General features: G+C 62.1%; 49 protein-coding genes (1 of these 49 running past the window's edge). 29 read left to right on the top strand and 20 right to left on the bottom strand.

Features of this window, described 5'->3' with window-relative positions; translation table 11 throughout:
- A protein-coding gene (gene arnA, locus AC07OV_RS03175) for a bifunctional UDP-4-amino-4-deoxy-L-arabinose formyltransferase/UDP-glucuronic acid oxidase ArnA (protein WP_494995789.1) crosses the window boundary here: on the bottom strand, positions 1–438 show its beginning. It extends 1554 nt beyond the left edge of the window; only the first 438 of its 1992 coding nucleotides appear in the window; it begins with the start codon at positions 436–438; its stop codon lies beyond the left edge, outside the window.
- On the bottom strand, positions 435–1475 hold the full coding sequence (arnC, locus tag AC07OV_RS03170; protein WP_176996095.1) for an undecaprenyl-phosphate 4-deoxy-4-formamido-L-arabinose transferase: 1041 nt from the start codon (positions 1473–1475) through the stop codon (positions 435–437). Before arnC ends, arnA begins: the two co-directional genes overlap by 4 nt.
- Positions 1476–1947: 472 nt before the next feature.
- On the opposite strand from arnC, the gene AC07OV_RS03165 reads away from it, so the two are divergent.
- Both AC07OV_RS03165 and AC07OV_RS03160 read left to right on the top strand, forming a co-directional pair.
- The gene (locus tag AC07OV_RS03165) at positions 1948–2751 is read left to right on the top strand and encodes a M949_RS01915 family surface polysaccharide biosynthesis protein (RefSeq protein ID WP_178920167.1); all 804 of its coding nucleotides are present in this window, start codon (positions 1948–1950) and stop codon (positions 2749–2751) included.
- A 115-nt stretch (positions 2752–2866) separates the two neighbouring features.
- Positions 2867–3781, top strand: coding sequence for a site-specific integrase (locus AC07OV_RS03160; protein ID WP_495091523.1), 915 nt, complete (start codon positions 2867–2869; stop codon positions 3779–3781).
- 6 nt (positions 3782–3787) lie between these two features.
- Here AC07OV_RS03160 and AC07OV_RS03155 read toward each other — a convergent pair whose 3' ends face one another.
- Complete coding sequence (locus tag AC07OV_RS03155) at positions 3788–4054, bottom strand: DUF2790 domain-containing protein (RefSeq protein WP_495091522.1); 267 nt, start codon at positions 4052–4054, stop codon at positions 3788–3790.
- Between the two features lie 201 nt (positions 4055–4255).
- Here AC07OV_RS03155 and AC07OV_RS03150 point away from each other — a divergent pair, with 201 nt between their 5' ends.
- The 8 genes from AC07OV_RS03150 to AC07OV_RS03115 all read left to right on the top strand — a co-directional run bounded on the left by AC07OV_RS03150 (position 4256) and on the right by AC07OV_RS03115 (position 11523).
- Complete coding sequence (locus AC07OV_RS03150; protein ID WP_494995785.1) at positions 4256–5017, top strand: GntR family transcriptional regulator; 762 nt, start codon at positions 4256–4258, stop codon at positions 5015–5017.
- Positions 5014–6735: a fumarate reductase/succinate dehydrogenase flavoprotein subunit gene (locus AC07OV_RS03145; RefSeq protein WP_495091521.1), complete on the top strand. Its 1722-nt coding sequence runs from the start codon at positions 5014–5016 to the stop codon at positions 6733–6735. The genes AC07OV_RS03150 and AC07OV_RS03145 overlap by 4 nt, the downstream gene beginning before the upstream one ends.
- Before the next feature lie 168 nt (positions 6736–6903).
- A complete protein-coding gene (locus AC07OV_RS03140; protein WP_028616162.1) occupies positions 6904–7149 on the top strand; it encodes a 4Fe-4S dicluster domain-containing protein in 246 nt (81 codons plus the stop codon).
- 119 nt (positions 7150–7268) lie between these two features.
- The gene (locus AC07OV_RS03135) at positions 7269–8675 is read left to right on the top strand and encodes an ABC transporter substrate-binding protein (protein ID WP_495091520.1); all 1407 of its coding nucleotides are present in this window, start codon (positions 7269–7271) and stop codon (positions 8673–8675) included.
- Positions 8676–8688: 13 nt separating this feature from the next.
- Positions 8689–9471, top strand: a complete 783-nt coding sequence (locus AC07OV_RS03130) for an ABC transporter permease (RefSeq protein WP_495091519.1) — start codon at positions 8689–8691, stop codon at positions 9469–9471.
- Positions 9471–10301, top strand: coding sequence for an ABC transporter ATP-binding protein (locus AC07OV_RS03125; RefSeq protein ID WP_176996103.1), 831 nt, complete (start codon positions 9471–9473; stop codon positions 10299–10301). The genes AC07OV_RS03130 and AC07OV_RS03125 overlap by 1 nt, the downstream gene beginning before the upstream one ends.
- Positions 10298–11242, top strand: a complete 945-nt coding sequence (locus tag AC07OV_RS03120; protein ID WP_495091518.1) for a HEAT repeat domain-containing protein — start codon at positions 10298–10300, stop codon at positions 11240–11242. The genes AC07OV_RS03125 and AC07OV_RS03120 overlap by 4 nt, the downstream gene beginning before the upstream one ends.
- Positions 11239–11523, top strand: a complete 285-nt coding sequence (locus tag AC07OV_RS03115; protein ID WP_176996105.1) for a DUF971 domain-containing protein — start codon at positions 11239–11241, stop codon at positions 11521–11523. Before AC07OV_RS03120 ends, AC07OV_RS03115 begins: the two co-directional genes overlap by 4 nt.
- On the opposite strand, the gene AC07OV_RS03110 is transcribed toward AC07OV_RS03115, so the two are convergent.
- Positions 11520–12392, bottom strand: a complete 873-nt coding sequence (locus AC07OV_RS03110; protein WP_494995778.1) for a LysR family transcriptional regulator — start codon at positions 12390–12392, stop codon at positions 11520–11522. The genes AC07OV_RS03115 and AC07OV_RS03110 overlap by 4 nt on opposite strands.
- Before the next feature lie 178 nt (positions 12393–12570).
- On the opposite strand from AC07OV_RS03110, the gene AC07OV_RS03105 reads away from it, so the two are divergent.
- Entirely contained in the window at positions 12571–14334 is a 1764-nt protein-coding gene (locus tag AC07OV_RS03105; protein WP_495091517.1) for a methyl-accepting chemotaxis protein, read from the top strand.
- Between the two features lie 3 nt (positions 14335–14337).
- Positions 14338–16353 carry a putative bifunctional diguanylate cyclase/phosphodiesterase gene (locus tag AC07OV_RS03100; RefSeq protein ID WP_495091516.1) on the top strand — a complete coding sequence of 672 codons (2016 nt, stop codon included), beginning with the start codon at positions 14338–14340 and terminating at the stop codon, positions 16351–16353.
- On the opposite strand, the gene AC07OV_RS03095 is transcribed toward AC07OV_RS03100, so the two are convergent.
- Positions 16280–17500 carry a multidrug effflux MFS transporter gene (locus tag AC07OV_RS03095; RefSeq protein WP_176996109.1) on the bottom strand — a complete coding sequence of 407 codons (1221 nt, stop codon included), beginning with the start codon at positions 17498–17500 and terminating at the stop codon, positions 16280–16282. The genes AC07OV_RS03100 and AC07OV_RS03095 overlap by 74 nt on opposite strands.
- A 134-nt stretch (positions 17501–17634) precedes the next feature.
- On the opposite strand from AC07OV_RS03095, the gene AC07OV_RS03090 reads away from it, so the two are divergent.
- Positions 17635–18531 carry a LysR family transcriptional regulator gene (locus tag AC07OV_RS03090; protein WP_494995776.1) on the top strand — a complete coding sequence of 299 codons (897 nt, stop codon included), beginning with the start codon at positions 17635–17637 and terminating at the stop codon, positions 18529–18531.
- Here the strand turns inward: AC07OV_RS03090 and AC07OV_RS03085 are convergent.
- The 3 genes from AC07OV_RS03085 to AC07OV_RS03075 form a co-directional block, all read right to left on the bottom strand.
- Positions 18508–19704 (bottom strand): iron-containing alcohol dehydrogenase, encoded by a 1197-nt coding sequence (locus AC07OV_RS03085; protein WP_495091515.1) that lies wholly within the window; start codon positions 19702–19704, stop codon positions 18508–18510. The genes AC07OV_RS03090 and AC07OV_RS03085 overlap by 24 nt on opposite strands.
- 19 nt (positions 19705–19723) lie before the next feature.
- On the bottom strand, positions 19724–21208 hold the full coding sequence (locus AC07OV_RS03080; protein ID WP_494995774.1) for an APC family permease: 1485 nt from the start codon (positions 21206–21208) through the stop codon (positions 19724–19726).
- A 258-nt stretch (positions 21209–21466) separates the two neighbouring features.
- Positions 21467–21826, bottom strand: coding sequence for a winged helix-turn-helix transcriptional regulator (locus tag AC07OV_RS03075; protein WP_176996118.1), 360 nt, complete (start codon positions 21824–21826; stop codon positions 21467–21469).
- A gap of 105 nt (positions 21827–21931) precedes the next feature.
- On the opposite strand from AC07OV_RS03075, the gene AC07OV_RS03070 reads away from it, so the two are divergent.
- Positions 21932–22681 (top strand): SDR family NAD(P)-dependent oxidoreductase, encoded by a 750-nt coding sequence (locus AC07OV_RS03070; protein ID WP_494996011.1) that lies wholly within the window; start codon positions 21932–21934, stop codon positions 22679–22681.
- A 170-nt stretch (positions 22682–22851) separates the two neighbouring features.
- On the opposite strand, the gene AC07OV_RS03065 is transcribed toward AC07OV_RS03070, so the two are convergent.
- Positions 22852–23415 carry an RrF2 family transcriptional regulator gene (locus AC07OV_RS03065; protein ID WP_495091514.1) on the bottom strand — a complete coding sequence of 188 codons (564 nt, stop codon included), beginning with the start codon at positions 23413–23415 and terminating at the stop codon, positions 22852–22854.
- 251 nt (positions 23416–23666) lie between these two features.
- Between AC07OV_RS03065 and AC07OV_RS03060 the strand changes: the two genes are divergently transcribed.
- A complete protein-coding gene (locus tag AC07OV_RS03060) occupies positions 23667–24869 on the top strand; it encodes an NAD(P)/FAD-dependent oxidoreductase (RefSeq protein WP_495091513.1) in 1203 nt (400 codons plus the stop codon).
- A 55-nt stretch (positions 24870–24924) separates the two neighbouring features.
- Here AC07OV_RS03060 and AC07OV_RS03055 read toward each other — a convergent pair whose 3' ends face one another.
- Positions 24925–25527 carry a dTMP kinase gene (locus AC07OV_RS03055; RefSeq protein WP_495091512.1) on the bottom strand — a complete coding sequence of 201 codons (603 nt, stop codon included), beginning with the start codon at positions 25525–25527 and terminating at the stop codon, positions 24925–24927.
- Positions 25528–25705: 178 nt separating this feature from the next.
- On the opposite strand from AC07OV_RS03055, the gene AC07OV_RS03050 reads away from it, so the two are divergent.
- Complete coding sequence (locus tag AC07OV_RS03050; protein ID WP_495091511.1) at positions 25706–26617, top strand: enoyl-CoA hydratase-related protein; 912 nt, start codon at positions 25706–25708, stop codon at positions 26615–26617.
- Positions 26618–26676: 59 nt separating this feature from the next.
- Here the strand turns inward: AC07OV_RS03050 and AC07OV_RS03045 are convergent, their stop codons facing one another.
- Together AC07OV_RS03045 and AC07OV_RS03040 are read right to left on the bottom strand one after the other, a co-directional pair.
- On the bottom strand, positions 26677–27996 hold the full coding sequence (locus AC07OV_RS03045) for an LLM class flavin-dependent oxidoreductase (RefSeq protein WP_495091510.1): 1320 nt from the start codon (positions 27994–27996) through the stop codon (positions 26677–26679).
- A 23-nt stretch (positions 27997–28019) separates the two neighbouring features.
- Complete coding sequence (locus AC07OV_RS03040) at positions 28020–28976, bottom strand: ABC transporter substrate-binding protein (RefSeq protein ID WP_495091509.1); 957 nt, start codon at positions 28974–28976, stop codon at positions 28020–28022.
- Between the two features lie 310 nt (positions 28977–29286).
- Between AC07OV_RS03040 and AC07OV_RS03035 the strand changes: the two genes are divergently transcribed.
- The 4 genes from AC07OV_RS03035 (at position 29287) to AC07OV_RS03020 (ending at position 36275) form a co-directional block, all read left to right on the top strand.
- The gene (locus AC07OV_RS03035) at positions 29287–30882 is read left to right on the top strand and encodes an efflux transporter outer membrane subunit (RefSeq protein ID WP_495091508.1); all 1596 of its coding nucleotides are present in this window, start codon (positions 29287–29289) and stop codon (positions 30880–30882) included.
- 100 nt (positions 30883–30982) lie between these two features.
- Complete coding sequence (locus AC07OV_RS03030; protein ID WP_495091673.1) at positions 30983–32095, top strand: efflux RND transporter periplasmic adaptor subunit; 1113 nt, start codon at positions 30983–30985, stop codon at positions 32093–32095.
- Between the two features lie 9 nt (positions 32096–32104).
- A complete protein-coding gene (locus AC07OV_RS03025; RefSeq protein ID WP_495091507.1) occupies positions 32105–35161 on the top strand; it encodes an efflux RND transporter permease subunit in 3057 nt (1018 codons plus the stop codon).
- 244 nt (positions 35162–35405) lie between these two features.
- Positions 35406–36275 (top strand): isocitrate lyase/PEP mutase family protein, encoded by an 870-nt coding sequence (locus AC07OV_RS03020; RefSeq protein ID WP_176996135.1) that lies wholly within the window; start codon positions 35406–35408, stop codon positions 36273–36275.
- Between the two features lie 45 nt (positions 36276–36320).
- Here AC07OV_RS03020 and AC07OV_RS03015 read toward each other — a convergent pair whose 3' ends face one another.
- The 5 genes from AC07OV_RS03015 to AC07OV_RS02995 form a co-directional block, all read right to left on the bottom strand.
- Complete coding sequence (locus AC07OV_RS03015) at positions 36321–37184, bottom strand: NAD(P)-dependent oxidoreductase (protein WP_494995764.1); 864 nt, start codon at positions 37182–37184, stop codon at positions 36321–36323.
- 36 nt (positions 37185–37220) lie between these two features.
- Positions 37221–37976 (bottom strand): SDR family NAD(P)-dependent oxidoreductase, encoded by a 756-nt coding sequence (locus tag AC07OV_RS03010; RefSeq protein ID WP_495091506.1) that lies wholly within the window; start codon positions 37974–37976, stop codon positions 37221–37223.
- A gap of 108 nt (positions 37977–38084) precedes the next feature.
- A complete protein-coding gene (locus tag AC07OV_RS03005) occupies positions 38085–39512 on the bottom strand; it encodes an NAD-dependent succinate-semialdehyde dehydrogenase (RefSeq protein WP_495091505.1) in 1428 nt (475 codons plus the stop codon).
- A gap of 2 nt (positions 39513–39514) precedes the next feature.
- On the bottom strand, positions 39515–40219 hold the full coding sequence (locus AC07OV_RS03000; protein ID WP_495091504.1) for a type 1 glutamine amidotransferase domain-containing protein: 705 nt from the start codon (positions 40217–40219) through the stop codon (positions 39515–39517).
- Positions 40220–40415: 196 nt separating this feature from the next.
- Positions 40416–41312, bottom strand: coding sequence for an AraC family transcriptional regulator (locus AC07OV_RS02995; protein ID WP_494995760.1), 897 nt, complete (start codon positions 41310–41312; stop codon positions 40416–40418).
- 290 nt (positions 41313–41602) lie between these two features.
- Between AC07OV_RS02995 and AC07OV_RS02990 the strand changes: the two genes are divergently transcribed.
- From AC07OV_RS02990 to fumC, 4 genes are all read left to right on the top strand, one after another.
- Complete coding sequence (locus AC07OV_RS02990) at positions 41603–42526, top strand: AraC family transcriptional regulator (RefSeq protein WP_495091503.1); 924 nt, start codon at positions 41603–41605, stop codon at positions 42524–42526.
- Positions 42527–43015: 489 nt separating this feature from the next.
- Positions 43016–44515 (top strand): malate dehydrogenase (quinone), encoded by a 1500-nt coding sequence (mqo, locus tag AC07OV_RS02985; protein ID WP_495091502.1) that lies wholly within the window; start codon positions 43016–43018, stop codon positions 44513–44515.
- Entirely contained in the window at positions 44508–45770 is a 1263-nt protein-coding gene (locus tag AC07OV_RS02980; protein ID WP_495091501.1) for a threonine/serine exporter family protein, read from the top strand. The genes mqo and AC07OV_RS02980 overlap by 8 nt, the downstream gene beginning before the upstream one ends.
- A 3-nt stretch (positions 45771–45773) precedes the next feature.
- Complete coding sequence (gene fumC, locus AC07OV_RS02975; protein ID WP_495091500.1) at positions 45774–47219, top strand: class II fumarate hydratase; 1446 nt, start codon at positions 45774–45776, stop codon at positions 47217–47219.
- Positions 47220–47266: 47 nt separating this feature from the next.
- Here the strand turns inward: fumC and AC07OV_RS02970 are convergent, their stop codons facing one another.
- Positions 47267–49876 carry a type III effector HrpK domain-containing protein gene (locus AC07OV_RS02970; protein WP_495091499.1) on the bottom strand — a complete coding sequence of 870 codons (2610 nt, stop codon included), beginning with the start codon at positions 49874–49876 and terminating at the stop codon, positions 47267–47269.
- Between the two features lie 455 nt (positions 49877–50331).
- Here AC07OV_RS02970 and AC07OV_RS02965 point away from each other — a divergent pair, with 455 nt between their 5' ends.
- Positions 50332–51654 (top strand): OprD family porin, encoded by a 1323-nt coding sequence (locus tag AC07OV_RS02965; protein WP_495091498.1) that lies wholly within the window; start codon positions 50332–50334, stop codon positions 51652–51654.
- On the opposite strand, the gene AC07OV_RS02960 is transcribed toward AC07OV_RS02965, so the two are convergent.
- Positions 51655–52131 (bottom strand): winged helix-turn-helix transcriptional regulator, encoded by a 477-nt coding sequence (locus tag AC07OV_RS02960; RefSeq protein WP_176996147.1) that lies wholly within the window; start codon positions 52129–52131, stop codon positions 51655–51657.
- 107 nt (positions 52132–52238) lie between these two features.
- On the opposite strand from AC07OV_RS02960, the gene fabF reads away from it, so the two are divergent.
- Entirely contained in the window at positions 52239–53507 is a 1269-nt protein-coding gene (fabF, locus tag AC07OV_RS02955; protein ID WP_495091497.1) for a beta-ketoacyl-ACP synthase II, read from the top strand.
- A gap of 38 nt (positions 53508–53545) precedes the next feature.
- On the opposite strand, the gene AC07OV_RS02950 is transcribed toward fabF, so the two are convergent.
- Positions 53546–53839, bottom strand: coding sequence for a hypothetical protein (locus AC07OV_RS02950; protein WP_495091496.1), 294 nt, complete (start codon positions 53837–53839; stop codon positions 53546–53548).
- A gap of 94 nt (positions 53840–53933) precedes the next feature.
- Here AC07OV_RS02950 and AC07OV_RS02945 point away from each other — a divergent pair, with 94 nt between their 5' ends.
- The 3 genes from AC07OV_RS02945 (at position 53934) to AC07OV_RS02935 (ending at position 57592) form a co-directional block, all read left to right on the top strand.
- Complete coding sequence (locus AC07OV_RS02945; RefSeq protein ID WP_495091495.1) at positions 53934–54887, top strand: GlxA family transcriptional regulator; 954 nt, start codon at positions 53934–53936, stop codon at positions 54885–54887.
- A 46-nt stretch (positions 54888–54933) separates the two neighbouring features.
- Positions 54934–55314: a RidA family protein gene (locus AC07OV_RS02940; RefSeq protein ID WP_178921187.1), complete on the top strand. Its 381-nt coding sequence runs from the start codon at positions 54934–54936 to the stop codon at positions 55312–55314.
- Between the two features lie 298 nt (positions 55315–55612).
- A complete protein-coding gene (locus AC07OV_RS02935) occupies positions 55613–57592 on the top strand; it encodes a peptidase U32 family protein (RefSeq protein WP_176996150.1) in 1980 nt (659 codons plus the stop codon).
- Positions 57593–57671 lie beyond the last annotated feature (79 nt).

Here is a 57671-nt window from a genome sequence, read left to right as displayed (position 1 = left end):
GATTGCGCCGGCATCGGCGCGCTTGACCATGCGGTGCAGGGTCACGCCGGTTTCGGTCTCGCCGTTGACCAGCACCCAGTTGGCTGGGGCGCGGCCACGGTATTTCGGCAGCAGGGAACCGTGCAGGTTGAACGCGCCTTTCTTGGCGGTGGCCAGCAGCGCTTCGCTCAGCAGGTTGCGGTAGTAGAAGGAGAAGATGAAGTCCGGGTTCAGCTTGGCGATGCGCTCGATCCACAGCGGGTGGTTGGCGTCTTCCGGTGCATGCACCGGGATGCCGTTGCGGGCGCACAGTTGGGCGACGGAGCCGTAGAAATTGTTTTCCTTGGGGTCGTCGGCATGGGTGAACACGGCAGCAATGTCGTAGCCGGCAGTCAGCAGGGCTTCAATGCCTGCACAGCCAATATCGTGGTAAGCGAAGACAACGGCTTTTGAATTCATGACGAAACCTGATCGGAAGGAGAAGTAGAGGTGGAGGTATGGGAAGACACCAGGCCGTCAACGACGACGACAGGTGCCGGTGCTGCCGGTGTGTTGCGCAGCACTTTTTCAATAAAGAAGCGCGGGCGGGCGCGCACGTCGCTGTACATGCGGCCCAGGTATTCACCCAAGAGGCCCATACCGATGAACTGGCCACCGGTGAACACGAACAGCACCGCAAACAGCACGAACATGCCGTCGCCGGCCCATTGCGCGCCGAAGGCCAGGCGCAACACGATCAGGGCAATGGCGAACAGCACGCCCAGGGCCGCCAGGCTGAAGCCGACCACGGAGAGCAAACGCAAAGGCGTGGTGGTCATGCAGGTCAGCAGGTCGAACATCAGGCTGATCAGCCGCATCGGGCTGTACTTGGACTCGCCGTGCTCGCGCTCGGCGTGGTGCACGAGGATTTCCGTGGTGTGGCGGGCAAAGCCATTGGCCAGGATCGGGATAAAGGTGCTGCGCTCGCGGCAGGCGAGCATGGCGTCGACGATGGTGCGGCGGTAGGCGCGCAGCATGCAGCCGTAGTCGGTCATGGCCACGCCGGTGGAGCGCTGCACGGCCAGGTTGATCAGGCGCGAAGGCCAGCGGCGGAAGGCCGAGTCCTGGCGGTTGTTGCGCACGGTGGCGACCACGTCGTAGCCCAGGGCGGCTTGCTCGACCAGGCGCGGGATTTCTTCGGGCGGGTTCTGCAGGTCGGCGTCGAGGGTAATCACCACCTCGCCACGACACTGCTCGAAACCGGCCATGATCGCCGCATGCTGGCCGTAGTTGCGGTTGAGGATCACCGCCACCACATTGCTGCCATCTTCTGCAGCAGCGTCTTCCAGCAGTTGGGCCGAATTGTCGCGACTACCATCATCGACCAGGATGATTTCGTATTCGTAGGCCAGTTGCTTGCAGGCTGCCGTCGTGCGACGCAGCAATTCAGGCAGGCTCTCTTGTTCGTTGTAGACCGGGATAACGATCGACACGCAATGAATAGGGTAGGGTTTCAAAGATTCATGACCTCGGGGCTAGAGCAGGTTGGAGCGTGAAAACGGCAGTAACCAGCGGCTGAAAGCTCAGTGAACTGATTAAACATGGCGTGGGGTTGCGGCATTCATTCGACTTTCCTGAGGACGGGCATTGGTTTCTTCCATGGGCTAGCTGAGTAAAGACGAAATATATGAAAGGTAAAGCGTAATCAACAGGTTAGTCGTAGAACACGCGGCTTGTTCTCAAGTCCTGGGGCAGAGATTAAGCGGAAAAATGTTGAACGAATATGAAAGGCTGATGAAAAACTCGTTTATTTGACAGGTAGACAGCTAGGGTTCAGCTAAGTGACTGACGCGCCAACGGATACTGTTTGCGGGCAAAAACCCAGGGTTTTCCCTAGCGTGTGGAGCGCTCCCCGGTTTATTCAACAATCTTCTCTGCATTGGCCTTCAAGTGCCGGTAAAGTAAGCCATCTCTTGCCAGGGTACTCGGATGAATAGCGTGCAGCTTTTGCGCGGCCAGTTGCGGCCGGCGTTGATGGGATTGTTGATGGCCGTTGCGTGCGTCACCACCGTGCGGGCCGATGACGGCGTGGCACTGACCAGCATCGACCAGGTGCCGGACGGCGTGGAAGTCCGTGGCAAGCAGGTCGCGGCGTACACCTGGGACGACCATCAGGGCAAGAACCTGCTGGTGCTCGCCGAGCAAGTCAGCGAGCGCGACGATGACGGCACCCAGTCAGCGTTTGTCTACGCGGCGCAATACCTGCTGAGCGGCGACCATCCCAAGCGCGTCTGGATGCTCTACGACGATGTGCAACACTGCCAGTTCGATGCGTCATTGCGCTTTGACATGGCTGCCACCAAGGTCACCGACCTGTCCGGCGACGGCATCACCCAGGCCACGGTGGGTTATTCACGCACCTGCACCAGCGATGTCAGCCCCAACGAATTCAAGTTGATCATGCACGTGGGCAAGTCCCAGAAGTACCGACTGCGCGGCGTCGACCGCGTGGGCGCCAGTTGGTGGGACGAGGAGGCGGGGGCCCTGCGCGGCATGCCGCTGCCCAAGGATTGCAGCGTGGCGGCGCAACAGGCGTTGGTCAGCCAGTACAAGGAGCAGGGCACCGAATTGCCGCTGCCGGGTTGCTACAGCGAAGAGAAGGATTTCGCCAAGGCACCGGAGGGTTACCTCACGTTCATGCGCCAGCATTGGTTCGCACTGATGCAAAAACAGGACGCTGACTGGAGCCAGTCCCAGGCCCAGCCACAGGACCCGACCGACGACGAAGAGTAAGCCGTGATTTTGTGCCAGGGCTGATCGTGGGGTAGACTCGGCTCTCGCCAATTCACTAAATATCTCTATTAAACAAAGGCTTGTTAGAGGTATTTAATCCAAAGGCTGATCTACCTTGACTGAGTCTATCCGCAACCCACTGACCCTTTACCTCACCCGCCTGGCGCCCTCCAGCCAGCTGACCATGCGCTACGTGCTGCAAGATGCGGCCGACCGCCTGGGCTTTGAAGACATCAACCTTGAAGACATCGACTGGCATTTGCTGCAGCCGGAGCATGTGATTGCCCTGGTAGCCGCGCTGCGTGAGGACGGCTATGCGCCGAACACCTCGTCGCTGTACGTGAACGCGGTGCGCGGCGTGATGAACGAAGCGTGGCGGATGAGCCTGATCAGCCAGGATCACTTATTGAAGATGCGCTCGGTCAAGGCAGCTCCCGGCACGCGTCTGGGCCAGGGCCGCAACCTGCGCCGTACGCTGATCCGCGAAATGATGGCAGTGTGCGCTGCCGACCCGCGCCCCCAAGGCCTGCGCGATGCTGCGGTGATCGGCATCCTCTATGGCTCGGGCATGCGCAAGTCGGAATCGGTCAACCTGGACCTGGCCCAGGTCAACTTTGAAGAACGCAGCCTGCGGGTGACCGGCAAGGGCAACAAGGAATTGATCAAGTATGCGCCGGCCTGGGCCTTTGAAAAGCTGCAGGCCTGGCTGGCGTTTCGTCGCGAGCAGCTCAAGGAAGGCGAGCAAGACGATGCATTCCTGTTCAATCGCATTCGCCGGGGCAGCCACATCACCCGCGAGCGCATCACCAAGCACGCGATCTACTACATCGCCCGCCAACGCGGCGAACAGGTGGGGGTGAAGATCATGCCTCACGATTTTCGCCGCTCGTTCATCACGCGGGTGATCGAAGAGCATGACCTGTCGATTGCGCAGAAACTGGCGCATCACACCAACATCCAGACCACCGCCAGCTATGACGTGCGTGAGGATAACGAGCGGCGCCGCGCAGTCGACCGCTTTGACCTGTAGCGCGGATCAACCGTGCTGGCAGGCGTCGCCGACGCGCACATAGTCCAGCTCATGGCGCACGCCCTGGCTGTCCACGTACACCACGTGGCCCTTGACCGGCCCGCAAGCGGTCGACGCTGCGCTGGTGTTGCGCACGGCCTTGGCGATATCCAGGTCTTCGGAATAATCATCGACCTGGGTGGCCGGCGCATTCGCCCCGGGAGCGGGCGCGTCCTGGGCGGCAGCGAAGGTGCTGAACAGGCTCAGCACAGCAGCAATAAGCACATAACGCATGATGACCTCCAGCACCGAACGGTGACGGCTTGACTGTGGTCGCCATTCTATAAAGCCCGCCTGCGCGTCAGAAGGCATTGCGGCCGATACCGGACATCAGCCAAAACAATAGAAGTTTAAGCTTATGCATAAACGGTATTTCCATGGCGATGCTTAGGCTTCTTAAGATCACGTCATAACTCGTTATGACAAGTGACCTTGATGAACGAACCCGCCGTTGCCTTATCCCCACTGTCCAGTATTCCCCTGCATGCGCAACTGCGTGATTTGTTGCGCAGCGGCATCCTGGATGGCCAATACGCCCCCAATACGCAAATGCCGTCCGAAGCCGAATTGGGCGCGCGCTTCAAGGTCAGTCGGATCACCGTGCGCCAGGCCTTGGGCGACCTGCAGAAAGAAGGGCTGATCTTCAAGATTCACGGCAAAGGCACCTTCGTGTCCAAACCCAAGGCCTACCAGAACGTCAGCACCCTGCAAGGCTTGGCGGAATCCATGACCGAACGCGGCTATGAAGTGATCAACCGCCTGCGCAGTTTTCGCTTTGTAGCAGCCGACAAGCACGTGGCCGAGCGCCTGGGCCTGGAGGAGGGCACCACGGTTGCGCAAATCAAGCGGGTGCGCCTGATCAACCGCGAGCCGGTGTCCCTGGAAATCACCTACCTCAACCAGGCATTGGGCGAACGCCTGGAAAAAGCCGACCTGGTGACCCGCGACATCTTCCTGATCCTGGAAAACGACTGCGGCCTGCAACTGGGCCATGCCGATGTCGCCATTGATGCAGTCCTGGCCGACAGCGACCTGACCCAGGCGCTGAATGTGGAGCCCGGTTCGCCGATCATGCACATCGAGCGCCTGACCCACACCGCCGATGGCCAGCCCGTGGACTTCGAGCACCTGTATTACCGTGGCGATGCGTTCCAGTACCGCCTGCGCATCGACCGCGAGCGAGGAGCCCGCCCATGAGCCGCCAGACCCTGGAACTGGAATACGACATCGTGGTGATCGGTGGCGGCACGGCCGGCCCCATGGCGGCGATCAAGGCCAAGGAGGCCAACCGCGACCTGCGCGTGCTGCTGATCGACAAGGCCAACGTGAAGCGCAGCGGCGCGATCAGCATGGGCATGGATGGGCTGAACAACGCGATCATCCCGGGCCACTCAACGCCCGAGCAGTACACCAAGGAAATCACCATCGCCAACGACGGCATCGTCAACCAGGCCGCGGTGTATGCCTACGCCACCCACAGTTTTGAAACCATCGAGCAACTGGACCGCTGGGGCGTGAAGTTCGAGAAGGACGAGACGGGCGACTACGCAGTGAAGAAGGTCCACCACATGGGCGCCTATGTGCTGCCCATGCCCGAAGGCCATGACATCAAAAAAGTCCTGTACCGCCAGCTCAAGCGCGCACGGGTGAACATCACCAATCGCCTGGTGTGCACGCGCCTGCTGACCGACAGCGAAGGCGCGGTCAATGGGGTGATGGGCTTTGACTGCCGCACGGCGGACTTCCAGGTGATCAAGGCCAAGGCGGTGATCCTCTGCTGCGGCGCGGCCGGCCGCCTGGGCCTGCCGTCTTCGGGCTACCTGATGGGCACCTATGAAAACCCCACCAACGCCGGCGACGGCTACGCGATGGCCTACCACGCCGGGGCGGAGCTGGCGAACCTGGAATGTTTCCAGATCAACCCGCTGATCAAGGACTACAACGGCCCTGCCTGCGCCTACGTCACCGGCCCATTGGGCGGCTACACCGCCAACAACAAAGGTGAGCGCTTCATTGAGTGCGACTACTGGAGCGGCCAGATGATGTGGGAGTTCCACCAGGAGCTGGAAAGCGGCAACGGCCCGGTGTTCTTGAAGCTCGACCACCTGGCCGAGGAAACCATCCAGAACATCGAACAGATCCTGCACAGCAACGAGCGGCCCAGCCGAGGCCAGTTCCACGCTAACCGGGGCACGGATTACCGCAGCGACATGGTGGAAATGCACATTTCCGAGATCGGCTTTTGCAGCGGGCATTCGGCCTCCGGCGTGTGGGTCAACGAACGGGCGGAAACCTCGGTAAAAGGTCTGTATTCGGCGGGCGACATGGCGGCGGTGCCGCACAACTACATGCTCGGCGCGTTTACCTATGGCTGGTTCGCCGGCACCAATGCGGCGCAGTACGTGGCCGAGCGTGAGTTCAGTGCGGTCAGCGCCGAACAGGTCGCCGCCGAACAAGACCGTGTGTACGCGCCGCTGGACCGCGACACCGGGCTGCCACCGGCCCAGGTGGAATACAAGCTGCGTCGCTTCGTGAATGACTACCTGCAACCGCCCAAGGTCACCCGCAAGATGGAGATCGGCCTGCAGCGCTTTGGAGATATCCAGCGCGACCTGGACCAGATGAAGGCCCACAACCCTCACGAACTGATGCGCGCCATGGAAACCAGCGTGATCCGCGACTGCGCCGAAATGGCCGCTCGCGCCTCGCTGTACCGCGCCGAAAGCCGCTGGGGGCTGTACCACCACCGGGTCGATCACCCGCTGCGCAATGACGCCGACTGGTTTTGCCATTGCCACCTGAAAAAGGGCGAAAACGGGCAGATGGTCAGCTTCAAGAAGCCGGTAGAGCCCTACGTAATCCCCCTGGACGCCGACGAACTGCAAGCCTACGACCGCCTACGCGTCACCTTGTAGTGAGCGGGCTCGCCCCGCGCCGCGGTGTGTCAGGTAAAGGTGGGGCGCCTGGTACGCCGCCGCGCGGGGCAAGCCCGCTCACTACAGGACGAGGCGCGCGGCAGGTTTAGAGGCACAAGCATTGAAATAACGCATAGAGAGTGCCAAAGGCACCCAGGACACCGTGAAATGGCCTATCAGCCCCAGGAAATATTCTTTCGCTCCAACGCGCCGGTGACGATCGACGAAGACAAGTGCATCGCCGAAAAGGGCTGCACCGTGTGCGTCGACGTGTGCCCCATGGACCTGCTGGCAATCAACCCGGCCACGCAGAAGGCCTACATGGCCTTCGATGAGTGCTGGTACTGCATGCCCTGCGAGAAGGATTGCCCCACCGGCGCCGTCAAGGTCGAGATCCCGTACCTGCTGCGCTGAGTGTGTTGATTCAAAGCCATCCGCCTACACCGGACGCCCACGCTGCACCCCCTCGTTTCCCACCGTGCCCGATCACGGCGGAGACGATCCTATAACCATGATTCGAGGGGAAATACCCAATGTTCTTGCGCGCAACCATTGCCAGCCTGGTGCTGGCCTCCCTGAGCCTGTCCGTGCAGGCCCAGACCATCCGGGTGGCCATCGGCACCCAGGACACCACCATCAACTGCGCCGCCGGCGGCCTGCTGATCCGCGAACTGGGGCTGCTGGACAAGTACTTGCCCCACGACGGCCAGTACAAGGACGCCACCTACGATATCCAGTGGAAGAACTTCACCAGCGGTGCGCCACTGACCAATGAAATGGTCGCCGGCAAACTCGACTTCGGCGCCATGGCCGACTTCCCCGGGGCGTTCAACGGCGTGGCGTATGAAACGGCGGGCAAGCACAGCCTGTTTATCAGCGTGCTGTCGGGCAACATCAAGGGCAGCGGCAATGGCATCGTGGTGCCAGCGACGTCTTCGGCCCAGTCCCTGGCAGACCTCAAGGGCAAGACCATCTCCGTACCCTTCGCCTCCACGGCCCACGGCATGCTGCTGCGTGCCGTGGCTGCCCAGGGCTGGGACCCGCTCAAGGACGTGAACATCATCGCCCAGGCGCCCGAAGTCGCCGGGTCGGCGTTGCAAGCTGACAAGATCGACGCCCACGCCGACTTTGTGCCGTTTGCCGAGTTGTTCCCCAACCGTGGTTTTGCCCGCAAGATCTACGACGGCTCACAATCCAACACCCCGACCTTCCACGGCGCCCTGGTGGATGAAAGCTATGCGCGCCAGTACCCCGAAGTGGTGGTCGCCTACCTGCGCGCGAGTATCGAAGCCAATCAATTACTCGCCGCTGAGCCTGAGAAGTACAGCGAGCTGATCGAAAAAGTCACCGGCGTCGAAGCCGAGGTTAACTACCTGTTCCACGGGCCGCTGGGCGTGCAAACCCGTGACCTCAGCTGGAAACCGGAATACCGCCAGGCCGTGGGCACCGCCATCGACACCCTCAAGCTGCTGAAAAAGGCTGACCGCGGCCTGGACCTCAACACCTTCATTGACGACCAGTACATCCGCGCCGCCTTCAAGGCGTCGGGCCTGGATTATCAAGCGCAACTGGCCAACTACGCCCAGGCGCCGCTCAAGGCCAACGACGCGCTCACGGGCAAGCCCATCACCGACTGGACCCACGTCGCGCAGATCTGGGTCAAGGGTGAGCCCAAGGTGCGCGACTACGCCTCGGCTGAAGCGGCGTTCAGCGCACTGGCCAGCTTGAAAAAAGACGGCAAGGCCGTGCGTGCGGTGTACGCCCAGGCCCAGGACAGCGGCATCAAGCTGCTGGCCAGCCAGGCCTGGTTTGCCAGTGATCGCCAGGGCAAGTTGAGTGCCTTCCTGCTCAAGGGCCAGGCGCAGCAATTTGCTGACGCCCAGGGCGGCCAGGTGTTTGACTTCACCCGTGCCGGCGCCCAAGCCGTGGCCGGTCGCTGACAGGAACATGCCCATGCCGACTGCTGCTTATCGCTGGTTGCCCCGTGCCAGCTCGTTGCTGGTGTGCCTGCTGTTCTGGCAACTCGCTGCCAGCCATCACTGGAACCTGTGGCTGGTGACCTTCGCCAATGTACCCACGCCTGGCGCTGTGCTGGAGGCGACGCTGGCCCTGGTGGACTCGGGCAAGCTGGCCCGGCACCTGGGCGCCAGCCTGGGCCGGGTGTTTGAAGGTTACCTGGTGGCGGTGCTGGTGGGCGTCGGGCTGGGGATCGCCATTGGCCGCTGGAAATGGGCCGAGGATGTCTTGCTGCCACCGCTGGAAGTGATCCGTCCGATTCCTGCAGTGGCGTGGATTCCCCTGGCGATCCTGATGTTCCCGTCGTCGGAAATGTCGATGGTGTTCATCACCTTTACCGGCGCGCTGTTTCCGATCCTGCTCAACACCGTACATGGCGTTGAGGGGGTCGACCCTCGATTGATCGCCTCGGCGCGCAGCCTTGGGGCAGGGCGCGGCGCCATTTTGCGCGAAGTGATCGTGCCGGGCGCTGCGCCGAGCATCATCACTGGCCTGGCCATTGGCATGGGCACGTCGTGGTTCTGCCTGGTGACGGCCGAGATGATCTCGGGGCAGTTCGGCATCGGTTACTACACCTGGGAGTCATACACCTTGCAAAACTATGCCGACATCGTGGTCGGCATGTTGTTGATCGGTGTACTGGGCATGGGCAGCAGTTGGCTGGTCAAGCGCCTGGGCGCGACATTCACCCCTTGGCATCGCCTGCGAGGTAAAGCCTGATGGAAGGTCGTATAGCAATCAGCGGGTTGTCCATTGTGCTGGGCGAAAAGGCCCAAGCGTTCGAGGCGGTCAAGGCACTTGATTGCAGCATCGAGCCGGGCCAGTTCGTGTGCATCCTGGGGCCGTCGGGCTGCGGCAAGTCCACGTTGCTTGGCGCGCTGGCGGGCCACCTGGTGCCGAGCCAGGGCACCTTGCACATGGACGGGCAGGCGGTGTCCGGGCCGTCCCAGCAGCGCGGCATGGTGTTTCAGCAACACACGCTGTTCCCGTGGCGCAGTGTGCGTGAGAACGTCGCGTTCGGCCTGAAGATGCGTGGGGTCGGCAAGGCCGAGCGATTGGCGGCGGCGGATGAAATCCTCGCGCTGGTGGGGCTGCAGGGCTTTGCCGAGCGCTGGCCGAATCAATTGTCGGGCGGCATGCAGCAACGGGTGGAAATCGCTCGGGTGCTGATCAATCGCCCGCGCCTGTTGCTGATGGATGAACCGTTTGGCGCGCTGGACGCGCTGACACGCATGAAGATGCAGGCCTTGCTGCTGGATATCTGGACGCAGATCCGCACCACCGTGGTGTTTGTCACCCATGACATTGATGAAGCGCTGTTCCTGGCCGACCGTATCCTGGTAATGAGCCCGCGCCCGGGCCGCATTATCGAAGACTTCGCCCTGGACTTCCCGCGCCCGCGCCACACCGGGCTGATGACCACCCCTGAATTTACCCACCTCAAGCGCCACTGCCTGGAACTGCTGCACCACGAAGAGGGACGCCAGTTGCCCCGGTTGAACCCGCTTGGGTTGCCCATTGATCATTCCATACCGCGATTTGCCATATGACCTATAACCCCGAAATAGAAGCCCTGCGCCCACGCTTGCAGGCGCCCGACGCTGCCATGCGGCGCATTGCCTTGATCGACCTGGCCGACCTGGAAGAACCCGACGGCTTGGCGTGGCTGGTGGACAGCCTGCGCCAGGACCCCGCCGTGGAAGTGCGCGCCCAAGCGGCCGCTTTGCTGGAGGCCTGGGAAGAGGATGAGGTGGTGCAGGCACTGTGCGAGGCGCTGACCGATGCGGAACCTGCGGTGCGCGAGGCGGCCGCGCAAAGCTTGAGCGTCTTGAAGACGCCCGAGGCAGGCACGCTGTTGTTGCCCTGGACCGAACACGCTGACGTGAGTGTGCGCACGGCGATCTTCCGTGCCTTGCGCGAGTTGCGCCTGGAGGCCGCCGCGCCCTCGGCGTTGCGGGCGCTGGCGGACGCCGATGCGGGTATCCGCCGCGAAGCCGTGGGCGTGCTCGGGTGGCTCAAGCACCTGCCTGCCTTAGAGGCGTTGGCCAGATTGGCCAGCAGCGACTCGGACACCGAAGTACGCCGCGCGGCCACCGGCGCCCTCGGCCTGGCCAGCGATGAGCAGGTGTTGCCAGCGCTGTACCAGGCCCTGCTGGACCCGGCCTGGCAAGTACGTGAAGAGGCAGCGACCACCCTGGGCAAAGTCGGCAGTCACAACGCCGGCGAGGCACTGGTTGCCGCATTGAGCGATGAATACTGGCAAGTGCGCTTGCGGGCCACCCGCAGCCTGGGGCGGTTGCGCTATGCGCCGGCGCTCGACGCACTCGTCCAGGCGTTGGGCCACAGCATCAGCAACCTGCGCAAGGAAGCGGCGTTGTCATTGGGTGAGTTGGGCGACCGCCAGGCGTTGAGTGCCCTGCGGGATGCCGCCGACGACGCCGACCCGGAAGTGCGCAAGGCCGTGCGGATCGCCCTGGCGCAACTGCAATGACCGCCGCCCCCAGCGGGATTGGCAAAGGCGCGGACGGGCGATTGCGCCTGGAATGGGCCGACCGCACCCAGTGGATCGATCACGCCCGGTTGCGCCGTGAATGCCCGTGCTCGCAATGCCGGGCGTTCCGCTTGCGTGGCAGCCAGCCAAGGGTGTCGGATGCAGTGCGTGTGCTGCAGATTCACCCGCAGGGTTACGGCGTGCAGCTGGTGTTCAGCGACGGGCACGAGCGCGGCATCTATCCGTGGGCGTACCTGGCCGGCATGGGCAGCGACGCCTAGCGCAGCCGGCAGATACCGGCCTTGTCGATCAAGTGGTCGAGCACGGCCAGGGCGGCCATCGACAGGGACTTGCGGTTCGGGTACACCGCATAGAACCCCTCGGTGGGCAGGTAGTATTCCGGCAGCACGCGTATCAGGTCCTTTTGATCGAATTGGGTGGTCACGTTGTTCAACAGGGCAATTCCCAGGCCCTGGTGGGCCGCATTGATCAGGCCCAGCATCGAGTCCGAAGAAAACCGGCCACGAATCGGCACGCTGTGGGTTTCATCGCCACGCATCAGCGTCAGCAGGTTCTCGTGGGTCTTGCCCAGGTACTGCAAATGTTCGTGGCCCATCAAGTCATCCAGGGTGTGCGGCGTGCCTTGCCTGGCCAAGTAGTGCGTGCTGGCATATAAGCCCAGGGTCACGTCGCGCAACTTGTGTATGACATAACTGGTTTTTTCAGGTTTACCCACGCGCAGCAGCAGGTCGATACCTTCTTCGGTCAAGTTGGGTTCTATGTCGGAGACGATGAGTTCCAGTTCGATCACCGGGTACTTGTCGAGAAAGACCTGCAAGAAGTTAGTGTCAGAGTATTCAAAGAAACTGGTGGACACATGCACCCGAACTTTGCCACGGGGTTCGCCGTCCATGTGTTTGATGGAGTCTATCGCGGCATGAAGTGCGTCGATATTAGTGCAACTGTGCTGGTATAAGCGCTCGCCGGCTGCCGTGCAGCGCAGGGCCCGGGTGGAACGAAACAACAGCGGCGTGCCCATCATTTGCTCCAGGCTGGCCAGGCGCCGGCCCAGGGTATTGGCGGGCATGTCCAGCTTTTTGCTGGCCAGCGCCAGGCTGCCGCTGCGCACGATTTGAACAAAGATAGCCACATCATCCAGCATAACGACCCTAGGCGCCCACATGAGCGAAATACGTATGACGCCAAGCAGTACGCTATAGCGGAATTAGTTGTGATTAGTGCTGTTTCGAGCGGCGCGATAGTACGGTTTGAGTGACTAATAATAAATACCTAAATATGGATTTCAGTCCTCCATATTTGGATTTTTCATGTTTCGTTTATTCTTTGTTCAGCCAATGATATTGTGCGATGGCATTTTGACTCATCGCCAAGTAACAGCCTGGTTGTTTATCGAGCAAAGTGCTCCATTAAATTTAATCTGCCCCCAGACGCTATCGCACACCTGCGAGGCGTCGGCGTTTCTGCGCGCCGAGCAAACGGGTGCAATGAGGTTGTTATATATGTCGCGTGGATTCGCCCTGGAACATCTGACTGTGCGCCGCAAGCTTGGCTTGGGGTTTGGTTTGCTTTTGGCATTCGCGGTGCTACTGGCACTGACCGGGTTGTACGCTTTGCGCAGCGACGGCCAATCGCTCAAGCGCATCAACCGGTTGGGCAACCTGTTCGACCAGACCGTGTTCTCCCGTGACGCCAACTTTGTGTATGCCCTGACCGCAGACGCCACCCAATTGACCCGACACGATGCCAGCCTTGGGCAGATGGAAAAGTTGCTCGCCGGGATCGTCGCCGATGTGCACGCCGGGCAGTGGCCCCAGGAAGACCTGGCCAAGATCCGGCGCCTGGATGACAAGCTGCGTGCCTACATGAAAGCCCATGACGCGGTGGAAGCCGGCGTCGACGTGGGCCCCACGGTACTCAAATTGAACGCCGCCCTGGCCACGCTGCAAGATGAAATCAACGTGCTCTACGACGTAGAAGCCGTGCGCGCCAAGCGGCGCGTCGAAGCGGTGGTGATCGTCCTCGGTTCGCTGACGCTGTTGGCCCTGCTGTTCGGCGGGTTGCTTGCCTGGCGCATCGGCCGGCAGATTGTGGCGCCACTGCAACAGACCCTCGAGGCGGCCGAGCGCATCGCCAATGGCGACCTGACCGTGGAACTGCACAGCGAGCGTGCCGACGAACTGGGCCAGTTGCTGCGTTCGATCAACCACATGAGCCACCGCCTGCGCGACGTAATGGCCCAGATCGGCAGCAGTTCCCATCGCCTGGCCGCATCCGCCAGCCAGTTTGCCGCGATCACCGTGCAAACCCGCGCCGGTATCCACAGCCAGAAAACCGAGACCGACCAGGTCGCCACCGCCATGACCGAAATGACCGCCACCGTGCTGGAAGTGGCGCGCAATTCCGAGCAGGCCGCCCAGGCTGCCAAGCAAGCCGACACCCAGGCCAGCAGCGCCTTGCAGGTGTCGCAGCAAGCGGTGGAGCAGATTGAAACCCTGGCCCGGGACGTGGGCATGTCGGCCGAGTCGATGACCCGCTTGTATAAAGAGAGCGAACGTATCGGCGGCGTGCTCGATGTGATCAAGACCGTGGCCGGGCAAACCAACCTGCTGGCGCTGAACGCGGCCATCGAAGCGGCAAGGGCAGGGGAGGCGGGCCGTGGTTTTGCGGTGGTCGCCGACGAGGTACGCAGCCTGGCCAAGCGCACCCAGCAATCCTCCGAAGAAATCGAGAGCCTGATTGCCGGGCTGCAACGCATTGCCGAAGAAAGCTCGCGACGCATGCAGGCCAGTGTGGTGCAGACCCAGTCCACGGTGATCGGCGTGCGCGACACTGGTGAGGCGCTGGCGACCATCACCCGGCAGGTGGCGGGTATCCAGCACATGAGCCTGTTGATCGCCACCGCAGCGGAAGAGCAGACCAGTGTGGCCGACACTATCCACCGCAGCGTCATGACCGTGCGCGAAGTGGCAGACCAATCGGCACAGGCCAGCGCGGAGATGGCCGATTCCAGCGTGGACTTGGCACAGCTGGGCGGCGAACTGCAGAACCTGGTCAAGCGGTTCAAGGTGTAACCCATGGCAGAGGCGCTCGAACACCTCAGTTGGCTGTTGCCCGACGATGCACCCGTGCGCAGGCATCGGCTGCGTGCCTTGTCCCGGCTGGGCAAGGTGTCCCTCAGTTTTGTGCTGATTCACTTGCTGGTGACCCTGTTGTTTACCGTCAGCGGTTACCGCTTCAAGGCGGCGGCCGATGACGCGCTGCTGGGCACGCGCCTGAGCGCCATTGTGCAGGCGCTGCCAGTGGTGATCGGCGATGACTACTTGGGCGAACTGCTGGGTGAAGGACCTTTCGATGAACCTCGCTACCAGGCGATGTTGCAGCGCCTGGACGGCTACGCCAAAAAAGCCGGGGTGGATTCCATCTACGTGCTCACCCAGCGCGAGGGCCACACGCTGTTCGTGATGGATTCGGCGAATGCCGCCGAGATCGCCAGCGGGCGCTACGGCCAACACCTGAGCCGCTATGACAGCGCGCCGCCGGAACTTGACCAGGTGTTTGCACAGCGCCGCAGCCAGTTTGTGGAATACAGCGACCAGTTCGGCGATTTTCGCTCGCTGTTCCTGCCCATCAGAGGCCCACACGGCAGCCAGTTGGTGCTGGGCGCGGACGTCAGCCTTGAGGCAATCAAGGCCGAACGCCGGGCGTGCCTGCTGCTGTTCCTCGGCATTGGCCTGACCACCTTTGTGCTGGGTTTGCTGGTGATTGCCAGCCGCGAGTTGCGCATCTCCGAGCTGGCGTTTGAAGACCCGCTGACCGGGCTGCCCAACCGCACGCGGTTCATCATGGACGTCAACCGGGCTATCGCCGCTGGCCATCGGCCGTTGTCGGGGCTGACCGTGGCGATTTTCGACATCTGCGACGTCAAGCGCATCAATGCGCTCTACGGCTACGGCGATGGCAACCTGCTGCTGCAAGGCGTGGCAAGACGGCTGGCGGCGGTGCTGGGGGAGGGGGAGTTGCTGGCGCGGCTGCCGTCGGACGGCTTTGCCCTGCTGCTGCGCTGCGACCAGGACATCTGCCTGGCGCGGCTGGCACGCACCTTGGACAAACCGTTCCGGCTTGGCGGCCAGCACGCGGTGATGGTCAAGGCGCGCCTGGGGCTGGCGCGCTACCCGATCCACGGGCGCAGTGTGCAGGACTTGCTGTGTTACGCCGAGGTGGCGCTGGATGCCGCCCGCAACCAGGCGGTGAGCCATGTGTTCTATGACCCGGAACTGGAACAACGGCGCCTGCAGTCGATGGCGTTGCTGGACGATTTCGACCAGGCCATCGAGGCCGGTGAATTGCGCGTGTTCCTGCAGCCCAAGGCGCGTTTGAGTGATGGCCATATCGGCGCAGCGGAAGCGTTGGTGCGCTGGGAGCACCCACGCCTGGGCCTGATTGCGCCGGGGGTGTTCTTGCCGATCATCGAGGACAACGGTCGGATCTGCGCCCTGAGCCTGTGGCTGTTGCGCGAGTGCATGCAGTTGAGCCGGGCGTGTGACCTGCGCATCAGCGTCAACTTGAGTGTGCAGGATTTGGAGTCGCCGACGTTCCCCGCCCAGGCTGAGGCCTTGCTGGCCCAGACCGGCGCCGATGCGGCGCAGTTGTGCCTGGAGATCACCGAGTCCAGTGCCATGCGCAACCCTGAGCAAGCGCTGGTGACGCTGACCCAGTTGCGCCAGTTGGGGTTCTCGCTGGCGATTGACGACTTTGGCACCGGCTATTCATCGCTGGCTTACTTGTCACGGCTACCGGTGGACGAGTTGAAGATCGATCGATCGTTCATCACCCAGTTGCACCAGCCCGAGCAACAGGAAATCGTGCGGGCCATTATTCAATTGGGCCTGATCATGAACCTGCGGCTGGTGGCCGAAGGGGTCGAAGACCGGCAGGTGTGCACGCTGCTGGCCAGCTTCGGTTGCCATGAAGTCCAGGGTTACGTAATCGCCCGGCCCATGCCGGCCCAGGTGTTTCTCACTTGGCTGGCGGTACGTGCGGGGCATTGGACGCCAGATGCGCTGGCAGACGGCGCAAGGTCCACAGCGTAACCAGCATCGCCGCGAGGGCACACAGCGCAATGCCCACCACCATCGGTGCCGGGGTGTGGTCGGCAAACACGCCGACCAGCGTCATGGACGCGGCCGCGGTGATCATCTGGATCGCGCCCAGCAGGGCCGATGCCGAACCGGCCACGGCACCGTGATCTTCCAGGGACAACACACCGGCCGCCGGCAACAGCAGGCCGAGAAAACCGAAGCCGATAAACAGCAGGGTCATCATCACGGCCAGGCTGTTGCCCCACACCAGGGTGACAGCCAACACCGCCATCACCGCCGCCACGGCCATCACCGAGCTGCGGATCACCCGCGCCAGGCCAAAGCGCGCACTCAGGCGCGCCGTGAGTTGGCTCATGGCAAAGAACGACGCGGCGTTGAGGGCGAAGCACAGGCTGAACTGGGTGGGCGTGAGGCCGTAGTATTCGATGTACACGAACGGCGCACTGCCGATGAACACAAAGAAAGTGGCCAGGCCAAACCCGCTGACTACCGCCAGCCCGATAAACACCGGGTCGCGCAGCAAGGCGCCGTAGCTGCCGATGGCCGTGCCGAGGGTCTTGCCCAGGCGCCGCTCGGCCGGATGGGTTTCGGGCAACTGCACGGCGGTCATGACCAAACACAGCACCGCCACCACAGCCAGTGCCACAAACACTTCACGCCAACTCCACAGCGAAATCACCACACTGCCGGCCAACGGCGCGAGGATCGGAGACACGCTCATTACCAGCATCAACAACGCCATGAGGCGCGCGGCTTCATGGCCGGTGTACAGGTCGCGCACAATCGCCCGGGGAATCACCATCCCGGCACACGCGCCGAAGGCCTGCAGGGCGCGGAAACCGATCAGCACTTCAATGTTGGGTGCCAATGCGCAGCCGACACTGGCCACGGCAAAAATCACCAGCCCCGCATAAATCGGCAGCTTGCGCCCGAACACATCACTGATCGGCCCGTAGAACAATTGGCACACGCCGATGACCATGAAGAACACCGTCAGGCTCATCTGCACGGCGGCCGGCGAAGCCTGCAGGCTGGCGCCCAGGGTGGGCAGGGCGGGGAGGTAGCTGTCGATGGCGAAGGGGCCGATGGCGGTGATCAACCCCAGGAGCAGGGCGAGGTGGGCGATGCTTCGAGACATGGGATATCCGGGGCAGGGCGACAAAAAAGAGTGCCAGCTTAGGGGGCGTACCGGGTGCATACAAGCGCCATTGACGTGGGTGCGCCCCTGACGTTGAATGGGCCCCTTCATTTGCCGCCAGCCGGGACATTGCAGTGCTCAGAAACGTGACGGACATGGATCTGCGGCTGCTGCGCATTTTTGCCGTGGTGGTCCGATGCGGCGGGTTCACGGCGGCCCAGGCCGAACTGAACATGAGCCAGTCGAACATCAGCACGCATATTTCCGGGCTGGAAAAGCGCCTGGGTTATCGGATTTGCGAGCGTGGCAAGGGTGGGTTCCGCCTGACGGAAAAAGGCCAACGCATCCTCAAGGCGTCAACCGCCTTGTTCGGTGCGGTGGATGCGTTTCGTGACGAGGCCCAAGACTTGGCCGGGCGCCTGGTGGGAGACCTGTACCTGGGTTTGGCCGATAATATCGCCACTTTGCCCACGGCGCGCATCGATGCGGCCATCGCGCGCTTTTACCAGCGCGAGCACGACATGCACCTGCATATTTTCGTCAACTCGCCCACGGAGCTGGAACTGGCGGTGATCGATGGGCAGTTGGACATGGCCATCTCCTACTTCAGTCGGCCGCTGCCCACCTTGGCCTATCAACCGCTGTATAGCGAAGCCATCGGGATCTTCTGTGGGAGCAAGCACCCGCTGTTCAGCGTCGCGGCCCCCAGCCTTGAACAGTTGGAGGCGTGTGACTGGATCAAGCACGGTTTTCTGCCCGCCGAACAGGTGCTGCCGGTGGTGCCCAAGCGCGCGTCCGCCACCGCGTACCATATGGAAGCCGTGGCTCATGGCGTGATGGCCGGGACACACCTGGGTTACCTGCCAGCCCATTACGCCGCCCCGTGGATCGCCAGTGGGCATATGCGTGCGCTGCACCCCGATACCCTGCATTACGCTGTGCAACACAGCATGATCACCCACGTGGGGCACCCGCAAAGCGAGGCCGTGCGGGCGTTTATCGAGGATTTACTGCAGGAACACCGCGGGTAGTTCGCCGTAGACCGCGTGGCGATAGACCTGGCTGTAGGCCTGCGCATCGAGAGGACGGGCATTGGTGTCCGAGGACGAAGTGTCTGCCAGGGCTTGTGCACCGACCCACTCGGCGACGTCGGCGTCCAGGCCGATTTCGCCCAATGTATGGGGAATGCCCAGGCGTTTGCGCAAGTCCAGCACCCATGCCACGAAGCCTTCGAAATCAGGCTGCGGCAACTCCAGGTAACGGGCCAGTCGGGCGATGTCGGTGCTGATGGCCTCGCGGTTGGCGACCAGCACGTAAGGCAGCAGGATCGCATTCAACAGACCATGGTGCTTATGAAACCGCGCGCCGAGCGGGTGGGCGAGGGCATGCACGCCGCCCAGGCCTTTCTGGAAGGCCACGGCAGCCATGGCGGATGCCACCAGCATGCCTTCGCGTGCAACCAGGTCTTGGCCATCGGCATGGGCCGCGAGCAGGTGCTGTTGCACCAGGCGCACGCCTTCGACGGCAACACCGGACGACATCGGGTGGTACAGCGGCGAGCAAAAGGCCTCGATGTGGTGAGTGAGGGCGTCCATCCCGGTGGCGGCCGTGAGTGCCGGCGGCAGGCCACGGGTGAGCACCGGGTCGAGGATGACGGTGGCTGGCAACAACTCGGGATGGCTGATCACCTGTTTGATGGTGTGCTCGCTCAAGGTCAGCACGGCTTCGCGGCCCAGTTCAGAGCCGGTGCCGGCGGTGGTAGGCAGTGCGATCAGCCTGGGCAGGCCAAGCCGGGGAAAGTCCGCCAGGCTTGGGTAGCGGCTGACCACCTGGGACCATTCGAAACGCTCCAGGCCATGGCGGTCGACGGCGGCCAGGCTGATGCCCTTGGCTGCGTCCATGGCACTGCCGCCACCCAGGGCGATCAACGAGTCATGGCCACCGGCCTGGAAGGCTGAGACGCCTCGGGCCGCGTCGCACATCGTTGGGTTGCTGTGGATGTCACTGAAGACCGCAAAGGGAATGTCCGCCTGACTCAACTGAGCCTTGAGCAGCGCCAGTGGTTCCAGGGCCAGCATGCCAGGGTCGGTGACCAGCAGGGGGTTGCGCATGTCCAGCAACTGGCAGCGTTGTACCAGGACCTCCAGTGCGCCAGGGCCGCAGAAGATGTCCGTGGGGTAATTCCAATAATGAAGGGTAGGCATCTGAAGCTCCGAGTCCAAGTTAATGTGTGCGCAGCGCAGGGCTGGCAAGGCGTTGATTGGGCTTGGCCCAGAACAGATAGATCACGCCCAGCACCGCGAGTACCGAAAACACCAGGATCACTGCCCAGACCTGGAACCACGGCGCATCGGGCGGCGCCAACGCTGCCCGGGGCCAGGCGACGTTGATGCTTTCGAACACCAGCCAGATAAACGCTGCGACGTTGACCGGCATGCCCCAGCGACCGAGGCTGAAGGTGCCTGGTTCGGCTTTCCAGGTGCCGTTGAGGCGGGCGAGCAGGGCGCAGCTCACCACGATCAGGAAGACAAAGAAGAAGCCGCCACTGCCGAACGCGATCAAGGTACCGACGGCGGTGGCATTCAAGCCCAGGGCCAGGCCGAAGCTGGCAAACAACGTGCTGAACACCATGGCGGCGAAGGGCACCTTGCGTGCGTCAACCCGGCGCAACAGCGCCGACCCCGGCAGGATTTCATCCCGGGCCATGCCGAACACGGCGCGACCGATATAGGTTTGAACCGACACCACACAGGCGATAAAAGCCACCAGCACCACCGCCACGAAGGGACGTTCGGCCCAGGCACCGAAGGCATCGACCACGGCCGGTGTGACAGGGTCGATGACCTGGCCGGACACCATCGCGGCGGTGTTGGTGTAGGACAGCGTCACGGCAAAGGCGGTGAGCATGACGGTCAGGCCCACCAGGATCATCGAACGCAGGATCGCACGTGGTGTCGAGGTGCGGGCATCGGCGGTCTCTTCGGAGACTTGGGAGCAGGCGTCAAACCCCAGGAACGCCCAACCGCCCACGGCCATGGCCGTCAGGAAACCAGACACGTAGGAGCCCTCGCTTGCCGGACCAGACGTGATGCCTTCCAGCAACAAAGAAAACGAATGGTTGCGAAAGAACAACAGCAACAGCACGCCAATGCCAATTGAAGCGATGGCCTCGGCGACGATCCCGGCATTGACGAAGTACTTGAGCGGGTTGATCCCGAACAGGTTCACGCCGAGGCCGACCAACAGCAAAATCGCACCGCAGAACACCTGGGCATTGGCCGAAGGCGGCTCGCCGGTAAAGAACAACCACAACCAGAAACCACCCAGGTAGGCCACCGTGGTCAGGGACGCCAGCGCAGACGCCAAGTACATGAACCCGGTGAACCAGGCCCAACGATCACCTGCCAGGCGCTTGACCCACTGGTAGCAACCGCCTGCGAGGGGATATTGCGAAGCAAGCTCGGCATACACCAACGCCACCAACAGTTGCAGGGCCAGGCACAGCGGCACGATCCAGACCCAGGCAGGGCCGGCATTCATCGCGCCCAGGGACATCACAGAATAGATGCCCACCACAGGGGAGACCGTGGCGAACCCCACGGAAAACGACGACCACAGCGAGAGCCCCCGATGCAGTTGCTGGTCATAGCCATGGCTGTGCAACAGGCGCTCATCGGCGTTTTGCCGTTCAGACAAATGAGAGGACATAGGTATTCCTTGGGTCGGCAGACACATTATTTTTAGGATCGCCCTTGTGATCAGGGCGTACCGACGACGCGTGCTCCATCACGGGGAGGAGTGAGGAGAGCTTAAAAGGCGCAAACATTTGGAAAAATCCATATGTTTGTAGGCTGACATCTAGAAAAAGTGATGTGTCGGATGTGAAGTTGATAGCGCCGTGGAGAGACACAGCCGTTAACTCAACTAAATAGTCATTTAGTTGAGTTGGCTATCAGGGCAGGGGATTCAAGACTGGGAGAGGGTGGCAGTACGTCGCTCAGCGATACGCTCAACGGTTTGCATATGCTCAGTACCCCATTGGCACAAAGCCCCCAGCGCCGTAGCCAGGGAATGCCCGAAAGGTGTCAGAGAATACTCGACCTTGGGCGGTATTTCCTGGAAATCCACGCGGGAGATGATCTCGTCGCGCTCCAATTCCTTGAGTTGCTGGATCAGCACTTTATCGGTCACGCCGCCAATCGCGCGTCGTAATTCACCATATCGATGAACATTTTGCGCCAGGTTGAACAGCACCAAGGGCTTCCATTTGCCGCCAATCACCGCCAGGGCGGCTTCGAGCCCGCAGTTAAATGAGTTGTTGGCCATGATCGAGAAGGCTCCACAGGGGGGTACTTACTAAAAGGTGCATACTATTCAAAAAAATAGCGCAGATCTACAGTTGGGCTTCAACCTTATTCTTTGGAGTTCACCATGGGCAGGCTCAACGGAAAAATCGCAGTCATCACCGGTGGCAACAGCGGCATCGGCCTGGCAACCGCCGTTCGTTTTGCGGCTGAAGGCGCCCAAGTCGTCATTGTAGGACGCCGGCAGGAAGAACTGGACAAAGCGCTGCAGCTGATCGGTCCTGAAGCCATCGCCATACAAGGCGACATTTCAAAACTGGACGACCTTGATCGCGTGTTCACTCAAGTCAAAGCCGCCAAGGGCCGGGTTGACGTGTTGTTCGCCAACGCCGGCCTGGGGGATTTCCAGCCAATCGGCGCGATCACGGAGGAATCGTTTGACCGTACGTTCGGGATCAACGTCAAGGGCACGCTGTTCACCGTACAAAAAGCCTTGCCACTGATGAGTGCCGGCAGCTCGGTGATCCTGACGGGATCGACCACAGGCACCATGGGCACACCGGCGTTCAGTGTGTACAGCGCGACAAAAGCAGCGCTGCGGAATTTCGCCAGAAGCTGGGCATTGGACCTGAAAGGCACGGGCATCCGCGTCAACGTGCTGTCGCCAGGTCCGATCTCGACACCAGGCCTGGACCTCGCGCTTTCAGGCACAGGTCAGAAGGAAGCGATTATTGACGACATGACCGCGCAGGTTCCGTTGAACCGCATTGGCAAGCCGGAAGAAGTCGCAGCGGCCGCGTTGTTCCTGGCTTCGGATGAGAGCAGCTTCATGACGGGCAGTGAAATGTTTGTTGATGGTGGGTTTGCTCAGGTTTGAGGGAGATGGGGGTTTTGCCTGTTGAAATCTGACGGGCACTGCCTCTGATTACGCAATACGATATTACGCATAATGTATATTATGTTAAATTACGTATCTGACCCTAGCGGCCCCTATCTGTCCAATGTCACTAACTTTCGGTTGAAACATCGTCTTCATCTCCAACCTCATCAATCCGAAATATCAGTCACCTGAATCACTTGATCACCCGGAGTCTGCGCAACGCCCTTCTTCTCCCTGCGATCATTAATCCACCCCCCAACCTGGGCAGCAAACTCCGCTGGCGACTTACGCCCAACCTTCCTCGCAAGGTCAAGAATGGTCTGTTGGGCCAGCGCATCTTCCATACGCTTCTGCGCCGTCATCATGGCCGCATGGACTGAGCAGTGGCCGTCCAGCGCCCAAGCCGGTGGTGCGCCATCAAACAACGCGCAGCGCCCGCGAATTTCACGGCAATTGAAGATGAGTTTCTGGCCATCAATCGCGTTGACGATATCAAGCAGGCTGATTTCGTCAGACGGCCTGGACAGCTTGAAGCCGCCGCGCACGCCTTCGGTGGCCACGACCAGGTTGGCCTTGGCCAGCTTGGTGAAAATCTTCCCGAGGTAGTCCAGGGGCACGCCTTGCAACTCTGCAAGATCGCGCACGCTGGCCTCTCGGCTTTCGCCGCCATCGCCCACCAGGAAAATCAGGCAATGAATGCCGTATTCGACGCCCGCGCTGTAAAGAGACATGCCAATCTCCGACTTAATTAGTCGCACAAACTAACAGAAAACTGTGGAGCAAGCCAGCTCACCACGCGTTAAACCACTGTCATCCAGACACCAAACACCTATACCGAGAGCCCCATTTCGTAAGGCTTTCGAGACTTTTCCCATACCGGTTAAAACGCAGCCTCGCAAAAAATAGCCTTGCGCCAATTAACTACGACAAATATAGTCGCCGTTATCAAGCCACCCATCACCTCACCCCCAAAGGTAAAAAAATGAAGCAGCACATTCTGATTATTGGCGCGGGTTTCGGCGGCCTGTGGACGGCATTGAGCGCGACGCGCCTGTTCGACATTCATGACCGCAATGACGTCGACGTAACCGTATTGGCCCCGCAAGCCGAGCTGCGCATCCGCCCGCGTTTTTACGAACCGGATGCTCACCAGCTGTTCGCGCCGATTGGCGAACTGTTCGAGGCAGTAGGCGTGACCTTCATCAAAGGCGCGGCCGAGACCATCGACGTCGAACAAAAACACGTCGCCTACCTCGATGCCTCCGGCAATCGGCAGGTGCTCAACTACGACAAGCTGGTACTGGCCACCGGCAGCCGGCTCGCCATGCCGGGCACGCCGGGTGTAGCGGAGCACGCCTTTGCCGTAGACCAGATCGAGCAAGCCGTACGCCTGGAGAACCACCTCAAAGCCCTGGCAGACCGTCCCTACAGCAAAGGCCGTAACACCGTAGTCGTGGCTGGCGGCGGCTTCACCGGCATAGAAACAGCAACCGAAATGCCCGCACGTTTGCGTGCCATCCTGGGTGAAAACGCCGATATCGAGGTGATCATCGTGGATCGCAGCGAAGCAATCGGCGCGTCGATGGGCGCCGAAATCGGCCGGTCGATCGCCGAGGCCAGCGAAGAGTTGGGCGTGAAATGGCAGTTGAAATCCTCGGTGGTCGCCGTCGATGAAAATGGCGTCACCCTGGACAATGGCCAGCATCTGGAAGCCAGTACCGTGATCTGGACCACCGGCGTGCGCGCCAGCTCGCTGACCGAACAGATCCCCGGTGAGCGTGATGCGCTCGGGCGCCTGCACGTGGACGCAAACCTCAAAGTCATCGGCCAACCCGATGTCTTCGCCACCGGCGATGTGGCTTACGCCGCCACCGATGCACTGGGCAACCACGCGTTGATGACCTGCCAGCACGCGATCATGCTGGGCCGTTACGCCGGCAACAATGTCGCCGCGCAGGTTCTGGGGGTGGATCCGACACCCTACAGCCAGCCCAAGTACGTGACCTGCCTGGACCTGGGCGGCTGGGGCGCGGTGTACACCGAGGGTTGGGATCGCCAGGTCAAGTTGACTCGCCAGGAAGGCAAATCGCTCAAGACCCAAATCAATACCGTGTGGATCTACCCACCGGCTGCCAACCGTGAAGCGGCGTGGGCAGCGGCGGATCCATTGATCCCGATTGCCTGACAGTCCTTTGACGAGAGTGGCCGGTACCCATCCCGGCTCACCTCTCAGCTAACAATCACCGCAACACGCGATAGATCTCAGCAACCACCTGCCTCGTCGCCTCCTCGATCGTCCCTTCATTACGGCATAAAACCCATCCATGCGCCGCAGCCGCTTGCTCGAATGCCGCGGTGCACGCGGCATGTTCTTGCAGCGAATGGATCACGGTACTGCCCAGCCCACGCCCGCGTGCGGCAGCCCTTGCCCACGAGATCTCGGGGGCAGTGACCACCCCGATATGCAGATCCGGCACTCGCACGTTTCGCTCAATGTTCAAGCGCAGGATCTCTTCCATTGGGACGCTGCGGCGAAAGGCGGCATCCGACGGATACCAGCGGTCAATCAAAACGATACTGCCTGCTGGCTGCCTGGGCAGCACGTGCCGAGAAATCCACGCACGACTATCCGCGAAGCGCTCGCACACCGCCCACTCCAAATCCCGACCCGGGTGCCTGGCGAGCGTGTTAACCAGGGCCATTGTTTCACTTCTATTGGGATCGTTATTTCGCTCGCACAGCCGGATCACCTTGTTGTCGTCAGCCCTCAGGGCTTTGGTAACGGCTTCCAACAGCGTGGTTTTACCCGTGCCCTTGGGCCCATCCAGAGAAATAAACATCATTAACCAACGATTGATAAAGGCATTGACGGACTCTAACCGAATTTCTGGAAAAGATACGGCACGCCCATTCCGTCCCGGAATAAACGTTAGTCCCGTTTGCGTACTACAGGCGGTTCATGGCGCCCTTTAGCTTGCCTGCTTCGACGCCCACCAAAGCCCCGCCAACAAGGAACCCTCGATGCAACGACTATTCCGCACGATCCTCGTTTTCTCAGCACTGTCCCTGTCTGTAGGGTCTGCTTATGCGCAGTCGGTCGACACCACCAAGCCGCATTCCAGCGAAGTCACCCTGGTCGATATTCCCGTCAGCCCGTCCCACAAAATCACCGTCGAGCGTCGCGGCAAGATCGTCCTGATTGGTATCAACCGCCCCAACATCCAGAACAGGCTTGATCCGGAAGCGTATCTGGCCCTCGCCAAGGCCTATTACGATTACGACCATGACCCTTCGCTGCGCGCCGCGGTGTTGTTCGGATACGGCGATAACTTTTCCCAGGGCGTAGACGTTGAAGGCTTCAAAGCCGTCGCCAGCTCGGGTGGCGTCACACTCGGTGACGGGCTTATCGACCCGCTCGGCAAGAAGATGCCTTTGCTCACCAAACCCTTGATCGTGGCGGTGCACGGCGACACCTGGAACCTGGCGCATGAGCTGTTTCTGGTTGCCGACATACGGGTCGCCGCGAGCAACACCGACTTCGGCCAGGACGAAAACACCCACGGTCGTTTCCCGGGCGGTGGCTCCACCGTTCGCTTCGTGCGCGAAGCCGGCTGGGGCAACGCGATGCGCTACATTTTGACGGGCGATCATTGGACGGCCCGTGAGGCTTATCGTATGGGCACGGTCCAGGAGATTCCCGATCCACAGTCAGCGCTCGACAAGGCGATCGAGATTGCAAACAAGATCGCCGCCAATGGACCCTTAGGGATCAAAGCCTCGCTGGTCACTGCGCACCGCGTCATAGACCCGGTGCAAGCTGAGGCGTTGTCCGGGTTGGATACGCAACGGGCAGCGCTGTACAAGTCCGAGGATTTCCAGGAGGGGCGCAAGGCTGAGGCCGAAGGAAGAACGCCGGTCTATCAGGGCAAATAGAGGCTGAGCACGCTTCGCATCAAGCTGCCTGTTGCCGGGCAGCTTGACGAGTCACACCTTCAGGCCCCAAACCTCTCAATCCCCAACCCCAAACTCTCGCGCAACGTCGTCCCTTCATACGCCCTGCGATACACCCCCCGCTCCTGCAGCAACGGTACAACCTCCCGGGTAAACCGCGTGAACTGCTCCGGGTGTCCGATGTAGATGTTGAACCCATCCACAGCCCGCGCTTCAAACCAGTCCGCCATTTTCTGCGCCACAGTATCCGCGCTGCCCACAAACGCCCCCGGGCGCAGTTGCCGGCCAAATTCCACGGCCTGGCGCAAGGTGAATCCCTTCTCCCGCGCCTGATCAGCAATGCGTTTGGCCGCTGTGAAGAAGCTGCTGCGTGCGGCTTCCAGGCTCTCCTGGGGAAACGGCGCCTCCAGGTCGTACTGCGTGAAATCGTGCCAGCCAAAATTACGCCCGAACTCCTTCAACGCCAGCTCAAAGCTATGGTCAGCTTGATGGTAGTGCTGCTCGATTTCCCGTGCATGGGCGTCGGTGTCGCCCACGTAGACTTCAGCGCCGGGCATGACCAATAGTTGCTCGGGGTCACGACCGTGCTGCTCCGCCCTGCCCTTTACCTCTTTATAGAACGCCTGGCCCTGCTCGATGCTGGCGGCGTGGGTGAAAATCACGTCGGCGGTGGCGGCGCCCAGGTCGCGGCCTTGCTCGGAGTCGCCCGCCTGAAAGATCACCGGCTGGCCTTGGGGTGAGCGTTGGATGTTCAACGGGCCGACCACGGAAAAGTGCTCGCCCTTATGGTTCAGGCTGTGCAGTTTGCTCGGGTCGAGGAATTGGCCGGTGGCACGGTCGCGCACGAACGCATCGTCCTCGTAGGAGTGCCACAGCCCCTGCACCACCTGCACGTGTTCGGCAGCGCGGCCATAGCGAGTGTCGTAGTCGTAGTGTTCGTCACGGCTGTAGTTGCCTGCGGTACCGGCATCGCCGCTGGTGACCACGTTCCAGCCGGCGCGGCCTTTGCTGATCAGGTCCAGGGAGGCCAGGCGTCGGGCCACGTTATACGGCGAGTTATAGGACGTGGTCAGGGTGCCGACCAACCCGATATGCCGCGTACTCACGGCCAGCGCCGACAACAGCGTCAGCGGTTCCAGGCGGTTGAGGTAATGGGACGGCGAACCGGGTGTGATGAACTGGCTGTCGACGATGAACACCAGGTCGAACAGCGCCGCCTCGGCCTGGCGGGCAATGTCGATGTACCAGTCGACGTTGACGCTGGCGTCGGCCGGCAATTGCGGGTCAAGCCACAGGTTGTGGCGACCTGGCCCGCCGCAGCCCATGGTCAAGGCGCCGAGTTTCAGTTGTCGTTTGCTCATGTCTGAAGGATTCCTTGAGGCGTTCAGGGCTGCTTTTGGGCGACGGCGGGTTGCAGGGACGCTGCGAAAGAGTCATCGAACAAGCTGGCTGCCGAGTACGACTTGACCAGGCCCTGTCCGGCGAAAAAGTCCACGGTCTTTTGCGCTTCCAGCGGCGACTCGGCCGTCACCGGTTCCACCGTGGTGCGTGCCCGAGCGAACCAGGCGCGGGCAATGTCGGCGTCCGCGCGGGTGCGTTTGGCCCAGGCATCGGCATAGGCGTCGCCGTTGGCTGGGTTCTGGCGAGCCCACTCACGGGCTTTTTTCAGGCGCAGCAGAAAGTCGCTGATCGGTGCGCGTTTGGCGTCCACGGCTTTAGCGCTCGCGGCTATGTAGCTCTGGGCGGGAATCAAGCCTTCGGCGGTGGCCAACACGCGCGCGCCCTGCCGTTCCTGCTGTGTGACGTAGGGTTCCCACGTGGCAATTACGTCCACCGAACCGCCCTCCAGAGCATGGGACGCGTCCAGTGCACTGAGGTAGCGCAGTTCCAGCGAGTCCACCGGCACGTTAGCGTTGGCGAGCGCGGTCAGCAGCAATTGCTGGCTCCAGGAGCCTTTCCAGACGGCAGCGCGCTTGCCGGCGAGGTCCGCCAGGCTGTGAATTGATGAATCTTTCTTCACCAGGATGGCCACGCCGTCGAGGTTTTGCCGGGTAATGCCGATGACCTTGATCGGCGCGCCCAACGCGCCGAGGAACAACACCGGCGCATCCCCCAGCAGGCCGATGTCCAGGCTGTCGGCATTGAGCGCTTCGGCCACCGGAGAACCGGCGGTGAATTGCTTCCACTCAAGGGTGTACGGCAGGTCATCCAACACCCCCGCCGCTTCCATCACGGCCTGGGCGTTATAACTTTGGTCACCCACCACCAGCGTTTGCGCGTTCGCGGCCAGGCACAGCAGTGCGGCGGTCAGCCCGGTCGCCAGTTTTGTCAGGTAACGCACGTTCGCTCCAGATGCCCTTTCGGGCACTTCAGGTCGATCCGCGTGCGCGGTCTCGGCATTGTTGTAGGGCGGTCACAATGACGGCCAAACCAGTGCCTGTAAAATACCTATAATGCATAACCTAATTCTTTATAAATGCACCAAATGCATTTTATGGCGTTAGGCAGTCATCCCGACGCAGGCCCTCACATTGCGTAGCGCCAAGCACCACCTACACTGATTCAAACCCAGCGATTCCGGGCTCTTTTCACCGGGTCGAGCTGATGCAGCTGCAAAGAAACAGTTAACCAACTGATCGATCAGAGCAACCATGAAAGAGCAGCCCCGGCAGCGTGCATCCAGCTCCAAACCGGTCGGTAATTCCCGACAGACACACCTTCTGGCGCCCTTGAGCCTGCTGTGCATCGCCCTGGCGGCGTGCACCGTCGGGCCGGATTTCACCCGACCGGATGTCCCTGCCGGTGCCGACTACCAACGCGAAAAACTCACCAGCACCGCCAAGTCCGACATCAACACCGGCGGCGCTGCCCAGCGGCTGGTGGCCGGCATGGATATTCCCGGCCAATGGTGGACGCTGTTCCGTTCGCCCACGCTCAACACCTTGATAGAAGAAGCCCTGCGCGCCAACCCGGATGTGAGCGCGGCCCAAGCGGCGTTGCGCCAGGCTAACGAACAGGTCTACGCCGACCAGGCATCGCTGTTTCCTTCTGTCACCGCGAATGCCTCGAAAACCCGCGAGAAAGTCTCCGGCGTCACGGCGGGCTTGCCAGAATCGCCCATCCTGACGGTCAGTTCTGCGTCACTAAACGTGTCCTACGCTCCGGACGTATTCGGTGGCACTCGCCGGCAAATAGAAGGTACGACGGCGCAAGCCGAGTACGAGCGTTTCCAGTTGGAGGCGACCTACCTGACGTTGACCGCAAACGTGGTCAACACCGCTATCAGCCTGGCCTCTCTACGCGATCAAGTCGCCGCCACCGAAGAAATCATCCGGCTGCAAGGCGGCCAGCTCGATCTATTGCAGGCGCAGCGGCGACTCGGCGCCATCGGTGACAGCGACGTGCTGACCCAGCAGACCGCCCTGGCCCAAACCCGTGCGACGCTGCCGCCCTTGCAGAAGCAACTGGCACAAACCCGCAACCAGTTGATGGCTTATCTGGGGCGGTTTCCGAACCAGGACCGTGGCGAGGCGTTCAACCTGGCGTCCCTGCGCTTGCCGGAAGAACTGCCCGTGAGCCTGCCCTCGGCCATCGTCGGCCAGCGGCCGGATGTGCGCTCTGCCGAAGCGCAACTGCATCAAGCCAGCGCCAACATCGGCGTAGCGGTGGCCAACCAGTTGCCCCAGTTCAGCATTACCGGGTCCATAGGGTCGACCGTGGCCAGCGGGACCAAACTGTTTTCTGCCGGCTCCGGTGTATGGAGCCTGGCCGGCGCCATCGCCCAGCCGATCTTCGACGCGGGCAAGCTGGAGCACCAGAAGCGCGCGGCCGTGGCCGCCTATGACGAGTCGGCAGCACGCTATCGCGGCACGGTGATCACGGCATTCCAGGACGTGGCCAACTCACTGCGCGCACTCGACGCCGACGCCGATGCGCTGAATCAGCAAGTGGTGGCCGAACGTTCCGCCCAGGCCAACCTGGACCTGGTGCAAGCCCAGTTCAAGCTCGGCGCCGTGGCTTACATCAACCTGCTCAACGCCCAGCAGACCTACCAGAACACCGTGCTGGCTCGGGTCAAGGCCCAGGCTGCGCGCTACAGCGATACCACGGCGCTGTTCCAGGCCCTGGGCGGCGGCTGGTGGAACCGCACGGATGTGGACCCGGCCACGGCCGGCAAACCGGACCGTTTCGGCCTCCCCTCGTGGCAAGAAATCATGCCGGCCAAGAACGCGGCGCGACTGAACTGAATCATTGAAACAGTGAGAACCTTCCATGGCTGACGTCAACACCGCCCCTGCCCTGCCCCACGAACCGGGCCCGCCGCGCAAGCGCCGCTTGTGGCGGCCGATGCTGCTGATGATCCTGGTGGTGCTGGTGATTGTCGCGATCATTGCCGGGGTGAAGTACGTGCAGATTTCGGCGCTGATCGCCCAGTCGAAAGTGCCGTTACCCGCCGCCGTTGTGACCGCTCTGCACGTGCCGTTAGAAGAGTGGCAGCCCAACGTCTCTGCCGTGGGTTCGATGAAAGCGGTACGCGGTGTGGACGTGACCACCGAAGTCGGCGGCATCGTGCGTACCCTCGGCTTCAAGCCCGGGCAGGAAGTGGCCGCCCAGGCATTGCTGGTGCAGCTAAATGCGGACTCGGACATTGCCCAGCTGCATTCCCTTGAAGCCACCGCCGACCTGGCCGTGATCGTGCTCAAGCGTGACAAGGCCCAACTGGCGGTCAACGCCATCTCCCAGGCCCAGGTCGACACCGACACCGCCGACTTGAAAGCCAAGCTCGCCGCCGCCGAACAACAACGGGCGCTGGTGGAGAAAAAATCCATCCGCGCACCCTTTGCCGGGCGTATCGGCATTACCGCGGTCAACCCCGGCCAGTACCTCAACCCCGGCGACAAGATCGCCACGTTGCAGACGTTTGATCCCATCTACATCGACTTCAGCGTGCCGCAGACCCAGCTGGAAGCCATCGCCATCGGCCAAGCCGTGTCGGTCACGGCCGACGGGCTGTCCAACCAGACGTTCAGCGGCCGCGTCAGCACCATCGACACCCAGTTCGACGCCACCACACGCAACGTCACCGTAGAAGCCACCGTCGACAACCCCAAGCAACACCTGGTGCCTGGGATGTTCGCCCGCGCCGTGGTGAACGCGGGTAGCCCGCAGCGCTACCTCACCGTGCCGCAAACCTCGGTCACCTATAACCCTTACGGCACCACCGTGTTCATCGCCACGTCGAGCAAGAACGACAAAGGTGAAGAGGTGCTCACGGCGCAACAGACCTTTATCAAGACCGGGCCGACCCGGGGCGATCAGGTGGCGATTCTGTCGGGCGTGAAGGAAGGCGACCTGTTGATCACCAGCGGCCAGATGAAGCTTAAAAATGGCTCGCCGGTGAAGATCGATAACAACGCCGCACCGTTGAACGACCCCGCGCCGACTCCGCAAGAACACTAAGGGTGTCCCATGAAGCTTACCGATACCTTTATACATCGACCGGTCTGGGCGATTGTCGTCTCGCTGTTCATCCTGATCCTGGGGCTGCGCTCGATCTTCGAGCTGCCGGTGAACCAGTGGCCGCGCACTGAAAACACCGTGGTCACCATCACCACCGCGTATTACGGTGCGGATGCGTCCACGGTCGCCGGTTTCATCACCCAGCCGCTGGAATCGGCCATCGCCCAAGCCCAGGGTATCGATTACTTGTCGTCCACCAGTATCACCGGGGTCTCGACCATCACCGCCACCCTGCGGTTGAACTACGAGGCCAGCAAGGCGCTCACCGAGATCAACACCCAGGTCAACTCGGTCAAGAACCAGTTGCCAGCGCAGTCCCAGGAACCGGTGCTCACCGTCGCCGTCGGGCAAACCACCGACGCCATGTACCTGGGCTTCTACAGCGACACCTTGCCCACTAACAACATCACCGACTACCTGGTGCGGGTGGTCAAGCCCAAGCTGGATTCGTTGCAGGGCGTGCAAACCGCGGAAATCCTCGGTGGGCGCCAGTTCGCCCTGCGCGCTTGGCTCGACCCGAACAAGCTGGCCGCGCACAACGTGTCGGCACAAGACGTCTCCACCGCCCTGGCCAACAACAACTACCTGTCGGCCGTCGGCTCCACCCGGGGGCAAACCGTCACGGTTGACCTCACCGCCGGCACCGATTTGCACACGGTGGATGAGTTCAAGCGCCTGGTGATCAAGCAGAAAGGCGACGCCCTGGTGTACCTGGAAGACGTCGCTACCGTCACCCTCGGCGCCGAAAGCTACGACAGCAGCGTGGCGTTTTCCGGCAAGCGCTCGGTGTTCATCGGCATCAAGGCGGCGCCGAGTGCCAACATTCTCAACGTGGCGCAAAGCGTGCGCGAGGCCTTCCCGGAGCTGCAATCCCAACTGCCCAGCGGCGTGCGCGGCGAGATCGTGTATGACTCCACGGCCTTCATCAACACCTCTATCTATGAAGTGGTGAAAACCCTGGTCGAAGCCATGATCATCGTCTCGGTGGTCATCTACCTGTTCCTCGGCTCGTTCCGCGCGGTGATCGTGCCGTTGGTGGCGATTCCGCTGTCGCTGGTCGGCACCTTTTTTGTCATGTACCTGCTGGGGTATTCCATCAACCTGTTGACCCTGCTCGCCCTGGTGCTGGCCATCGGGCTGGTGGTGGATGACGCGATCATCGTGGTGGAGAACGTCGACCGGCATATCAAGGAAGAAGGCAAGAGCGTGCTGGAAGCGGCGCTGACGGCGGCGCGAGAACTGGGTGGGCCGATCCTGGCGATGACGGTGGTGCTGGTCGCCGCCTATGTACCCATCGGCTTGCGCAGTGGCCTGACGGGTGCGCTGTTCAAGGAGTTCTGCTTTTCGCTGGCCGGCGCGGTGACCGTCTCGGCCGTGGTTGCGTTGACGTTGTCGCCGATGATGACGTCCAAGCTGTTCAAGCCCGGGCAGGAAGAAGGCCGCTTCGCCCGCCGCCTCGACGGGTATTTCGACTGGCTGCGCAAGCGTTATCACCGCATCCTGTCGGGCGGCCTGGATATCTGGCCGGTGCTGGTGACCTTTGGGTTTGTGCTGTTCCTGCTGGTGGCCGCCAGTGGCATGACCGCCAAGAGCGAACTGTCGCCTACCGAAGACCAGGGCCTGGTGTTCATGCAGATCAAAGGCCCGCCCACCGCCTCGCCGCAGCAGATGGAGCGCATTGCCGACCAGGCATTCCAGATCGCCAACAAGGAGGCTGAATACGCGCAGATGTTCCAACTGACCGGGTTGCCGATTCTCAACCAGGGCCTGGGCGGCGTGCTGCTCAAGACCTGGGACGACCGCACCCGGTCCCAGGCTCAACTGATCCTCGAACTGCAGCAAAAATGGAACCAGGTGCCGGGCGCAACCATTGCCGCGTTCCCGCTACCGTCGCTGCCAGGCGCCCAAGGTTTGCCTGTGCAATTCGTGATCACCACCACCGACTCGATAGAGAACCTCAACGAAGTGGCCCAAGCCGTGGTGGCCGAAGCGCAGAAGCAACAGCTGTTCTACTTCTCCGACATGGACCTGAAACTGGACAAACCCCAGGCGCGCCTGGTGGTCGACCGTGAAAAAATCGCCGCCCTGGGCATGACCCAGGCCGACGTCGGTGCCGCGTTATCCGCCGCCTTGGGTGGCAACTACGTGAACTATTTCTCCACTGCCGGGCGCTCGTACAAAGTGATTCCCCAGGTGTTGCAAGTCGACCGCCTAAACCCGGAGCAGATCCTCGATTACTACATCCGCACGCCGTCGGGCAGCATGATCCCGGCGCGCACCGTGGCGCATATCGAAACCTCCACGCAGCCGGAGTCGATCAACCACTTCCAGCAGCTCAATTCGGCAACGCTTTCGGGCGTGAGTGGCGTGGCCCAGGGCGAACTGTTGGCGAAGCTCAACACCATCCTGAAAAACGTCGCACCCTCGGGCTACACCTCTGACTTTTCCGGCGAATCCCGCCAGTTCATCCAGGAATCGGGTGGGTTTGTCGGGCTGTTGCTGTTCTCAATCCTGATCGTCTACCTGGCCCTGGCGTTCCAGTTCGAAAGCTTCCGCGACCCGGTGGTTATCCTGTTTTCGGTGCCCCCTGCCCTGTTTGGCGCGCTGGCCTTTATCACCATGGGCTACGCCTCGATCAACGTGTACACCCAAGTGGGCCTGGTGACGTTGTTGGGCTTGATCACCAAGCACGGCATTTTGATCGTGCAGTTCGCCAACGAATTGCAACGCGCCGGACGCAGCAAGCGCGAGGCCATCGAAGAGGCTGCGGCGGTACGGCTGCGGCCGATCTTGATGACCACGGCGGCGATGGTGCTGGGCGTGGTGCCGCTGGTGTGGGCCTCCGGCGCCGGCGCTGCGGGGCGGCACGACATGGGCCTGGTGATCTTCAGCGGGTTGTCGATCGGTACCCTGCTGACGCTGTTCATGGTGCCGGCGATGTATATGTTCATTGGTGCGACGCACCATCACGAGGCAGAAGAACCCGTGCCGGAATACCCGCTGTGAGGTGAATGGCTACGCCTTGCCGTGCGCTTCAAAAACCGCTCCAGGCGCTCGCCAAGGATGCTGCGCGCCGCGATTTGACGGCGTTTCGTCTTGTCCATCGACTAACTGTGAACCCTGGATCCATGTGTTTGGCACATGCCTCATGCTCAAACGTCATAATCCCTTGTTCACCTGCATGGTAATCTCGCGCCACCACGAATAGACATTGATCGTCACAAGACGATGACCAGAGCCAGGAAACAACATGCCGAAAATCTCTCACTCAGCACTGCGCCGTAATTTCCGTGAACTGCTTGCAAAGCCGATCTGCGTAGAAACCGCCTCCGTTTTTGACCCCATGTCCGCGCGCATCGCGGCCGACCTGGGCTTTGAAGTCGGTATCCTCGGCGGTTCGGTAGCATCGTTGCAGGTACTGGCGGCACCCGATTTTGCGCTGATCACCCTGAGTGAGTTCGTCGAGCAAGCCACGCGGATCGGCCGTGTGGCCCAGCTGCCGTTCATTGCCGACGCTGACCACGGCTACGGTAACGCGCTGAACGTGATGCGCACCGTCGAAGAGCTTGAACGTGCCGGCGTCGCCGCGCTGACCATCGAAGACACCCTGCTGCCCGCGCAATTCGGGCGCAAGTCCACCGACCTGATCTCCATCGATGAAGGCATCGGCAAAGTCAAGGCCGCGCTGGAAGCCCGCGTCGACCCGGCGCTGTCCATCATCGCGCGTACCAATGCCGGCGTGCTGCCGACCGAAGACGTCATCGAACGCACCAAGGCCTACGAAAAAGCCGGCGCCGACGGGATCTGCATGGTCGGCGTCAAAGACTTCGATCACCTGGAGCAGATTGCACAGAACCTCACGGTGCCGTTGATGCTGGTGACCTACGCCAATCCCAAGCTCAACGACAGCGAGCGCCTGGCCAAGCTGGGTGTGCGGATCGTGGTGGCCGGCCATGGCGCCTACTTTGCCTCGATCAAGGCCACCTACGACAGCCTGCGTGCCCAGCGCAACATCACGTCCAGCACGTCGAACCTCAGCGCTACCGAACTGACCCACACCTATACGCTGCCTGAGAGCTACGTGGCATGGGCCGAAGAATTCATGGATGTGAAAGAGTAACAACCCGCCCCCGGCAACGCGTTCATCTGCCGGGGGCGTCTTGCTTTACCGGGTAAACAACTGGGCCACGCTCGTAATGTTCGACTGGCCCAGCCCTTCGATGATGCCGTGCTGGAACACACTGCGCGCCGCCGCAATGGTCGGTGCGTCGTCTACAGAACCCGCCGCGTCGATGGCGTAGCCGAAGTCTTTCTCCATCAGTTCCACTGGGAACCTGGGTGCGTTGTCACCCGCCAGCATCAACCCGACCATCTGCCGCGCCGCCGCGCTCGACACCGGGGTGCCGCCGATCACTTCAAACACGCGCTGCGCATCGGCGCCGGCCCGCTGGAGGATGCCCATCAACTCCGCCAACACGGCCACCTGCACACCGAGCAAGGCATTGGTGCCCAGCTTGGTCAGTGCACCAGCGCCGAGCGGGCCGACCAGGTGCAGGGACGAACCCAGCACATTCAACAGCGGCCGGGTACGTTCAAAGGTTTCGGCGTCGCCACCTAACAAGTAGACCAGCTGCGCTGACTCGGCCTGTGGCCGCGAGCCCGAGACCGGCGCCTCAAGCAACGACACGCCATAGTGAGCCGCCTCGTGACCCAGCTCACGCACCCAGTTGGGCGACAGCGTCGAGCTTTCAATCGCCACCGAACCCTTGGTCATTCCGGCCAGGGCGCCTTTTACCGGGTCGAGCCAGACTTGGCGCGATGCGCCGTCGTCGCGCACCATCGAGAACACAAACTCAGCACCTTTCACCGCGTCCTTCGGGCTGCTGCCTTGCTTGGCGCCCTTGGCCACCAGCTCCGCGGCGGCCTCAGGCTCACGGTTCCACACGGTCACCTGGTGGCCGGCGTTGAGCAGGTTCAGCGCCATGCGCGAACCCATCGCGCCGATGCCTAGAAATGCAATATCAGACATGGGTAAAGCCTCATCAGGAATAGGAACGTGCGTGGGTCAGATGCCTTGGCCGCCTGACACTTCGATACGCTGGGCATTGACCCAGCGGTTTTTCTCGGACAACAGGCTGGCAATCATCGGGCCGATGTCGTCGGGTACACCGGCACGGCCGAGGGCGGTCATGTCGGCGAAAATCTTGTTCACTTCAGGGTTGTCGCGCACCGCGCCGCCGCCAAAATCCGTCTCGATGGCACCCGGTGCCACGGTATTCACCGCAATCCCGCGCCCGCCAAATTCCTTGGCCATGTACACCGACAGCACTTCCACCGCCGCCTTCACTGCCGCATAGGCCGCGTAGCCGGGGAACGACACGCGGGTGAGCCCGGTAGACAGGTTGACGATACGCCCGCCGTCGGCGATCAACGGCAGCAGCGCCTGGGTGAGGAAGTAAACACCCTTGAAGTGCACGTTGACCAAGCCGTCGAACTGCGCCTCGCGGGTGTGTTCGATCAGCGCGTAGTCGCCGTGGCCGGCGTTGTTCACCAGGTGATCGAAACTGTCGCGCTGCCAGTGATGGCGCAGTACGTCAGCCAACTCGCTGGCGAACGCAGCAAAACCGCTGACATTGCCAGTGTCCAAGGGCAGCGCCACGGCTTTGCGGCCCAGGGCCTGGATCTCGGCGACCACCGCCAGCGCATCGTCTGCACGGCGCTGATAGGTGACGATGACATCGCCGCCCTGGCGCGCAATGCTCAGGGCAGTGTTACGGCCGAGACCGCGGCTGGCGCCGGTGACAATAGAGATAGTGGTCATAGCAAAACTCCTCAGTAGGTGTGAGGCCATCATAGGAAGTGGCCTGCCGGATGGCGTTGCCGGAAACTGGGGGTTGTTTGCCCAATCCTCCCAGTTTCACGGCGTGCATCAACGGATGCTCAGCAACTTGGTGGTCTGGTACGGTGCCAGGATCTCGCGGCCGCCTTCGGTGCCGATGCCGCTCTCTTTCCAGCCGCCCAGGGGCACTTCCGGGTGATGGGTGACGACATCGTTCAAGCCGATGGCGCCAAACTGCAACCCATCGGCCAGGCGCCGTTGGCGCGCCAGGTCCTTGCAGAAAATGTAGGCAGACAGGCCGAACTCCAGGCCATTGGCGCGGGCGAGCATGTCCTCTTCGTCCGTAAAGGACTGGATCGGTGCCAGCGGTCCGAAGGGTTCCTCATGCAGGATCTTCGCGCCCTGCGGCACCTGCGTCAGCACGGTGGGCGCGTAGAAAAAGCCTTGAGTGCCCAACCGTTCGCCACCGGCAAGCACCGTGGCGCCGCGTGCGCGGGCGTCATCCACCAGCTCGGCGACCGCCTGCAAGCGACGTTCACTCACCAGCGGGCCCATCTGCGTTTGCGCATCCAGGCCATCGCCCACGCGCCACTGGGTGGCGTGTTCCGCCATGCGTGCGGCAAATCGGTCGTGCAGGTTGGCCTCGACAAAAAAGCGGGTGGGCGACAGGCAGATCTGCCCGGCGTTCTTGAACTTGGCCCTGGCCAGGAAGTCGGCGGTGGCCTCCGGGTCGACATCCCCGCAGACAATCACCGGGGCATGGCCGCCCAGCTCCATGGTCACCGGTTTCATCGCCCTACCCGCTGCGGTGGCGAGCAACTTGCCGATGGGGATGGAACCGGTGAACGTCACTTTCGCCACAATCGGTGAAGTGATCAGGTGATCGGACACCTGATTGGGGTTGCCAAACACCACGGCAATCGCCGCCTTCGGTACGCCCGCTGCGAGCAGCGCCCTGGCCATGATCAACACCGACGCGGGCGTTTCCTGCGACGGTTTGCAGATGATCGAGCACCCTGCCCCCAAGGCGCCGGCAAACTTTTTCGCGGCTTGTGCCATGGGAAAGTTCCACGGGGTAAAGGCTGCGATCACCCCGATCGGGTGGGTTTGCACTTCGAAGCGCTGCGCGCTGTCACGCCCACTCAGCACACGGTCACTGATCCGCCGTGCCTCTTCACCGCCCCATTCGAGGAAGTCCGCCGAACGCTCGACTTCATCTTTCGCCTCGGCCAACGGCTTACCTTGCTCCAGGGTAATTGCCTGGGCCGCGCTCTCGACGTCGGCCCGCAGCAGTGCGGCGGCCCGCTTCATGATGCGGCCGCGCTCCCACGGCATCACCGCCTGCCATTCCAGCAAGCCCCTGACGGCCACGTCGAGGATTTCGTCGAGGTCTGCCGGCGAGGCGTGGGCGACGCGACCGATCACCTCACCGGTGGCCGGGTTGACCACCGCCTCGCTCACACCGTCTGAACCGTCGCGTTCGACGCCGTCGATCAACAGCTGAAAGGTATTGGCCATGATTACACCCGCCCGGCCAGTGCCTGCAGGACCGCAGCGGCCATGGGCGCACTGGACGCCGGGTTCTGGCCGCTGATCAAATGGCCGTCGCTCACCACAAACGGCGCCCAGTTTTCCGCGCCGCGCACGTAGTTCGCGCCCCGTTCGCGCAAGGTGGTCGCCAGCAGCCAAGGGGCGTTTTCAGCGGTGCCGAAGTCGACTTCTTCTTCATCACTGAACGCGGTCAGCTTGCGCCCGGCAAACAGCCAACTGCCATCGGGCTTGACCGCACTGAGCAACGCCGCCTGGCCGTGACACACCGAACCAATCAAGGTGCCGGCCTTGTCGGCGTCGAACAGCACGCGGGCCATGTCGGCGTCCTTGTACAGGTCCTCGACCGGGCCGTGCCCACCTGGCACCACCACGGCGGCGTAAGCGGCGGTGTTCACCTCCGCGAGTTTCAGCGGGTGCTGCAAGTCCTGGGCAATACTGGTGAGGTAGTCGACAAAGTGCTGGACCTGCGACCCGGCAAATGCCGGATCAAGGCTTTTCGGGTCGGCGGTGGGTGTTACGCCGCCGGGCGTGGCGAGCGCCACGGTATGGCCGGCCTGGGCAAACATCTCGTGAATCACCACGAACTCTTCGGCCCAGTAGCCAGTGGGATAATGGCTGCCATCGGCGCGGGTCCAGTGGTCTGCTGCGGAAAGAACAATCAGCACGGTGCTCATCAGGGGTAACCTTTCTGGGTGAGTGGAGGTGCCGCACTGCTTGAGTGTCGACACCCCCAGTATCCCGTCCGCTGTTTTGCACGAGCAGTTCAAAACTCGACGTTGTTTGCCTATTGCTACACATCTGCGGCGTGAGCCCAGAACGCAAAACACCTCCATCAGGAGGTGTTTTCAATCGCCCGCAGCCGCAGGTGGATCAGGCGGACGCCATGGCCCAGCCCTTGACGGCTTCGACGTCCTTGATCGGCGGCAAGCCGAACATTCGCGCGTATTCACGGTTGAACTGCGACACGCTTTCGTAGCCGACATTGAACGCGGCGCTGCTGGCCGAAGAACCTTCGGCCATCATCATCCGGCGCGCTTCGATCAACCGCAGGTTCTTCTGGAACTGCAGGGGCGACAACGAGGTGACCGCCCGAAAATGCCGGTGGAACGAAGACGGGCTCATCCCCGCCGTGGCCGCCAGTTGATCAACCGGCAATGGTTGCTTGAAGTCGGCGCGAAGCACAGCGACCGCACGCGCCACGCGGTGGGCCTGGCCCTCTGTCCAGCCGAGCCGGCGAATCGCCGCACCGTGGCGTCCGGCCAACAGCCAGTAATGCAGTTCGCGCACGCGCTGCGCATACAGCACGGGGGCGCAATCGGGGAAGTCCAGGGTGCGCATCAAGCGCAACGCCGCATCCACCACTTCAGCATCAGTGCGCTCGGCGGCTTTGACCGGCATACCCACAGCGACCTGTTGCGGTTTCATCTGCAACGACAATTCGGCGATCACGGCCGGGTCCAGGTCAAGCACGATGGACAGATAAGGCTCCTCCACACTGGCCTTGGTGATCTGGCTGACGGTGGGTACGTCGGCGGTGATCAGCAAGGAATCGCCGGCCTGGAACGTATAGGTCTGTGTGCCCATGGTCACCTCCTTGGTGCCCTGCAGGATCAGGCATATCAAGGGGTTGGGCATGGAATGGATCAGGCCGCTGGGCGTGGTCGAACGGATGGTCGTCAGGCCGGGAACCGGGGTCTGGGCCACGCCGGTCGCGTTGGCGTTGGCCTCGACGTAATGGCGCACAGCGTCGAGCAGTGTGTAGGTCATGGGGGGTTCATCCGTTCGCATGAGACGACTGGAAGGAATGGGCAAACAAGGTCGAGGTTTCGGCAACGCCACGACGGCGGCGCAGGCCTAGCATTCGTCCAAGCACAGGTTAAAGCCTTAAACACAGTGAAGAAAGCCGTGGGCCCGCCGCTTCGTCGGCCAGTGCCTGGACAGGACACTACGGCAAACACCTGCGGGATCGCTTGCCGAAAAATCGATGTTTTTTGCCTGATACTCCTCGTGCGAATCGCGTTCACACGCCTGAAATCCGCTTTTACGCAGTACGCCCTATGAATGACGCCTTGCTCAATGCCGTGTCCCGCTACGCCCAGACCCATGCCGACGCCGCTGGAATCGCCCATACGCCCATTCCCGGGATGTCTATCGTCAGCGCCCACCTGCCCGGTGGCTTGATACACGAGGTTGCCCAGCCCCTGGTCTGCCTGGTGATGCAAGGCAGCAAGCGCGTGGCCGTGGGCAAGCAGTCGTTCACCCTGAACGCGGGCGATTCGCTGCTGATCACCGCCGACGCGCCGACCATCAGCCAGATCACTTCAGCCTGCGAACAGCAGCCTTACCTCTCGCTGATTCTAGACCTGGATTCGCGGGTCATCGCTGACCTGACGGCCGAAATCAGTACCGCCGAGCTGCGCGCGACGGGCATGACGCCTGCAACACCGGTGCTGACCGATCACACCGACGCCGAAGTCGCCGACGTGGCCCTGCGCCTGATGCGCCTGATTGAGCGCCCTGCCTCGGTGCGCTTGCTCCAGGCACCACTGGTGCGCGAGTTGCACTACTGGTTGCTGACCGGTCGCCACGGCGCAGCGATCCGACGCCTGGGCTGGCGTGAAGGCCGCGCCCAGCGTGTAGCGCGCGCCGTGGCGCTGCTGCGCCGGGAATTCACCCGCCCGCTGCCAATCAGCCGTCTCGCGCAAGCGGCAGGCATGAGCCCGTCGTCATTCTTCATCCACTTTCGCGCGGCAACATCGCTGTCGCCCCTGCAGTTTCAGAAGCAATTGCGCCTGATCGAAGCGCGCCGGTTGATGTTGTCGGTGGGCGTGTCCGCCAGCAGCGCGGCCTTTGCCGTGGGCTATGAAAGCGTCTCGCAATTCACCCGCGAATACGGGCGCATGTTCGGCCTGCCACCGGCCAAGGACATGGAAGCCCTGGGGCGGCTGCCGCCTGCGGACGGAAAACCCACCGCTGAATAAATTCGTGGGCGCCTGGAATAAGCCAAGAGGTCGACCGTCTTACCTGGCAGACAGGTTCATCTTTATGAAACTTCGTTTAACTTCCATAGTTGCCTGAAGCTATAAGATGTCTAGATACCCTGCACTTTCAAGACGCTGACAACTGAACATCGACTGAACACTGGGAAAAATAGTTTGACCATCAATCAATAGTCACTTGACGAGGCTTTCAACCGCCCTTTATTGTCGTCGAAAGCGTTACATAGTTTCACTTGAATTCACGGAAAACGGGCGCTCCAGCCCGACCATCACGGATCACGACTATTTATTCAGCCTCAACTTAGGCTGCCTATTTATTCGCATCGACATCACCAAAAAGTCTTTACCACGCAAAGACGCCTGCCCTGCCCTACACACTAACCGCTCGCAGTAGCGGAACTCTTTCGTGCCTGTGCTTTTGAACTAACAACGTTTTCAACGCTGTTCAATCCCTACTGAAGGTGAACGCCCATGCCCAACGCAACAGTGTCTAGAACCGTCGACGTGGTCCTGATCGGCGCCGGCATCATGAGTGCAACGGTCGGTTCAATGCTCAAGGAGCTGGAACCTGGCCTTGACGTGGCGATGTACGAAGCGCTGCACGATTGCGCCCAGGAAAGCTCCGATGGCTGGAACAACGCCGGCACCGGCCACGCGGCCAATTGCGAGCTGAACTACACCCCGCTCAAACCCGATGGCAGCGTGGACATCAGCAATGCCCTGGAAGTGAACGTCGAGTTCGATGTTTCCCGCCAACTCTGGACGTACCTGGTGCGCAAGGGCGCGATTGCCGACCCCGCCGTGTTTATCCATGCCTGCCCGCACATGAGTTTTGTCACCGGCGAAGAGAACCGCGACTTCTTGCGCAAACGCTACGCAACGATGTCGGCCCATCACTGCTACCACGGCATGGAGTACAGCGAAGACCCGAGCGTAATTGCGGGCTGGGCGCCGCTGGTGATGGAGGGACGTGACCCCAAGATTGTCGTGGCCGCCACCCGCATGGCCACAGGCTCGGACGTCGACTATGGCGCCCTCACCCACCTGCTGGTTGGGCAACTGGCGGAGCAACCTGGCTTCAGCGTGCATTACCAGCACCAGGTCGTTGACCTGAGCCGCGGCGATGACGGCCACTGGCGGGTCAAGGTCAAGGACCTGAGCACCGGCAACACCGAGATCACCCAGGCCAAGTTCGTGTTTATCGGCGCCGGTGGCGCTTCGATCGAGCTGTTGCAGAACGCCGGCATTCCCGAGGGCCATGGCTATGCCGGCTTCCCCGTAAGCGGTATCTGGCTGCGCTGCGATGTGCCGGAAGTTGCCGCCTGCCACCAAGCCAAAGTCTATGGCAAGGCGCCCCACGGGTCGCCACCGATGTCGGTGCCGCACCTGGACACGCGCATTATTGGCGGCAAGCGCTCAATGCTGTTCGGGCCCTATGCCGGGTTCTCCAGCAAATTCCTCAAGTCCGGCTCCTACCTGGACCTGTTCAAGTCGATCCGCCCGGCCAACCTCGGGCCGATGCTGGACGTGGCCGTGCACAGTTGGGACCTGGAAAAGTACCTGATCAGCCAGGTGACCCAGACCGCCGATGAACGCTTCGCCTCGCTCCAGGAGTTTTTCCCCCACGCCCGCCAGGCCGACTGGAAGGAAGCCGTGGCTGGCCAACGCGTGCAGATCATCAAGCCGACTGGGCACGGCGGCGGCCAACTGGTGTTCGGCACCGAGCTGATCGCCGCTGAGGACAAATCCATCGTGGCCTTGCTCGGCGCCTCCCCCGGGGCCTCTACCGCCGCGCACATTGCCCTGCAAGTGCTGCAAAAATGCTTTGCCGACAAACTCACGGCGCAAGCCTGGCTGCCGCGCCTGAAAGAAATCATTCCTACCTACGGCATCGACCTCAAGACCGACGGCGACGCCCTCCGTGCCTCCCGCGCCGACACCGCGCAGGTGCTGGGCCTGCAGAATGTCTGAGGTGTCACTGGCGCGTGCGGCGCACCTCACGGCGCGTCTCGGGCGGATCCTGCTGACCCACGGCGCCGACACCGCACATACCCAGCGCATGCTCACGGACGTGGGCCGTGCCTTGGGCCATACGGTGCAGGTGCTGGTCACGGCGGATGCGCTGCTGATCACGGTGGGGACCGAGGCGCAGTTCCAGACCAAGGTCGGGCATGCGTTGGTCGGCATGAGCGTGGACATGGGCACGCTCATGGCGTTGCAACAGCTGGTCGACAGCATCTGCCTGGGCACACTGAAAGCCCAGGCGATAGATGCGCAACTGGACGCCGTGGAGTATGCCCCTCAAGACCACGGCGCCATGACCATGGCTTTGGGCATTGGCCTCACCGCCGCCTCGCTGGCCCGCCTGTTTGGTGGGGAATGGTCGGTGGTGGCCGCCGCGTTTGTGGCCGGCGTGCTGAGCGCGCTGCTGCGTCGCGCCTTGGGGCGTCATGCGGTGAATGGCGTGGCGGTGGTGTTCATCACCGCGCTGCTCAGCGGCCTGTGCAGCATCCTGGTGTTGCGTGCCTTCTCGGGTGCATCACCGGTGCTGTGCCTGACGGCGGCCGGCATGATCCTGGTGCCCGGCGTGCCGTTGATCAATGGCGTGCGTGACCTGGTCAGCGGTCATCCCGGCAATGGCCTGGCGCGCATCGCCATGGGAGCGATGACGGTACTGGTGATCGGCTTCGCCTTGTTTATCGCCGCCGCCCTGCTGGGTGACAGCCTGCCGGTGGACAGCGGCCCGGGATCGCTGCCGCTGGGCCAAGACATGCTGTTTGCGGCCACCGCTGCGGCTGGCTACGCACTGTTCTTCAATGTGCCCTGGCGTGTGCTGTGGGTGTGCGTGCTGTGCGGCATCGCCAGCCATGGCCTGCGCACGCTGTTGCAACAGCATGGGCTGGACCTGGCCTGCGCCTCGCTGGTCGGGGCGTTTGCCGCAGGCCTGGTGGCACTGCTCGCCGGGGCACGTTTGCGGGTGCCACCCGTGGTGTTCGCCTTCCCTGGCATCGTCGCGCTGGTGCCGGGTTCCTATGGGTTCCGCGCCGGGATCGGCGGTTTGCAATGGATGTCCCTGGGGGCCGATTCACCGCTGGTGTTGATCGCCGACACCACTTCACTGGCGATCACCACCGTGATCGTCAGCGCTGCCATTGCCGTGGGCCTGCTGCTGGCCCTGGCGGTTCGACCTGAACGCCCAATTTCCGGACCTTTATCCAAGGGGTAAGCCATGACAGACACCACATTGCGCGACATCGCCATCGGCCTTGACGCCATCGGACACCGCAGCGAATTCGACAGCATGGGCACGGTGCCGGTGCCTGCCGACAAATACTGGGGGGCGCAGACCCAGCGTTCCCTGCAGCATTTTTCCATCGGCGATGACCGCATGCCCAAGGCGGTGTATCACGCCTACGGCGTGGTGAAAAAAGCCTGCGCCCTGGTCAATGCGGACGCCGGGCGCCTGCCGCAATGGAAGAGCAACGCCATCGTACAAGCCGCCGATGAAGCCATTGCCGGCGCGCTCGATGAGCATTTCCCGCTGTATGTGTGGCAGACCGGCTCTGGCACCCAGTCGAACATGAACGTCAATGAAGTGCTGTCCAACCGCGCGATCCAATTGCTCGGCGGCACCCTTGGCACCCAGCACCCAGTTGGCCCCAACGACGACGTGAACATGGGCCAGTCGTCCAACGACAGCTTTCCCACCGCCATGCACATTGCCGCCGTGACCGTGATCGATGAGCGCCTGGTGCCGGAACTCAACCGTCTCGCCGAGACGATTGAACGAAAAGCCCAGGGCTGGATGGACGTGATCAAGGTGGGCCGTACGCACTTGCAGGACGCCACGCCCCTGTCGGTCGGCCAGGAATGGAGTGGCTGGGCCGCGCAGATCCGCTGCTGCAGCGCCGAGATCGAGCGCAGCCGTGAGGGGCTCTACGAACTGGCACTGGGCGGCACCGCCGTGGGCACCGGGCTGAACGCACCCAGCGGTTTCTCGGCAGCCATCGCGGCCAAGATCGCCGAACTCACCGGCAAACCCTTTGTGACGGCGCCCAACAAGTTCATGGCGCAGGGCTCGCTCGACGCCATGGTCCGCGCCAGTGCCGCCTTGCGCGGTGCGGCGGTGGCATTGATGAAAATCGCCAATGACATGCGCTGGCTTGCCTCTGGCCCACGTTGCGGCCTGGGTGAATTGCAACTGCCGGCCAATGAACCGGGTTCCTCGATCATGCCCGGCAAGGTCAACCCGACCCAGTGCGAAGCCATGGTGATGATCTCGATCCAGGTGATCGGCGATGACACTGCCATCGCCTTTGCCGGCAGCCAGGGCAATTTCGAGCTGAACGCGATGCGCCCGATCATCATCAACAACTTCCTGCATTCGGCGACGATCCTGGCCGACGGCTGCGCGAAGTTCCGCACCTATTCGGTGGAGGGCACCGAGCTGGACCGCGAGAAAATTCAGGGTTACCTGGACAACAACCTGATGCTGGTGACGGCGTTGTCACCGGTGATCGGCTATCAGAATGCCGCGCACATTGCCGAAGACGCCCAGGCCACAGGTTCGACCCTGAAGGCGGCGGCGTTGAAATCCGGCAAGGTCAGCGAGCAGGACTATGACCGGATCATCGTGCCTGGGGACATGGTGGGCACGGGGGTCGCTGGCGCGTAACGAAGCCCATGCACCTGTGCCGGGTGACCGGCACAGGTCATCCACGGTCAATAATTGGCGTTGGGATTACCCACGTCCACATAGCCATTTTTCGGTGCGATGATCACGTCCAGTGGCGGCGGCGTCACGCCGAACCCCTTGAACTGGTCCGACAGCCCCTTGTACCAATCCTCCTGTTGTTTCTTGCGTGCATTGTCAGCCTTGATGTCGGCAATGATCGCGTAGATCAGCCCACCCACCGCCGCAATCCCGCCGACTGCGCCCGCCAGTGCACCGGCTGCGCCGCCGATGGCGCCTGCCGCTTCTGCCACGCCGGCGGCCACGGTGGTGATGCGCGGCACCACATAGGTGGCGACCTCCACCGCGCCCGCGACTGCCGACAAGCCATTGAGGCCAGCGAACGTACCCTGAAAACCCGCCGCCACCTTGTCACCGCTTTGCGCCGAGTTCTTCGCCGAAATCGCCCCAGTGACCAACCCCAGCACGTTGCCCGCGACACCGCCCAGGCTCTTGCCGACGTTCTCCACGTCTTTCACGAATTTGGGCGCATCAAACTTGTAGGTGCCCTGTTTGGTGCGATCAAACTGGTCCTGGACGAACTTGGCGCCGCCCTCCATGAACAAGCCCGCCGCCTGGAACGACTGGCCCACAGTCTGCGCGGTACTGCCGCCTTTGCCGCTGGCGATCCGGGTGCCGATGGCGCCGGCCAGCAACACCCCGGAAACCCCGTGCATCACGCCGGCCTTGTAGGTCGCGCTGACCCCGGCCGGCAGTTTTCCGCCCCAGGTGCTCTGGACCTTCTTGATGGCGTCGTCGAACTTGGCGCCGCCGCGCATGGCGTCTTCCACCGCGCGAATGCCGCTGATGATATCGGCGGTTTTAGGTGGCGCTTCGCCGGGCGGGGTGAAGGCGGCGATGTTGTCGTTGATGACTTGTTCGAGGCGCGGGTCATTGGCGCCGGTCACGCCCAGGCCACGGTAGAAATCATCGATGGACTGGCCCTTGAGCAAGTCCTCGCGGCCCATTTTGGCAGCCGCGTCATTGAAGCTCGACGTGCCCGCCTGCACGGTCTTGTCATCGAGCACGGCGTCGAAGATCGCCTTGTTCACTCCGGACTGGATCACCGCCTTGTCTGCCGGCACGCCACTGGCGATCAGGTCGTTCATCTCTTTGCCGGAGGTGATGTTGGCGTAGTCAGCCTTGACCCTGTCCTTGATCGCCTGCGGGGCATTCTCGAAGGCTTTCTTGTAGTCCGGCTGCTTGCCCAATGCCTGGGCGTAGAAATCGGGGTATTTGATAAAGCTCGACAGCGCGTCGGTGGTGCTCACGCCTTTGGGGGCAAACGCATTTTCCAGAGCGTCGGTGCTGGATGACGCTTCCAGGCGGCGCTCCATTTCGGCTTTCAATGCCGGGTCGGCGGCGACCATTTTCTGCAACTGCTCGGTGCCCTGGGTGTTGAGGAACTGCTGGACGTCGGGGTCCTTGCTGAGCTTGTCGATACGGCTTTGTACATCGTTGATGAAGTCTTCGCGCTGCTGGCCCGGCGACTTGCCTTCGCCGGACCATTCATTGGCGCCATCCGGACCCTGATGCGCAAAGGCGTCGGCGCCGGCCTTGTAGTTGGCCAGGCCGGTGGACAGCTCGATGATCGCTGCCGTTTTATCCGCACCGCTGGCGCTGGTGTTGCCCGTGGTGAAGTAATCGGCGCCGACTTTGGAAGCATCACCCCCGGCAGCCTTCACGGCGTCTTCGGTGGCCTTGGCGTTGAGGTCCTTGATCTGGTCGTCGGCGCTGTTGCCGTCCAGGCCCTTGAGGTTGTCGTAGCCGTACTTGCCAAAGTCCTGCAGGCGCCCGGCCTCGGTACCGTGGCGGGCTTCGCCGTCCTTGGTGAAGCCGTCGATCTTGCCGTTGCCCACATCGCCGCCGTCGATGTGCTTGCCGGTCTCGTCGTAGTTTTCGACGTAGTTGAGCACTTGCGCGGCGCGCCACGCAGCGTCCGGGTCGTGTTCGAAGTCACCGACACGTTCGCGCAATTTGTCTTTTACGCCACTCTGGTTGCCGAGGTTCTTGAGCAGCGGGTTGTCGTCGATGATCTGCTGGGCGCTGCGGGTGTCGCCCACCGGCCGTCCTTCACCCGGCAAGGGCAAGTGGTTGGAGGGCGCGTCGCCCTTGGGTGGCGTCTTGGGTTTGCTGACCGGTAGCTCACCCTTGAGGGTGTCCCAGCCGTATTTGCCGAAGTCCTGCAGGCGCCCGGCCTCGGTGCCGTGGCGCGCATCGCCGCCTTTGGTGAAGCCGTCGATCCTGCCATTGCCGGCGTCATTGAGTTCTGCCCGCTTGATGGTGGGCTTGCCGTTTTCGTCGAGTTTCTCGATGTGTTCCAGCACGCGGCTGGCGCGGTAGGCGGCGTCCGGGTCATGTTCGAAGTCCCCCACGCGCTCGCGCAGCTTGTCTTTCACGCCGCTCTGGTTGCCGAGGTTCTTGAGCAGCGGGTTGTCGTCGATGATCTGCTGGGCACTGCGAAAGTCACCCTGGGGACGCTTTGTATCGGGACCGAGACGGTTGTCGCCCGGCTGATTGTCTACCGCCCTGGACACTGCTTTGTTCCAGTTCGCGTTATCGCCTGCGGCGGGTTTGCTATCGACCGGATTGACCTGCATCACCTATCTCCTAGTACGGCGTGGGAGAAGGGATTATTGAGGGGTAAGTGCAACAGTCTTGTTACACAGACAGCATTATCGGCGCAATCATACTGCCATCACCGGGTGACGGTTATAGATGAATATTTATATAGATTAGTTTAACTAAGCATAAAAAATCCGCCGCAGAGCCTGCGGCGGCAAACCAAAGGTTTTTGTCGAAGCAGAGCGGCTAAGACCTGTTCAACGCTACACCTGCGCTCGGTTAAACATAGTGAAGTTTAATTAATCGAGTTTAATCATACACAGGGCTGCAGGCCGCGCAGTCTGTGCTTAGAATCAGCTTCGGCACTCACGCCGAACACAATAAAAACGGCAACGCCTCACTTCAAACCCTGCCCATAAAACCTATGCATTAACCAAATAAAGTGCGGTGTTTCTGTGCGCGCGTTAATTATTCCGGGGAAGTAAACAACATGATCAAACAGTGGAGCCTGTTAACACTGGCCGTGTGCGCCAGTATCAGCCAAGCGGCCTTCGCCGAGTCCGTCAGTGACCAGGCCGATTCCAAGGGGTTTATCGACGGCAGCAGCATCACCGGGCTGTTGCGCAACTACTACTTCGACCGCGACCGACAAAGCGGCAAGGCCGACAACCGCGACTGGACCCAGGGCGCGATGCTCAACTACGCCTCGGGCTTCACCCAGGGCACCATCGGGTTTGGCGTGGATGCCTATGCCTATGGCGCCATGAAACTCGACGCCACCCACGCCGATGCCGGCACCGGCGAATTGCCCACCGACCGCAATGGCGACCCCAAGGACGGCTACGGCTCCGTGGGCGCAGCAGTGAAGATCAAGATTTCCAAGACCCAGCTCAAGTACGGTGACATGCAGCCCACCGCGCCGGTCTTCGCCACCGGGGGCACGCGGATCCTGCCGCAGACCGCCACCGGTTTTGACCTGACCAGCAGTGAAATCGCCGGCCTGGACCTGGAAGCGGGTCACTTCACCAGCACCAACAGCGGCATGACCAGTGACCATGAGCACGACATCTACGCCACCTACGCCAACGTTGCGGCCAAGAGTGCGAGTTTCGTCGGCGGCAAATACACCTTCACGCCGTCCTTGAGTGCGACGGTGTACGCCGGTGAGCTGGAAGACATCTGGCGCCAGTACTACACCAACCTCAACTATGTGTTGCCGTTGGGTCATGACCAGTCGCTGGCACTGGACGGCAACCTGTACCGCACCCTCGACACCGGCAGCGCCAAGGCCGGTGCGATCAACAACACCACGTATTCGTTGGCGGCGGCCTATTCGTTCCTGCAGGCCCATACCCTGACGCTGTCGTTCCAGAAAGTGCACGGCGACACGCCTTTCGACTACATCGGTACCGGCAACAACGGCGCCGGCGAAGGCGGCGACTCGGTGTTCTTGGCCAACTCGATCCAATGGGGTGACTTCAACGGCCCGGGCGAACAGTCCTGGGGCATTCGCTATGACCTGAACATGGCGAGCTACGGCGTGCCGGGCCTGAGCTTCATGACCCGCTACGTCAACGGTACCGACATCAACGGCACCCACACCCCGGCCAACAGCGCCTATGTGGGCGACTACGGTGCCGACGGCAACCATCACGAGACCGATGTGGAAGCCAAGTACGTGCTGCAAAGCGGCCCCGCGAAAAACCTGTCGCTGCGCGTGCGCGATGCGATGGTTTCATCCAACGCCGATCAGCGTGACGGCAAGCTCAATGAGCTGCGCCTGATCGTCGACTACCCGTTCACCCTGCTGTAATCACGCCGGGCTCAGCCGTTGGCGCATACCTGCGCTGGCGGCTGGACCGGCCTGCACCACGCACTGCTCAAACGGCACCAGCGCACCTTCGGCGGTGGCCATCATCGGCTGCACCGGCAGGCCCGTGTCACGCTGCACCACCTCGACACTCCTGCCCTCCTCGGCAAAATGCCGATTGCCCCACGCCACCAGCGACATCAGCACCATTCCGAAGTCCTCACCCCTGGCGGTGGGCACGTATTCGTAACGCGGTGGCCGCTCGCTGTAGGCCCGACGCTCCAGCATGCCCGCCTCCACCAAACCATTGAGACGACGGGTCAACATGTTCGGCGCGATGCCCAGGCTGCGCGAGAACTCATCAAAACGCCGCAAGCCATGCAACGCATCGCGCATGATCAACATGCTCCACCACTCCCCTACCCGTTCAAGGCTGCGGGCAATCGGGCATTCTTCACTGACAAGGGATTTGCGTTGCATCGGCGTTCCTGTGTGCGAGTACAAACTTGTGTGACGCCATGTTACTTTCATGATGATAGTGACGTCCATAGGGTCTTTACCCTCAACGCAACCGGAGTCGATTGATCATGAGTAAACGTATCGTGGTGACAGGCATGGGCGCACTGACGCCGTTGGGTGCCAGTGTTGAATCCACCTGGCAACGCTTGCTGAACGGGCAATCGGGCATTCGTCGCCTGCCGGAAGAACTGATCGGCGACCTGGCCGTCAGCATCGGCGGCCAGGTGCAGAGCGTGGAGCAAGACCCCCAAGCCGGTTTTGACCCGGATCGGCTGTTGGCCGCCAAGGAGCAACGCAAGATGGACCGCTTCATCCTGTTCGCCCTGGCGGCGGCGGATGAGGCGTTGAAGCAAGCCGGCTGGGCACCGAAGACGGTCGAGGAGCAGGAACGCACCGCCACCATCATTGCTTCGGGCGTGGGCGGCTTCCCGGCCATTGCCGATGCTGTGCGCACCACTGACAGCAAAGGCCCACGTCGCCTGTCGCCGTTCACCATTCCGTCGTTTCTGAGCAACATGGCGGCCGGGCATGTGTCGATCAATTATGGTTTGAAAGGCCCATTGGGCGCGCCTGTGACCGCCTGTGCGGCGGGCGTGCAAGCCATTGGTGACGCCGCGCGGATGATTCGTGCCGGCGAGGTGGATGTGGCCGTGTGTGGCGGTGCCGAAGCGGCGATCCACCGGGTCAGCCTGGCGGGTTTCGCGGCGGCGCGGGCGCTGTCCAACGACTTCAACGACAGCCCCGAGCGCGCCTCCCGCCCGTTTGACCAGGCTCGCGACGGCTTCGTCATGGGCGAAGGCGCCGGCATCCTGGTGATCGAAGAACTGGAACACGCCCTGGCCCGTGGCGCCCAGCCGATTGCCGAGCTGGTGGGTTACGGCACCAGTGCCGATGCGTATCACATGACCGCCGGCCCGGAAGATGGGGACGGTGCACGCCGGGCGATGACCCAGGCGCTGCGCCAGGCCGGCATCGAACCTGCGCAAGTGCAGTACCTGAACGCCCACGCCACCTCGACGCCCGTGGGTGACAAGGGCGAACTGGCCGCGATCAAGACGGTATTCGGTGCCCAAGGCAGCCCGGCGATCAGCTCGACCAAATCCGCCACCGGCCACTTGTTGGGCGCTGCGGGCGGGATCGAGGCGATCTTTACCGTGCTGGCCTTGCGTGACCAGGTGGCCCCGGTGACGCTGAACCTGGAAAATCCGGACGCGCTGGCCGACGGGTTGGACATGGTGCGCGGTGAAGCCCGGCCATTGCCGATCGAGTATGCGCTGTCCAATGGCTTCGGGTTTGGCGGGGTGAATGCCAGCGTGCTGTTCCGCCGCTGGGCATGAACTAACAGGCGCCGTCGACTACCGACGGCGCCTGCCGGTCAGTGGCCTTGCAACAGCAAGCCGAGCGGCGCCAGCGGGCCGACGGGGATGAACTCGCACTGGCTCAGGCCCTCATCGCCCAGGGGCAGACCTTCTACCAGGGCTTTGGCTTCTTCGATGCTCTGCACTTCCAGCAGGAAGATCACACCCAGCACGTCGTGCCGAAACCAGAATTGCTCGATCTTGCCGTCCAGGTACAACTGCAGGGTGGCGGGGACTTCCTTGGGCATGATCCGCGCTTGCTGCTCAGGGCTGAGTGGCTGGGGGATCGAGACGATGGCCATGACTTTCATAGTGTTGCTCCGGTGAGGTTTGGAGCCGCCAATATGGCAGTCGTGGGCGCGATGCAGTATCGTCCTAAATGCCAACTTTGAGACCATTTACGCCATGCGCTTATCCATCCTTGCCCTGGAAGGTTTGTTCGACACCGGGCTCTCGGTGTTTCTTGATGCCTTCTCGTTAGCCAACACGCTTTCGCCCACCGGACCGGTGTTCGAGGTGTCCCTGGTCGGGGTACGCAAGAAGGTACACACCCGCCATGGCCTGCTTATTCCGACCCAACCGATCAATGACCAGCACAAACCCGACTTGGTCGTCCTGCCTGCGCCGGCCACCGCCAGCCCTGAGCTGTTGGTGCCCGCACTGGCGCGGGCGGATGTGCGTGACGCCAAGACGCAGTTATTGAAATGGCATGCCCAAGGCGCGCAAATCGCCGCGTCGTGTGTGGGCACATTTTTCTTCGCCGAAACCGGCCTGCTGGACCATCGCCCGGCCACCACCACCTGGTGGCTGGCCCCGCTGTTTCGCCAGCGCTACCCACATGTGAAACTTGATGAGTCACGCATGCTGGTACAGACCGATGTGGGCGTGACTGCAGGCGCCGCCATGGGCCACCTGGACCTGGCGCTGTGGCTGATTCGCCAGGCCAGCCCGGAATTGTCGAATGTGGTGTCGCGCTACCTGCTGGCGGATATTCGCACCTTGCAGGCGCCGTACATCATTCCCAACCACCTGGCCCAGGCCGACCCGTTGATCCTGCGCTTCGAGCGCTGGTCGCGGGAGCGGCTCAAGCAAGGTTTCTCGCTGCAGGAAGCCGCCTCGGCCCTGGCCACCAGCCGCCGTACGCTGCAGCGGCGCTGCGAAGACGTGCTGGGCAAGTCACCGCTGTCGTACTTCCAGGACCTGCGTGTGGAACGTGCGCAATCGCTGTTGCACGGTGGCGATATGGACATCGAGGCGATTGCCAGTGAGGTCGGTTATGCCGACGGTTCCACCTTGCGCACCCTGTTGCGCCAACGCCTGGGCCGCGGCGTGCGCGAGCTGCGCAGTGACCTGCGCTGAGCCAAGAGGTTAGACTGACGGCCCTTTTTCCTGCCAAGAGAACCCCATGGCCAACCACGACCTGTCCTTTACGCCCGATCCTGACGCCGACTCCATTTCTTCCGATGTGATCGGTTTCAACGGCATCCTGGTCTCCACCCAGGTGCCAACCCGCGCCGATGGCAGCCTGGAGCTGGGCGATATCACCCTGCAAAGCGAATGCACCCTGCAAGCCCTGAAAGTCGCCCTGGAAAAAGCCGGCAGCTCCATGGACCGGGTGATGCACCTGACCATCTACCTCACCGACATGGCCGATCGCGCCGCGTTCAACGAAGTCTACAAGCGCTTTTTCGCCAAACCATGGCCGGTTCGCGCCGCCGTGGGCGTGGCCGCCTTGGCGGTACAAGGCATGCGCGTGGAAGTCACCGCGATGGCGGCCAAGGCCTGACACCCACTGTAGGAGCTGGCTTGCCAGCGATGGCGGCGGCACAGCCAATAAAGATGTAGCCTGAACCACCGCCTTCGCAGCCTCGCTGAAGCTCGACAACTCCCACAGGGGACCGCGTTCACCCGTTGAAATGCGCTCGACTGTGGGAGCTGGCTTGCCTGCGATGGCGGCCGCACGGCCAATACAGATATCCCCTGACCCACCTCGCCAAAGCCCGACAGCCCTGCGGTAGATGCTGCCCAGGCATTTCACGGCTACAATGCGCGCCTCAACCGTGACAAGCCTGACTAAAAAAACTATGTCCTTGCCCAAGCATCACCTTGAATTGCTCAGCCCTGCCCGCGATGTCGCCATCGCGCGGGAGGCTATCTTGCATGGCGCCGACGCCATCTATATTGGCGGCCCAAGCTTCGGTGCCCGCCATAACGCCTGTAACGACGTCAGCGATATCGCCGGGCTGGTCGAGTTCGCCCGCCGTTACCACGCGCGCGTGTTCACCACCATCAACACCATCTTGCATGACAACGAACTGGAACCGGCGCGCAAGCTGATCCATCAGCTCTACGACGCCGGCGTTGACGCCTTGATCGTGCAGGACATGGGCGTGATGGAGCTGGATATTCCGCCCATCGAGCTGCATGCCAGCACCCAGACCGACATCCGCACCCTGGGTCGCGCCAAGTTCCTCGACCAGGCCGGTTTCTCCCAGTTGGTCTTGGCCCGAGAGCTGAACCTGCAGGAAATCCGCGCCATCGCCGACGAGACCGATGCCGCCATCGAGTTCTTCATCCACGGCGCGCTGTGCGTGGCGTTCTCCGGGCAGTGCAACATCTCCCACGCGCAGAACGGCCGCAGCGCCAACCGCGGCGACTGCTCCCAGGCTTGCCGCCTGCCGTACACCTTGAAAGATGACCAGGGCCGCGTCGTGGCCTTTGAAAAACACCTGCTGTCGATGAAAGACAACAACCAGAGCGCCAACATTCGCGCCCTGGTCGAAGCCGGTGTGCGTTCATTCAAGATCGAAGGCCGCTACAAGGACATGGGCTATGTGAAGAACATCACCGCCTACTACCGCCAGCGCCTCGATGACGTGCTCGAAGACCGCCCGGACCTGGCCCGCGCGTCCAGCGGCCGTACCGCACACTTCTTCCTGCCCGACCCGGAAAAAACCTTCCACCGTGGCAGCACCGACTATTTCGTCACCGACCGTAAGGTCGACATCGGCGCCTTCGACACCCCGACCTTCACCGGTTTGCCGGTGGGTGTGGTGGAAAAAGCCGGCAAGCGTGATCTGCAAGTGGTCACTCATGAGCCACTGTCCAACGGCGACGGCCTCAACGTGCTGATCAAGCGCGAAGTGGTGGGTTTCCGCGCCAACATCGCCGAGCCTAAAGGCGAATTCGAGGAAGACGGCGAGAAGCGCTACCGCTACCGCGTCGAGCCGAATGAAATGCCGGCCGGCCTGCACCAGTTGCGCCCGAACCACCCGTTGAACCGCAACCTGGACCACAACTGGCAACAGGCGCTGCTCAAGACCTCATCCGAGCGCCGCATCGGCCTGACCTGGGCTGCTCGTCTGCGCGAAGAACAGCTGGAAGTGACCGCCACCAGCGAAGAAGGCATCAGCGCCAGCGTGACCCTGCCCGGCCCGTTTGGCGTCGCCAACAAACCGGAACAGGCGCTGGACACCCTGCGTGACCTGCTTGGCCAGTTGGGCACCACCGAATACCACGCCACGAACATCCAGCTGGATGCACCGCAAGCGTTCTTCATCCCCAATTCGCAGCTCAAGGCCTTGCGTCGCGAAGTGATCGAAGCGTTGACAGCTGCCCGTGTGGCCGCTCACCCTCGTGGCGGACGTAAAGCCGAGACCACACCACCACCGGTGTACCCGGAAGCGCATTTGTCGTTCCTGGCCAACGTCTACAACCAGAAAGCCCGCGACTTCTACCACCGTCATGGGGTGAAGCTGATCGACGCGGCCTTTGAAGCCCACGAAGAAACTGGCGAAGTGCCGGTGATGATCACCAAGCATTGCCTGCGGTTCTCGTTCAACCTGTGCCCCAAACAGGCCAAGGGTGTGACCGGGGTGAAGACCAAGGTCGCGCCGATGCAGTTGATTCACGGTGATGAAGTGCTGACCCTGAAGTTCGACTGCAAGCCCTGCGAAATGCACGTGGTTGGCAAGATCAAGGGCCATATCCTCGGCCTGCCACAACCGGGTAGCTCGGTAGAGCATTTCAACCCCGAAAACATCATCTTCCAAGGCACCCATTAACGGTAGTGGGGGGGGGGGGGGGGGGGGGGGGGGGGGGGGGGGGGGGGGGGGGGGGGGGGGGGGGGGGGGGGGGGGGGGG

The organism is Pseudomonas sp. GW821-FHT09A09 (assembly GCF_059418405.1).
This window is presented reverse-complemented; position numbering and strand designations above follow the sequence as displayed.

What these genes read in the sequence shown, in the direction of transcription:
- AC07OV_RS03165 (WP_178920167.1), top strand. Translation starts at nt 1,948, where the DNA reads ATGAATAGCGTGCAGCTTTTGCGCGGCCAGTTGCGGCCGGCGTTGATG.
- AC07OV_RS03155 (WP_495091522.1), bottom strand. Translation starts at nt 4,054, where the DNA reads ATGCGTTATGTGCTTATTGCTGCTGTGCTGAGCCTGTTCAGCACCTTC.
- AC07OV_RS03150 (WP_494995785.1), top strand. Translation starts at nt 4,256, where the DNA reads ATGAACGAACCCGCCGTTGCCTTATCCCCACTGTCCAGTATTCCCCTG.
- AC07OV_RS03145 (WP_495091521.1), top strand. Translation starts at nt 5,014, where the DNA reads ATGAGCCGCCAGACCCTGGAACTGGAATACGACATCGTGGTGATCGGT.
- AC07OV_RS03140 (WP_028616162.1), top strand. Translation starts at nt 6,904, where the DNA reads ATGGCCTATCAGCCCCAGGAAATATTCTTTCGCTCCAACGCGCCGGTG.
- AC07OV_RS03135 (WP_495091520.1), top strand. Translation starts at nt 7,269, where the DNA reads ATGTTCTTGCGCGCAACCATTGCCAGCCTGGTGCTGGCCTCCCTGAGC.
- AC07OV_RS03130 (WP_495091519.1), top strand. Translation starts at nt 8,689, where the DNA reads ATGCCGACTGCTGCTTATCGCTGGTTGCCCCGTGCCAGCTCGTTGCTG.
- AC07OV_RS03125 (WP_176996103.1), top strand. Translation starts at nt 9,471, where the DNA reads ATGGAAGGTCGTATAGCAATCAGCGGGTTGTCCATTGTGCTGGGCGAA.
- AC07OV_RS03120 (WP_495091518.1), top strand. Translation starts at nt 10,298, where the DNA reads ATGACCTATAACCCCGAAATAGAAGCCCTGCGCCCACGCTTGCAGGCG.
- AC07OV_RS03115 (WP_176996105.1), top strand. Translation starts at nt 11,239, where the DNA reads ATGACCGCCGCCCCCAGCGGGATTGGCAAAGGCGCGGACGGGCGATTG.
- AC07OV_RS03105 (WP_495091517.1), top strand. Translation starts at nt 12,571, where the DNA reads ATGTTTCGTTTATTCTTTGTTCAGCCAATGATATTGTGCGATGGCATT.
- AC07OV_RS03100 (WP_495091516.1), top strand. Translation starts at nt 14,338, where the DNA reads ATGGCAGAGGCGCTCGAACACCTCAGTTGGCTGTTGCCCGACGATGCA.
- AC07OV_RS03095 (WP_176996109.1), bottom strand. Translation starts at nt 17,500, where the DNA reads ATGTCTCGAAGCATCGCCCACCTCGCCCTGCTCCTGGGGTTGATCACC.
- AC07OV_RS03085 (WP_495091515.1), bottom strand. Translation starts at nt 19,704, where the DNA reads ATGCCTACCCTTCATTATTGGAATTACCCCACGGACATCTTCTGCGGC.
- AC07OV_RS03080 (WP_494995774.1), bottom strand. Translation starts at nt 21,208, where the DNA reads ATGTCCTCTCATTTGTCTGAACGGCAAAACGCCGATGAGCGCCTGTTG.
- AC07OV_RS03075 (WP_176996118.1), bottom strand. Translation starts at nt 21,826, where the DNA reads ATGGCCAACAACTCATTTAACTGCGGGCTCGAAGCCGCCCTGGCGGTG.
- AC07OV_RS03070 (WP_494996011.1), top strand. Translation starts at nt 21,932, where the DNA reads ATGGGCAGGCTCAACGGAAAAATCGCAGTCATCACCGGTGGCAACAGC.
- AC07OV_RS03065 (WP_495091514.1), bottom strand. Translation starts at nt 23,415, where the DNA reads ATGTCTCTTTACAGCGCGGGCGTCGAATACGGCATTCATTGCCTGATT.
- AC07OV_RS03060 (WP_495091513.1), top strand. Translation starts at nt 23,667, where the DNA reads ATGAAGCAGCACATTCTGATTATTGGCGCGGGTTTCGGCGGCCTGTGG.
- AC07OV_RS03055 (WP_495091512.1), bottom strand. Translation starts at nt 25,527, where the DNA reads ATGATGTTTATTTCTCTGGATGGGCCCAAGGGCACGGGTAAAACCACG.
- AC07OV_RS03050 (WP_495091511.1), top strand. Translation starts at nt 25,706, where the DNA reads ATGCAACGACTATTCCGCACGATCCTCGTTTTCTCAGCACTGTCCCTG.
- AC07OV_RS03045 (WP_495091510.1), bottom strand. Translation starts at nt 27,996, where the DNA reads ATGAGCAAACGACAACTGAAACTCGGCGCCTTGACCATGGGCTGCGGC.
- AC07OV_RS03035 (WP_495091508.1), top strand. Translation starts at nt 29,287, where the DNA reads ATGAAAGAGCAGCCCCGGCAGCGTGCATCCAGCTCCAAACCGGTCGGT.
- AC07OV_RS03030 (WP_495091673.1), top strand. Translation starts at nt 30,983, where the DNA reads ATGCTGCTGATGATCCTGGTGGTGCTGGTGATTGTCGCGATCATTGCC.
- AC07OV_RS03025 (WP_495091507.1), top strand. Translation starts at nt 32,105, where the DNA reads ATGAAGCTTACCGATACCTTTATACATCGACCGGTCTGGGCGATTGTC.
- AC07OV_RS03020 (WP_176996135.1), top strand. Translation starts at nt 35,406, where the DNA reads ATGCCGAAAATCTCTCACTCAGCACTGCGCCGTAATTTCCGTGAACTG.
- AC07OV_RS03015 (WP_494995764.1), bottom strand. Translation starts at nt 37,184, where the DNA reads ATGTCTGATATTGCATTTCTAGGCATCGGCGCGATGGGTTCGCGCATG.
- AC07OV_RS03010 (WP_495091506.1), bottom strand. Translation starts at nt 37,976, where the DNA reads ATGACCACTATCTCTATTGTCACCGGCGCCAGCCGCGGTCTCGGCCGT.
- AC07OV_RS03005 (WP_495091505.1), bottom strand. Translation starts at nt 39,512, where the DNA reads ATGGCCAATACCTTTCAGCTGTTGATCGACGGCGTCGAACGCGACGGT.
- AC07OV_RS03000 (WP_495091504.1), bottom strand. Translation starts at nt 40,219, where the DNA reads ATGAGCACCGTGCTGATTGTTCTTTCCGCAGCAGACCACTGGACCCGC.
- AC07OV_RS02995 (WP_494995760.1), bottom strand. Translation starts at nt 41,312, where the DNA reads ATGACCTACACACTGCTCGACGCTGTGCGCCATTACGTCGAGGCCAAC.
- AC07OV_RS02990 (WP_495091503.1), top strand. Translation starts at nt 41,603, where the DNA reads ATGAATGACGCCTTGCTCAATGCCGTGTCCCGCTACGCCCAGACCCAT.
- mqo (WP_495091502.1), top strand. Translation starts at nt 43,016, where the DNA reads ATGCCCAACGCAACAGTGTCTAGAACCGTCGACGTGGTCCTGATCGGC.
- AC07OV_RS02980 (WP_495091501.1), top strand. Translation starts at nt 44,508, where the DNA reads ATGTCTGAGGTGTCACTGGCGCGTGCGGCGCACCTCACGGCGCGTCTC.
- fumC (WP_495091500.1), top strand. Translation starts at nt 45,774, where the DNA reads ATGACAGACACCACATTGCGCGACATCGCCATCGGCCTTGACGCCATC.
- AC07OV_RS02970 (WP_495091499.1), bottom strand. Translation starts at nt 49,876, where the DNA reads ATGCAGGTCAATCCGGTCGATAGCAAACCCGCCGCAGGCGATAACGCG.
- AC07OV_RS02965 (WP_495091498.1), top strand. Translation starts at nt 50,332, where the DNA reads ATGATCAAACAGTGGAGCCTGTTAACACTGGCCGTGTGCGCCAGTATC.
- AC07OV_RS02960 (WP_176996147.1), bottom strand. Translation starts at nt 52,131, where the DNA reads ATGCAACGCAAATCCCTTGTCAGTGAAGAATGCCCGATTGCCCGCAGC.
- fabF (WP_495091497.1), top strand. Translation starts at nt 52,239, where the DNA reads ATGAGTAAACGTATCGTGGTGACAGGCATGGGCGCACTGACGCCGTTG.
- AC07OV_RS02950 (WP_495091496.1), bottom strand. Translation starts at nt 53,839, where the DNA reads ATGAAAGTCATGGCCATCGTCTCGATCCCCCAGCCACTCAGCCCTGAG.
- AC07OV_RS02945 (WP_495091495.1), top strand. Translation starts at nt 53,934, where the DNA reads ATGCGCTTATCCATCCTTGCCCTGGAAGGTTTGTTCGACACCGGGCTC.
- AC07OV_RS02940 (WP_178921187.1), top strand. Translation starts at nt 54,934, where the DNA reads ATGGCCAACCACGACCTGTCCTTTACGCCCGATCCTGACGCCGACTCC.
- AC07OV_RS02935 (WP_176996150.1), top strand. Translation starts at nt 55,613, where the DNA reads ATGTCCTTGCCCAAGCATCACCTTGAATTGCTCAGCCCTGCCCGCGAT.